General features: G+C 63.0%; 43 protein-coding genes (1 of these 43 cut by a window edge). 19 read left to right on the forward strand and 24 right to left on the reverse strand.

What is annotated here, in order from left to right:
* Positions 1-125: the 3' end of a nitronate monooxygenase gene (locus tag H5T74_09500; protein MBC7230607.1), read on the forward strand. Its footprint begins 1,024 nt before the window's first position; 125 of the gene's 1,149 nt are visible here — the last part of the coding sequence; the start codon falls outside the window, past its left edge; its stop codon occupies positions 123-125.
* A gap of 48 nt (positions 126-173) precedes the next feature.
* On the opposite strand, the gene H5T74_09505 is transcribed toward H5T74_09500, so the two are convergent.
* Entirely contained in the window at positions 174-341 is a 168-nt protein-coding gene (locus H5T74_09505; GenBank protein MBC7230608.1) for an SDR family NAD(P)-dependent oxidoreductase, read from the reverse strand.
* Between the two features lie 633 nt (positions 342-974).
* Between H5T74_09505 and H5T74_09510 the strand changes: the two genes are divergently transcribed.
* Positions 975-1,316: a hypothetical protein gene (locus H5T74_09510; protein MBC7230609.1), complete on the forward strand. Its 342-nt coding sequence runs from the start codon at positions 975-977 to the stop codon at positions 1,314-1,316.
* 125 nt (positions 1,317-1,441) lie between these two features.
* On the opposite strand, the gene H5T74_09515 is transcribed toward H5T74_09510, so the two are convergent.
* From H5T74_09515 to H5T74_09530, 4 genes are all read right to left on the reverse strand, one after another.
* The gene (locus tag H5T74_09515) at positions 1,442-2,509 is read right to left on the reverse strand and encodes a hypothetical protein (protein ID MBC7230610.1); all 1,068 of its coding nucleotides are present in this window, start codon (positions 2,507-2,509) and stop codon (positions 1,442-1,444) included.
* 236 nt (positions 2,510-2,745) lie between these two features.
* The gene (locus tag H5T74_09520; protein MBC7230611.1) at positions 2,746-3,561 is read right to left on the reverse strand and encodes a 4Fe-4S binding protein; all 816 of its coding nucleotides are present in this window, start codon (positions 3,559-3,561) and stop codon (positions 2,746-2,748) included.
* A gap of 106 nt (positions 3,562-3,667) precedes the next feature.
* Complete coding sequence (locus H5T74_09525) at positions 3,668-4,141, reverse strand: PaaI family thioesterase (protein MBC7230612.1); 474 nt, start codon at positions 4,139-4,141, stop codon at positions 3,668-3,670.
* A gap of 159 nt (positions 4,142-4,300) precedes the next feature.
* Positions 4,301-4,603 (reverse strand): hypothetical protein, encoded by a 303-nt coding sequence (locus tag H5T74_09530; GenBank protein ID MBC7230613.1) that lies wholly within the window; start codon positions 4,601-4,603, stop codon positions 4,301-4,303.
* Positions 4,604-4,914: 311 nt separating this feature from the next.
* Here H5T74_09530 and H5T74_09535 point away from each other — a divergent pair, with 311 nt between their 5' ends.
* Entirely contained in the window at positions 4,915-5,871 is a 957-nt protein-coding gene (locus H5T74_09535) for an MBL fold metallo-hydrolase (protein MBC7230614.1), read from the forward strand.
* A 436-nt stretch (positions 5,872-6,307) separates the two neighbouring features.
* On the opposite strand, the gene H5T74_09540 is transcribed toward H5T74_09535, so the two are convergent.
* The 3 genes from H5T74_09540 to H5T74_09550 all read right to left on the reverse strand — a co-directional run bounded on the left by H5T74_09540 (position 6,308) and on the right by H5T74_09550 (position 9,626).
* Positions 6,308-6,907, reverse strand: a complete 600-nt coding sequence (locus H5T74_09540) for a dihydroxy-acid dehydratase (GenBank protein ID MBC7230615.1) — start codon at positions 6,905-6,907, stop codon at positions 6,308-6,310.
* A 184-nt stretch (positions 6,908-7,091) separates the two neighbouring features.
* Positions 7,092-7,922 (reverse strand): NAD-dependent protein deacylase, encoded by an 831-nt coding sequence (locus tag H5T74_09545; GenBank protein MBC7230616.1) that lies wholly within the window; start codon positions 7,920-7,922, stop codon positions 7,092-7,094.
* Between the two features lie 33 nt (positions 7,923-7,955).
* Positions 7,956-9,626 carry an AMP-binding protein gene (locus H5T74_09550; GenBank protein ID MBC7230617.1) on the reverse strand — a complete coding sequence of 557 codons (1,671 nt, stop codon included), beginning with the start codon at positions 9,624-9,626 and terminating at the stop codon, positions 7,956-7,958.
* Positions 9,627-10,051: 425 nt separating this feature from the next.
* Between H5T74_09550 and H5T74_09555 the strand changes: the two genes are divergently transcribed.
* The 3 genes from H5T74_09555 (at position 10,052) to H5T74_09565 (ending at position 12,827) form a co-directional block, all read left to right on the forward strand.
* Positions 10,052-10,504, forward strand: coding sequence for a GNAT family N-acetyltransferase (locus H5T74_09555; GenBank protein MBC7230618.1), 453 nt, complete (start codon positions 10,052-10,054; stop codon positions 10,502-10,504).
* Between the two features lie 314 nt (positions 10,505-10,818).
* Positions 10,819-11,700: a HAMP domain-containing protein gene (locus H5T74_09560; GenBank protein ID MBC7230619.1), complete on the forward strand. Its 882-nt coding sequence runs from the start codon at positions 10,819-10,821 to the stop codon at positions 11,698-11,700.
* Positions 11,701-12,014: 314 nt separating this feature from the next.
* Positions 12,015-12,827 (forward strand): methyltransferase domain-containing protein, encoded by an 813-nt coding sequence (locus tag H5T74_09565; protein ID MBC7230620.1) that lies wholly within the window; start codon positions 12,015-12,017, stop codon positions 12,825-12,827.
* A gap of 299 nt (positions 12,828-13,126) precedes the next feature.
* On the opposite strand, the gene H5T74_09570 is transcribed toward H5T74_09565, so the two are convergent.
* The 7 genes from H5T74_09570 to H5T74_09600 form a co-directional block, all read right to left on the reverse strand.
* Positions 13,127-13,435, reverse strand: a complete 309-nt coding sequence (locus tag H5T74_09570; protein ID MBC7230621.1) for a hypothetical protein — start codon at positions 13,433-13,435, stop codon at positions 13,127-13,129.
* 19 nt (positions 13,436-13,454) lie between these two features.
* Positions 13,455-13,862 carry a hypothetical protein gene (locus H5T74_09575; GenBank protein ID MBC7230622.1) on the reverse strand — a complete coding sequence of 136 codons (408 nt, stop codon included), beginning with the start codon at positions 13,860-13,862 and terminating at the stop codon, positions 13,455-13,457.
* A 213-nt stretch (positions 13,863-14,075) separates the two neighbouring features.
* Positions 14,076-14,885, reverse strand: a complete 810-nt coding sequence (locus H5T74_09580) for an ABC transporter permease (protein MBC7230623.1) — start codon at positions 14,883-14,885, stop codon at positions 14,076-14,078.
* The gene (locus H5T74_09585; GenBank protein MBC7230624.1) at positions 14,882-15,511 is read right to left on the reverse strand and encodes an ABC transporter ATP-binding protein; all 630 of its coding nucleotides are present in this window, start codon (positions 15,509-15,511) and stop codon (positions 14,882-14,884) included. Before H5T74_09585 ends, H5T74_09580 begins: the two co-directional genes overlap by 4 nt.
* 471 nt (positions 15,512-15,982) lie before the next feature.
* Positions 15,983-17,614, reverse strand: a complete 1,632-nt coding sequence (pruA, locus tag H5T74_09590; protein MBC7230625.1) for an L-glutamate gamma-semialdehyde dehydrogenase — start codon at positions 17,612-17,614, stop codon at positions 15,983-15,985.
* 166 nt (positions 17,615-17,780) lie between these two features.
* A complete protein-coding gene (locus tag H5T74_09595; protein MBC7230626.1) occupies positions 17,781-18,512 on the reverse strand; it encodes a sulfite exporter TauE/SafE family protein in 732 nt (243 codons plus the stop codon).
* Between the two features lie 38 nt (positions 18,513-18,550).
* Positions 18,551-19,789: an MBL fold metallo-hydrolase gene (locus H5T74_09600; GenBank protein ID MBC7230627.1), complete on the reverse strand. Its 1,239-nt coding sequence runs from the start codon at positions 19,787-19,789 to the stop codon at positions 18,551-18,553.
* A gap of 500 nt (positions 19,790-20,289) precedes the next feature.
* On the opposite strand from H5T74_09600, the gene H5T74_09605 reads away from it, so the two are divergent.
* The 5 genes from H5T74_09605 (at position 20,290) to H5T74_09625 (ending at position 25,885) form a co-directional block, all read left to right on the forward strand.
* Positions 20,290-20,940 carry a hypothetical protein gene (locus H5T74_09605; GenBank protein ID MBC7230628.1) on the forward strand — a complete coding sequence of 217 codons (651 nt, stop codon included), beginning with the start codon at positions 20,290-20,292 and terminating at the stop codon, positions 20,938-20,940.
* Complete coding sequence (locus H5T74_09610; GenBank protein ID MBC7230629.1) at positions 20,903-22,201, forward strand: cobalamin B12-binding domain-containing protein; 1,299 nt, start codon at positions 20,903-20,905, stop codon at positions 22,199-22,201. The genes H5T74_09605 and H5T74_09610 overlap by 38 nt, the downstream gene beginning before the upstream one ends.
* A gap of 90 nt (positions 22,202-22,291) precedes the next feature.
* Positions 22,292-23,803, forward strand: a complete 1,512-nt coding sequence (locus H5T74_09615) for a sodium:solute symporter family protein (protein MBC7230630.1) — start codon at positions 22,292-22,294, stop codon at positions 23,801-23,803.
* Positions 23,804-23,828: 25 nt separating this feature from the next.
* Positions 23,829-24,695 carry a YihY/virulence factor BrkB family protein gene (locus H5T74_09620; GenBank protein MBC7230631.1) on the forward strand — a complete coding sequence of 289 codons (867 nt, stop codon included), beginning with the start codon at positions 23,829-23,831 and terminating at the stop codon, positions 24,693-24,695.
* A complete protein-coding gene (locus H5T74_09625; GenBank protein ID MBC7230632.1) occupies positions 24,692-25,885 on the forward strand; it encodes a M28 family peptidase in 1,194 nt (397 codons plus the stop codon). The genes H5T74_09620 and H5T74_09625 overlap by 4 nt, the downstream gene beginning before the upstream one ends.
* Here the strand turns inward: H5T74_09625 and H5T74_09630 are convergent.
* Entirely contained in the window at positions 25,839-27,149 is a 1,311-nt protein-coding gene (locus H5T74_09630; GenBank protein ID MBC7230633.1) for an NAD(P)/FAD-dependent oxidoreductase, read from the reverse strand. The genes H5T74_09625 and H5T74_09630 overlap by 47 nt on opposite strands.
* Positions 27,150-27,867: 718 nt before the next feature.
* On the opposite strand from H5T74_09630, the gene H5T74_09635 reads away from it, so the two are divergent.
* Positions 27,868-28,953: a hypothetical protein gene (locus tag H5T74_09635; protein MBC7230634.1), complete on the forward strand. Its 1,086-nt coding sequence runs from the start codon at positions 27,868-27,870 to the stop codon at positions 28,951-28,953.
* Here H5T74_09635 and H5T74_09640 read toward each other — a convergent pair.
* Positions 28,950-29,249: a hypothetical protein gene (locus H5T74_09640; protein ID MBC7230635.1), complete on the reverse strand. Its 300-nt coding sequence runs from the start codon at positions 29,247-29,249 to the stop codon at positions 28,950-28,952. The genes H5T74_09635 and H5T74_09640 overlap by 4 nt on opposite strands.
* 159 nt (positions 29,250-29,408) lie before the next feature.
* Here H5T74_09640 and H5T74_09645 point away from each other — a divergent pair, with 159 nt between their 5' ends.
* On the forward strand, positions 29,409-30,077 hold the full coding sequence (locus tag H5T74_09645; protein MBC7230636.1) for a cysteine hydrolase: 669 nt from the start codon (positions 29,409-29,411) through the stop codon (positions 30,075-30,077).
* 168 nt (positions 30,078-30,245) lie between these two features.
* Here H5T74_09645 and H5T74_09650 read toward each other — a convergent pair whose 3' ends face one another.
* A complete protein-coding gene (locus H5T74_09650) occupies positions 30,246-31,727 on the reverse strand; it encodes an alpha-L-fucosidase (protein MBC7230637.1) in 1,482 nt (493 codons plus the stop codon).
* Between the two features lie 209 nt (positions 31,728-31,936).
* The gene (locus H5T74_09655) at positions 31,937-32,605 is read right to left on the reverse strand and encodes a CapA family protein (GenBank protein MBC7230638.1); all 669 of its coding nucleotides are present in this window, start codon (positions 32,603-32,605) and stop codon (positions 31,937-31,939) included.
* Between the two features lie 191 nt (positions 32,606-32,796).
* Here H5T74_09655 and H5T74_09660 point away from each other — a divergent pair, with 191 nt between their 5' ends.
* The 5 genes from H5T74_09660 (at position 32,797) to H5T74_09680 (ending at position 36,315) form a co-directional block, all read left to right on the forward strand.
* A complete protein-coding gene (locus H5T74_09660) occupies positions 32,797-34,473 on the forward strand; it encodes an NAD(P)/FAD-dependent oxidoreductase (GenBank protein MBC7230639.1) in 1,677 nt (558 codons plus the stop codon).
* 71 nt (positions 34,474-34,544) lie between these two features.
* Positions 34,545-34,814, forward strand: a complete 270-nt coding sequence (locus H5T74_09665; GenBank protein ID MBC7230640.1) for a 4Fe-4S binding protein — start codon at positions 34,545-34,547, stop codon at positions 34,812-34,814.
* Positions 34,815-34,918: 104 nt separating this feature from the next.
* On the forward strand, positions 34,919-35,146 hold the full coding sequence (locus H5T74_09670) for a hypothetical protein (GenBank protein ID MBC7230641.1): 228 nt from the start codon (positions 34,919-34,921) through the stop codon (positions 35,144-35,146).
* A 131-nt stretch (positions 35,147-35,277) separates the two neighbouring features.
* Positions 35,278-35,817 (forward strand): hypothetical protein, encoded by a 540-nt coding sequence (locus H5T74_09675; protein MBC7230642.1) that lies wholly within the window; start codon positions 35,278-35,280, stop codon positions 35,815-35,817.
* Positions 35,818-35,820: 3 nt separating this feature from the next.
* Complete coding sequence (locus H5T74_09680) at positions 35,821-36,315, forward strand: C_GCAxxG_C_C family protein (GenBank protein ID MBC7230643.1); 495 nt, start codon at positions 35,821-35,823, stop codon at positions 36,313-36,315.
* 144 nt (positions 36,316-36,459) lie between these two features.
* On the opposite strand, the gene H5T74_09685 is transcribed toward H5T74_09680, so the two are convergent.
* Positions 36,460-36,792: a hypothetical protein gene (locus H5T74_09685; GenBank protein MBC7230644.1), complete on the reverse strand. Its 333-nt coding sequence runs from the start codon at positions 36,790-36,792 to the stop codon at positions 36,460-36,462.
* 21 nt (positions 36,793-36,813) lie between these two features.
* On the opposite strand from H5T74_09685, the gene H5T74_09690 reads away from it, so the two are divergent.
* Entirely contained in the window at positions 36,814-37,209 is a 396-nt protein-coding gene (locus H5T74_09690) for a hypothetical protein (GenBank protein MBC7230645.1), read from the forward strand.
* A gap of 320 nt (positions 37,210-37,529) precedes the next feature.
* On the opposite strand, the gene H5T74_09695 is transcribed toward H5T74_09690, so the two are convergent.
* From H5T74_09695 to H5T74_09710, 4 genes are all read right to left on the reverse strand, one after another.
* Entirely contained in the window at positions 37,530-39,092 is a 1,563-nt protein-coding gene (locus H5T74_09695; GenBank protein MBC7230646.1) for a transposase, read from the reverse strand.
* A 250-nt stretch (positions 39,093-39,342) separates the two neighbouring features.
* Positions 39,343-41,814: a restriction endonuclease gene (locus H5T74_09700; protein ID MBC7230647.1), complete on the reverse strand. Its 2,472-nt coding sequence runs from the start codon at positions 41,812-41,814 to the stop codon at positions 39,343-39,345.
* The gene (locus tag H5T74_09705; protein ID MBC7230648.1) at positions 41,814-42,389 is read right to left on the reverse strand and encodes a hypothetical protein; all 576 of its coding nucleotides are present in this window, start codon (positions 42,387-42,389) and stop codon (positions 41,814-41,816) included. Before H5T74_09705 ends, H5T74_09700 begins: the two co-directional genes overlap by 1 nt.
* Before the next feature lie 81 nt (positions 42,390-42,470).
* Positions 42,471-42,812, reverse strand: a complete 342-nt coding sequence (locus tag H5T74_09710; GenBank protein MBC7230649.1) for a helix-turn-helix transcriptional regulator — start codon at positions 42,810-42,812, stop codon at positions 42,471-42,473.
* Positions 42,813-43,134: the final 322 nt, after the last annotated feature.

Raw genomic sequence — 43,134 nt, forward strand, 5'->3', positions numbered from 1 at the left:
TCGCCGGGCAGGTGGCGGGCATCGTCAAGGAGATCAAGCCCGCCGCCCAGGTGCTGGAGGAGATGGTGGAGGAAGCGGCGGACATCCTCACCAGGAAGCTCCCCGAGAGCGTGCAGGTGGAATAGGGTCCGCCAGCCGGGAGATGCGCCGGAGGAACGCAGGCGGGACCGCTCCTACGCCGACTTCGCCGCGCGCGCGGCCACCGTCTCCTCGAGCAGGGCGGCGTTGCGGTCCGCCAAGGTGATCAACGCCCCGCGCCTGCACAGCTCCTCCGCGAGCGCCCGCCCGATTCCCGAGGCGCCGCCGGTGATGATGGCCGTCCTGCCGTTGAAATCGTCCACCCGCGACCACCTCGCGCGTCCCGCTCTCCTCGCAGACGGTCCTGCCGTGGGTTACCGACCTCGAAGGACCGGCGGTTTACCGGCCCCGGTGCCGGCCCCGTTCTGCGGTCCGAGCGGCCTGCGTCCCGGGTCCGGCCCGCGGCCGGAGCGGCCTCTCCGATGCCCGGCAGTCTCGGCACGTACCTCCACCTCCGTCAAGACCGAAGCTCCGGGAAGGCGAAGTTTCCCACCGCCAGGGAGATGAAAACGGATTGCCGGCATCTATACTGCGACGCCCATGTTTGCAGATATGCAACATCACCATAACCAACCGTTAACCGGCGGTGGCGAAACAACCACTGCGAGAAAAAACGAAAAGAGCCCGGACAGGCCGGCTCTCCGGGAGAGGCAAAAGTCGCGCGACCCGGCGCCGAAAAAATAGGGCAAGGCTTCGGGAAAGGACGGAGCCATCTACTGCGGCGTCGGAAGCAGGGTCGTCGCCCTGTACCCCGAAGGCTCGCAAAAGTGGTCATACGAGATCGGGGGAACCGTGGACATGCCCGCCGTAGACCTCGACGACACGGTCTACGCCGGGAGCACGGCCGGGAAGCTGGTGGCCCTCACCGCAACGGGGAGCTCAAATGGGAGACGGCGGTGCCGGGGAATATCTGCACTCCCACCGCCGCGAAGGACGCCCTGTACTGCGGAGCTTCTCCGCTGGTGCTCTATGCCTTCGACAAGGAGGACAACAAGCTCTGGGAGGTCAGGCCGGAGGGAGACCTGCCGTTATATGAAGGTCTTTCCGACTGGGCGAACACCCTGGATTACCCCTCCATAGGAGACGACGGCACCCTGTACGTGGGCTCGTTCCCCTATCCGGGTATAACCTCCGCCGATGGGAAAGGACGGTACCCTCTTCACCGTGCAGGCGGACGGCACCATATACGCCTTCAAGTGAAAGACGCGGGAGGAGGCGCAGCGCGGTCAGGCCTTTGATCCCCAGTCATCTACCATATATTGCCATAGAATCAGGGATCAAGGACCTGACCGCATTCCTGCCGTGGTTGGCCGGGCTTTCGACCATCCGGCGGGGACGGGGACTCCGGCATCAGGAGCCGGCCCTATCTCTTTCTTGCCAGCGAGATCTCCAGGCAGCCTTCCCCCTCCTCCATGCTCTCCACCGTGCAGGCGGAGTCCTCGAAAACCTCCACCAGGCCCCAAATCCGTCCCGCCACTATGGGGGGAGAGTACGGGTTCACCACCCTCAGGCGAAAGCCCTCGGCCCCGCGCGCCAGCAACACAGGCCTTCCCCAGCTGCGCAGGGGGAACTTCGCCAGCTCCGCCTCCATGGAGGTATCGCCCCTGATCCCGGCGTAATATTCCCTCGCGTAGTCTCGCGAGACCTCGGTGATCACCTCGCCGATCTCCTCCCCCAGTTCCTCGCGCAGCACCCGCACCACCGCCACGATCCCGTTGGTGTTATGGAGCACGAAGCGCCTGCCGCTAAGCCTCTCGACGATGAGGGCCCGGTCGGCGTCCCACTCGAACTGACGGGAGACCTCCAAGGGCACCCCGCATTCGGAGCAGCGCCGGTACTCCAGCTCACCCTCATGGGTGAAGGGTATCCCCAGCTCCACCTCCTGCTCGATGCGTTCCTCGATCTCCGGCTCTCCCTCCACGGCGCGGATCTCAATGAGATCCCGCCCCCTTTCTTCCCGCCAGTGCGGCTCCCCTCGCCTCTCCTCCATGGCCTCGAACACCCCCGCCCAGTCCCCCATGGCCATGGGACGGTTATAAGTCCTTCCGGTCTCGATCACCAGCTTCTCGCCAGCGCGGTACTCCGCCGGCGATGCGAAGCCCAGTCCCCAGTAAGCGCAGAACCTCGCGATCAGGCCGTAAACGGTCATGGGGTCGGCATCCCTGCCCGCCGCCCTGAGGTTGTGTGCCAGCGAGGCGGCGTAACGCTTCCCGTCCTTCCGCTTCCCCTCCAGCACCAGGCGCGAGATGTCGAAGCCGATACGGCCGGAGATGGCTGGGAAGAGGTTCCCGAGCTCATCCGTGTCGTAAAGGGTGCCGCGGATATGGGGAGGGTAAGCGGCGGTGATCACCCCGTTGGCATGCCATACGTTGCCTTTCCCGATACCCGCGGGAAGGCCGCATGTGCCGCAGATCCTCTTTTTCTCCACCATCCGAAAACCCCTCACCTTCGCATATCACTTCTCCGCGCCGTGCCTCGATCCCTTTCTCCCGGACCAAGACCCCTCCTCGACGAGGGCGGGCCCCGGGACGCACCCACTCTCCGGGAAGGAGGAGGATGCGGTGTGCCGCAGGTCAGGACAGCGACACGTATCACGCCCACTGTGCGCCTCCGTTTATCACCACCGGTGGAGTAAGGCCCGCCGGCCGCACTTCCGGCTCGTGCCGCCTAGTCGAACTTCACGTGAGCGCGTATCTTCGCGTACGCCTTTTCCAGGAATTGGGGATCATCGACGGCGATGCTTATCGCTCCCTCGGGACAGACCGCCGCGCACCTGCCGCAGGCGCGGCAGCGCTTCCCGATGACCGCACGGCCGTCCCGGACCTCGATGGCCGCGATATAGCAATGCCGAACGCACTTCCCGCACCCCGTGCATGCATCGCCGACCGTTATGGTAAGGCCTTCCAGGACGGGCTGTATGGGGTCGAGCCACTCGGCGGGCGTATAGCGGGTATATCGGGTTATGCAGCAGCACTCGCAGCAGAAACAGGTGGTGAGCATGCGCGAGCGGTCCCTGACGTCGAAGATGAAGTTGTCCACCCTCGCCTTGCCCACCACCGGCACCAGTCCTGCTTCCACCGCCCGGCGGGCGTGCGCCCTGGCCTCCTCGACGCCCACCTCCCGTCCGGGGAAACGCTTTATCAGCAGGGCGTCGTCGCCCATCATCAAGCACCCTATATCCCTGGGGTAGTGCTTGCACTTCCACCCCTCGCGGCAGCCGCAGTAATCGATGATCACGCGGTGCGAGGCCTCCTCGATGAAGCGGTCGAGAAGAGCGAGGGGCAACGGCGCGTCCTCCGGGAGCTCGATATCCGCGTTGATGGGCAGCCAGCGCAGCTCCGACTTGTCCTCGCGCAGCCAGGGATGCACCTTGTTCAGGCCAGGGATCTTCATCGCCGTGCGCAGGCCGAACTCCGCCGCCCGCACCACCCCTTTCCTGAGTCCCCTCCTGAGGCTCTCATCCAGCCCGGACGCTTCCGCCATCGCCATCACTCCTTTTCCGTCCGACCCGACCTCCCCGAACCGCTCACCGTCTCGGAAAACCCGTGCTTCTTTTCTTGCCGCCCGCGGTGCCGGAGGGGCAGCGGTATCAGCGCCCCACCTTCATGAAGGTGGCCATGCTCAGGGCGACGAGCGCGCCCGCGCCGTCGCGCACCTCCGCCTCGCAGACCGCCACGTCCCCGTCCTCGGCCACCACCCGTCCCTTGCCCGTCAGCGTGCCCGCGCCCGCCGGCGCCAGGAAGTTCACCTTCATCTCCACCGTCACCACCCGGCGCGAGCCGCGCCGAAAGAGGGTGGCCAGGGAAACTCCGGAGGCCGCGTCCGCCAGTGCGAAGACGACGCCGGGGTGGACGTGACCGTTTTCATCCATGTGCCCGGTATCCACGCGGAGCCTTATGACGGCGCCGCCTCGCGACAGCTCCGCCACCTCCATCCCCAGCAGGCGGTAGAAGGGGGCATGCCTGGCGCGGTCCTCGATTATCTCTCGGAATCCCTCCTCGAGGTCCTCCCGCCGCCCCCTCTCCCCGCGGCGACCACCGTCCGCTCCCCCGCTTCCGATCACCCTTGCCGTGCACCTCCGAAAGATCTCTTTTCGCCACCCACGGCTGCTCGCCGCCTACCCTCCGGGGCCCCATGGCCGGCGAGACGGGGGGCAGGACCCCATGCAGTCGTATCCCGACCTCCCCGCGGGTCCCGCCTTCAGGGCAGCGACCTTTTCACCTCACATGATCTCTTCGAAAAGGCGCTGCCTCTCCTCCTCCAACAGGTTCTTGAGCTCCCGCCCGCATTTCTCGCTGCACGTCATGAAGATGATGTCCCATCCCTCTTGTCTGGCCTGCGAGCCGTCCGCGGTCACCATGCACTCCAGCTCTCTGCCCCCCGCGGGCAGATGTACCACCGAGGCCTTTCCAACCGCCTCCCGGTACCTTAACTCCTCCTTGAGGCGCACGCCGAGTCCGTACACCTCCGCGCCGGAAGGGATCTTCTTCCTGCACCAGGCGCATCTGTATGCCTGACCGCCCATCGCCTACCGCCTTTCCCTGCCTCCTCGGGCAACGCCTCTCGCCGACATGCGCCGGGGCTCTTGCCGCCATACCGTACCTGCAGGACACCGCAAGCGCGCGTCCCTTCCACGGCACGGCGAGCTCCATGATCATCGACGGGCCGCCGGCACCCTTTCCAACATAGAACAAACATGCATGCCGTTCAAACCCCAGCCCGGTCAACCCAGCCACCGCGCCCGGAGCCCGTTGCCGGGCCGACCTTTACGCAAAAGGGTATATGCCTATAAACTTTGGGGGTGAGCTCTTCGGGCGCGGGGAAGGAGGTATGGTCATGGGAGAGACGGTGAGCCTAAGGGAGATCGACCAGGTGGAGATCCTATCCCTGTCGGACAACTACAACGACCTGGTGTCCATGGATTCAAGCGACATCGTCACCAGGGCGATGCCCGTAAAAGACCTTCAGGTGCGGGGGTCGGTGCTGGCCGAGCACGGCTTCTCGGCCCTGGTGAAGGCGGTGGCCGAAGAGGGATCCCACGAACTGCTCTTCGATTTCGGCCTCTCCCCCGTGGCCGTGCCCTACAATATCGAGCAGTTGGGGGTGGACCTCTCGCGCGTGGAGGCCGCGGTGCTCTCCCACGGGCACATGGACCACTTCGGAGCCCTGATCCCCGTCATCTCCTCCCTTCCCGCCAGGCCGCTGCCCCTCTACGTCCACCCCGCGGCGTTCAAGGAGAACCGCTACCTCAAGGTGGGCGAGGTGAGGATCAAGTTCCCCCCCGCCGACCGCGCCGCCTGGAAGGAAGCGGGCGCTGAGATTGTAGAGAGCACGGAGCCCACCCTCCTGGCCGGGGACACCGTGCTCTTCCTGGGCGAGATAGAGCGCGTGACGGACTTCGAGCGGGGGATGCCCAACGCCTATTGCGAGATCGAGGGCGGCGAGTGCTGGGATCCCATCGAGGAGGACACCGCCGTGGTCATGAACCTGCGGGGCAAGGGGCTGGTGGTGCTCTCCGGGTGCGCCCATTCCGGCATCGTGAACACCGTCGCCTATGCCCGCAAGGTCACCGGGGTGGACCGGGTCCACGTGGTCATGGGGGGTTTTCACCTCACCGGGCCGGCATTCGAGCCCATCATCGGGGAGACCATCGCCGGGCTCCGTTCCTTCGACCCCGATTATGTCGTCCCCACCCACTGCACGGGACGCAAAGCGGTGATGGCCTTTGAGCAGGCCATGCCCGGGAAGTTCATCCTCAACATGGCGGGGACGCGCCTCACCTTCCGGGCTTGAGTATACCCGACCGGGTCGCTCCGCGGTGTCGCCGGTAAAAAAGGCCACTCAGGCCGTGTGCGGAAGAGGGCGTCATGGCCTGGCGAGCATGTCGTGGTCGTCATCGCCGCCTGACCTGCATCCCACCGCGCGCGGCGAAGAGCAAGGTCTCATCGGGGGCAGAGCGGCCGCGCCGTCACCTCCGCCGTCGCCTTCTTCCTGCAGCGTACGCGGAAAGGTACGGGTGAACTCGCGGCTCATTCCAGCACGGCGCCGCGAGCGGCCGAGGTGACCTGCCTCACGTAACGGCGCATGAAGCCGGGGGCAGAACACGCCGGGGCGGCCGGCGCTCCGCAAGGCGCGCGTCGATCCCCTCGGCGGAGAGCCTGACCGCGAGAGAGCGCCCCGGTATGTCGATGTCTTTTTCGTCTCCGTCCCGCAGGGCGGCCGTCGGGCCTCACGCCGCAGCCTCAGGCGATACGTGTCCAATGCACGGCCCGGTGGTCGCCCCCGAGAACCGGCCGTCGGTGATAAGCGCCACGCGCTTTAAGCCGTGCAGCTCCAGGCCCATGGCCTCCGCCAGGCACTGGAAGGTGCTGGCGGTCCCCATCAATTCGCAGGACCCGCAGGTAGCGCAGGTGGCCGCGGCAAGTTCGCCCAGCAAGTCCGGGTAATCTTTATGGAAGATGCTTCCGGTGCTCCGCGGAGAGAACCTCATGGCGAAGGCGCCCGGTCCGCCGGTGAGCATGATGGTGGGCAGGTCCAGGCACGCCGCCGCCATGATCGTGCCCGGGATGATCTTGTCGCAGGAAGCGATGAGCACCAGGCCGTCGAAGAGCATGCTCCGGGCATGCGTCTCCACCATGTCCGCGATGAGCTCCCGCTGGGGGAGCACGAAGCGCATGCCCTCGTTGCCCTCGGTAAAGCCGTCGCAGGGAGCGGGCACGTCGAACTCGAAGGGTATGCCTCCCGCTGCATGCGCCCCTTCCTTGACGCGCTCCGCCAGCGCCCGCAGGTGCATGTGCCCGGGGTTCATCTCGGTGTGGGAGTTGGCCACCGCGATGAGCGGCTTTTACTTGAGCTTGTCGATGTCCGCCCCAAGGCCGTGTATGATGGCCAGGCGGGCGATGCTCATCGGGAAATCGTACTCATCGAATATCGGTCGGCTCCTGGGCTAGCTCATGGAATCCTCCACGACAAAGGGATACCGTTGTTCAACGGGCACCTGCCCGCAGGGACGGTCAGAAGACGCTGTAATCCCTCAAGACCTTGACGCGCTCCAGGATGCGGGGGAGTATCTCTCCCGACTTGCCCACGATCCCCACCTCTACCAGGTCCTGGAAATAGCACCCGGTGGCGTTTATCTCCACCAGGCGCGCTCTCGCCTTCCGGGCGTATTCCGGGATATAGGCGGCCGGATAGACCATGCCCGAGGTGCCCAGTATGAGCAGCACGTCCGCGTTCTGCGCCTCGCTTATCGCCAGGGGCATGTCCTGCACCGGCTCCCCGAAGCCCACCACGTCGGGCCGGCAGACTCCCCCGCACCTGCACTTCGAGGCCACCCGCACGATGCCCTGGATGTTCCCGCTGCGCAGCATCTCCACGAGCTCCCGCCCCATGGCAAAGAGCTCCTCCCGCTCCAGCATGGTGCGGTTGCCGCAGACCAGGCATGCGAGGCGGAAGATGTTCCCGTGCACCTCGATGACCCGCGTGTTGCCGGCCTCGCGGTGCAGGTTGTCGATGTTCTGGGTGATCACCGCGCGCAGGATCCCCATGCGCTCCAGCTCGCCCAGAGCGTAATGGCCCGGGTTGGGGCGGGCCCGCTCCAGCACCTCCACCATCTCGGACACGAAATCCACCGCCGCCTGGGGCACCTTCGCGCCGCTGAAGATGGAGGTGAAGATGTCTCCTCCCCCCAGTTCCACGGGGTCGAAGCGGTCCCACAATCCGCCGGGGTCGCGGAAGGTGGGGATGCCGCTCTCCGCCGAGACCCCCGCTCCCGAGAAGGCCACCAGCCTCTTCGCCCTGGCTATGTAGATCGCCGCTTCCTCGATCTGCCTGTTGAGGTCCAAGATCAGCTCCCCGTGCGTTCTCCGCTCTTTCCTCTAGCGGTTTTCCTGCTGCATCATCGCCTTCAGCTCGCGCTTGAGGATCTTCCCCACGCCGCTGGTGGGCAGGGCATCGAAGAACTCTATTCTCTTAGGCACCTTGTAGGGCGCCACGTTCTCCCTCAGGAAGGCGAGGATCTTCTCCTTTTCCTCCTCGCTCTTCTCGATCCCGGGCTTCAGCACCACCGCCGCCATCACCCGTTCGGAGCCCGGCCGGTCGGGGTCCGGGAAACCGAACGAAGCGGCCATCTCCACGTCGGGGTGCTTCATGAGCTCGTCGTCAAGCTCGCGGGTGAACACCTTGTATCCGGAGACGATGACCATGTCCTTGAGGCGGTCCACCACGTAGAGGTAGCCGTCCTCGTCCATGCGTCCGAGGTCGCCGGTATGCATCCAGCCGTCCCTCAAGGCATGGGCCGTCTCCTCGGGGCGGTTGTAATATCCCTTCATCACCTGGGGGCCGCGCACGCAGATCTCCCCCGTCTCCCCCAGCGGCACCGGCTCCCCCGTCTCGGGATCGACCAGTTTCAGCTCCGTGTCCGGGTAGGGTATGCCCACCGATCCCACCTTCTTCATCCCGTAGCGCGGGTTGCAGACGGTGACGGGAGAGGTCTCGGTCATGCCGTAGAGCTCGATGAACTTGTTGTCGCCGACGACGCGGTTGATGTCCGGAATGCTCTCGGGCGGAAAGGGCGCCGCGCCGCTGATGCAGTATTTGACCCCGCTGAAGTCCAAGGCCCTGAAGTCGGGCCTCTTGAGCAGCTCGAAAAAGATGGTGGGGACGCTGATGATGGAGGACGGCCGGTGCTTCTTTATGGCACCGACGATGAAGTCCAGGTCACGCGGGTTGGGCACGCAGATCTGGCCCAGGCCGCCCTGCAGGAGGCCCGCGGCCATGGCCAGGCCGGCCATGTGGAACATGGGGAAGGCGGATATGCCTACCTCGCCGGTGTAGCCGGGCTCGTCCGCCCAGGTGAGGGTCTGGTGGCAGTTGGACATGAAGTTGCGCTGGGTGAGGACGGCCCCCTTGGAGGGTCCCGTGGTGCCCCCGGTATACATGATGAAGATGGTGTCGTCCATCCCGCGCGGCACCAGGACTGTGTCCTCGGGCATCCCCTCTATGGCGTCGAAGAAGGAGATCACCTCCTTGCCCGGTATCTCCTGCACCTGCACGGGGGGGAATTCTCCGGGCATGAAATCGGTGGTCCCCGCGACGATCACGGTGGAGAAGCCGCACCTGTCCGCCACCGGCGCGATGGCCCCAAAGAGCAGGTCCATGGTGAGCACCACTTTGGCGCCCGAGTCGTTGAGCTGGTGCTCAAGCTCATGGGGGGTGAGCAGGGGGCTGACGCCGGTGGTTACGCACCCCGCCTTCTGAGCCGCGACCACGGCGATATAATGGGCGGGGATGTTGAGGGCGTGCAGGCCGATGACGTCGTCGGGCTGGAGCCCGATATCGATGAAATACGCCGCCAGCCGGTTGGAGAGCCGGTCCACGTCCTTGAAGGTGAGGATGTTGTCCATGTAGATCAGCGCCCGGTTGTCCCCCACCCTCTGAGCCGCCTCCACGAACTTCTGGGCGAAGGTCTTGTCCTCGTACTCCAGGTGGGGCGGCACGTGAGGGTCATAGTGCCTGAGCCACGGTTTCTTCGCATAGACGTCGGTCATGGATCCACCCCTTTCTTTCCCGGGCGAACCGCCCGTGTCTCCCTCCTGCCTTGCCGAAAGAAGGTATGCGGAAACGGGCCTTCCGGCATGTTCCCCGGAGCGGGGTCCGTTTCAACCGTATCCGCTGACATCCGAAGCCTTATACCCGACCGCGCCCCGCCCCCTCCCCTCGGGCCGTTTCGTACCGCTTATTCTAGCATACGGTTCTCGGAAGTCCTCTCGTCCCGCCTCCGGGCGCGCTGCGGCGCCATCCATGACGCCACGCCGGCTCTTCCGCCATAAGCGGCGGTCAGGACCTCCGTCCCCCCGCACCCGCCGAGCGGCCGAGGAGGGAAAACCCGTCCTGGCTCATGCGATTCGCCTCTCCCCGGCCGGTGAGGATATACTATTGATGGCAGACAGGTCGCCGAAAGGGAGGTGGGCTTGTGCTGGAGATAAGACGAGCATCCGCGGAAGACGAAAAGGATATCTTCCGGCTGGCGAGGGAGCTGGCCGACGCGGTGGGGTTCGCGGAACAAGCCCCCCTCATCGACATAGGGATATGGTCCAGGACCCTCGAGAAGATGCTCTCCTCGCCGGACTGGATGTTCCTCCTGGCCTGCGAGGACGGCGAGGCGGTGGGGCTGCTGATATTCTTCATCCGCCCCACGCTGGCCAGCGGCCTCAACCGCGCCACCATCACCGAGATGGTGGTATCCGAGAAAGCGCGCGGCAAGGGGGTGGGGCGAAGGCTGGTGGAGGAAGCGAAGAGGATCGCCCTGGAGAGGGGATGCACCGTCTTCGACGTCTCCACGGAGCTGGACAACGCGGGCGCCGAGGGCTTCTACACCAGGATGGGCTTCACGCGCCGGCGCCATTACTACGAGGCCCAACTCTGAACGATGCCGGCAGCTCATGCGGGGCGGCCAGGATCAGGCGATGAAAGCATGGCCGGGGAAACGCGTCTCTCATCTTGAGCATAGGCCCGGCTTCCCGCAGATTCTCGCCGGGACCCGTGATTTCCGCCCCGATCATTCATCTTCTTGCGCTTCTGCAAGCGCCATCCCACGCGGTCAAGGGAACGGGCCTGGCACCCGATAATTTAGCCTAGGTGAAAGAGACGTCGGACGAGAGACGAAGAGGTGGGGTGATTGGATTGGCAGATACGCGCACGCTCGCGAACGGTAGAACGGGAAGAACGCACATCCTCTACTTGATAACCATTCTGGTGATCGCCGTCTTCGGGCTCTATGCCCTCGTTTCCTGGCTCACCTACCGCGGCTCCCAGAACCGGCTGGTGGAAAAGAGCCGCCAGAAACTCATCCAGACCCAGGTGGACAACATCACCTCCACCACCGAATACCTGAGTTCCCTGTTCATCCCCATGTTCAACGAGAAACTGGGGCAGCTCAAGCCCCAGGAGATCGCCAGCGCCTTCGCCAACAAGGAGATAAGCGAGGCCCAGCGTCAACTGAACGCGGAGCTCAAGAAAGTGGCGGAGCTGGAAATACAGGGCCAGGTGGCGCTGCTGGTCATCCTCATGCCCACCCCCCTGAACCGAATGCCGCTGGTGATACTCTCCAGCGACGAAAACCTGGTCTATGAATGGGAGGTGCCGGACTACCTCGTGCAGGCCATAGAGGACGGGGAGCCGTATATATGGATGGAGGACGGGGTTCCGGAGCTCTCCCTGCAGGGTAAGTACCTCCTGGTGCTCAACCGCTACGATGACCCGGAGACCATGAGCACCACGGTGAGCGTGTCCGTGAAATCCATGAGCGGGGAACTCGCGGATATCGAGAGTTTCTTCGACCAGGAACAGAACCGCTTGAACCTGGTGATGGTGGTGGTGGTGTTGGGCTCCGTGGCGGTTGTTTTCGTCATCACCTTCTTCATCCTCAGCCTCCTCATCCGTAGGCGCATCACCCTACCCATCGAGGAGCTGGCGGCCGCGGCCAAAGAGGTCATGGAGGGCAACCTCGACGTGGACATAAAGGTCCACGAGGGCGGCGAGTTCGAGGTCCTGGAGCGCGCCTTCAAGGAGATGGTGGAGAGCTTCCGGAAATATATCGCGAAATCGGTGGGTGAGGAGTAAGGGCAGCGGCTGAGGCTCCGCGCCGGGCGCCTCGCATTACCCGCGCATCTGCGGTGAGCGCGAGCGCGCTGCTCTCCCGCCGCGGTGTCGCACGGCTGCGGAACGTCGCGAATCCGGCCTTCGACGACTGCCGGCTGAAACCCTGACCGTGCTATCATCGCAGTGGAAGTCGCGGCCGCGCCCTGCGGCGGGAATGGGAAGATCGCCACGGCGGCCCCTGGCAGCGCCGAGGGGCGGGGCGTTCTCCCGTAGACAAGTCGACAGGAGCGAAGAGCGACGGGACGGCGCATCCGCGGGACAAAAGGGGGACGGACATGGAGACGCGGCGCACCGAGAAGGCCTACAGGTGGGACGCGGCCGACTACCGCGACAGCTCCTCCCAACAGAAAGAATGGGGGCGGGAGCTGCTCTCGAAGCTGGACCTGCGCGGCGATGAACACGTTCTGGATATAGGCTGCGGTGACGGCGCCCTCACCGCCGAGATCGCACGGCGCGTGCCCGACGGCCGGGTGGTGGGCATCGACAGCTCCCCGGAGATGATAGACCTGGCGCGCAGGACATATTCCAAAGAAGATTTTCCCAATCTGTCCTGGGAGGTCATGGACGCCTCGGAACTCGGCTTCGACGGACGATTCGACCTCGCCTTCTCCAACGCCGCCCTGCACTGGGTATCCGATCAGCTCGGGTTACTGCAGGGGGTGAGGAGGTCCCTCAAGCCCGGCGGGAGGACACTCTTCCAGATGGGAGGAAAGGGTAACGCCTCCAATGTGGTGCGCGCCCTGGGGGAGCTCATCGCTCGCAGCGACTGGGGCCGCTACTTCGAGGACCTGCGTCTCCCCTACCGTTTCTGCTCCCCGGAGGAATACGAGGCCTGGCTGCGGGAGGCCAACCTGGTCCCACTGCGCGTGGAGCTCATCCCCAAGGACATGGTGCACGAGGGGAAGCGGGGCCTGGAGGCCTGGATCCGCACCACCTGGCTCCCCTTCACCCAATGCCTGCCCGAAGCGAGGCGGGAGGATTTCATCGCCCAGCTCGCCTCGACCTATCTCGAGCTCTACCCCCCCGACGCGGAAGGCCTCGTGCACGTCAACGCCATGCGCCTGGAGGTGGAGGCGCAGAGGGCCTGAAGGGGGAGCTGCGCCGGCATATGCGCATGCGGTGACGGATTCGGACTTACGGCAGCAGAAAAGGAGTTCCTTTCGCCCCGCGGCCGCCGGAAAGCCGCGCCCCTCCCTTCAGCCCTCAGGGCCTCCGGGATCACCGCCGGGCTGTCCGCTCCCCGGAGGCCACTCCGCGGCGACCCTCTGGATAGAGGGTTCCACGGAGAACCTCGGCTCTCCCCCCTCGACCCAGGCCTTCAGTTCGTAGGAGGAACCCTCGTCCTCGAGCCGGTAAGCGGCGGTGCCGTCTGGCCGCGGGTAGACCTTCAATGCCAGGCCCGCGGAGAGGTCATTTTCCCCACGTACTGCATCACCGGCCCCAGGGGCAGCAAAGTCCCCTCCCGCGCGAACAGGGGCACGCGCTCGAGGGGGCAGGGGTTCCGTATCCATCTAGGTCCCCGCAGGCGCTCGCCCGTACAGAAGTCGTACCATCCTCCCTCGGGGATATAGATCCTGCGCTCGTCCTCCTCGGTTAGGTCGGAGGCGGCCACCAGGTTGCGCCCGAACAGGTACTGGTCTTCGATGGCGTACACGTTGGGATCGTCCGGGAACTCCAGCACCAGGTGCTGGATCATGGGCCTTCCGCGGGCATAATTAGTCCACAACACTCCTTGCCGCAAGGGTTTCCAGCACCAGGCGCTGGAACATGGGCCTTCCGCGGGCAGCGAGGTGGCGGGCCTCGGAATAGATATAGGGGATGAGCCGGTAGCGCAGCTCCGGCAGACGCCGCACCACGTCCTGCGTCTCCGGCCGGTAGTTCCGGGGCTCCCGAAAGCGCGGCCCTCCTCCGTGGTAACGGATGTGCGATTTGAGGATACAGTGCTTGGTGAAACGGATATACAGCTTGTCGGTGGGGGCGCCGGTGAAGCCGCCGCGGTCCTGGGCCCAGAAGGTGAATCCGTACAGGCCGAGGCTCAGCCCTCCCCGCAGAGAGCATAGGGGTATGGATTGATGACGGAGGCCTCCAGCTCGAGGAGGGCGCGCAGCTTCCCCTGGTACCACCTCACCGCCTCCGGCATGGAGAGGTCGATGACATGCGCGGGATATTAGACAAGAATGTTTCTCTGATATATGAGGTTGCCCTCCGCGCCCCTCTGCGCCATCAGCAAACGGGTCGCCGTTCCCGCACATCGTCCTCTACCTGACCCGTAGCCCATACGACGCCGGCCTTCCCGTGCCGGGGATCTTCCTCTCGCCACCGGCAGGGCCGGAAACTCATCTGGGGCCGTGTTTTGCGCGGAATATACCTCTCTCCAGGTTGCCGAAGCCGTCGAAGCTCACCACCAGGGAGAGGAGAAGGGAAAAGGCGGCCGTCAGTGCCACGCATACGAAGATGGCGATGACGATGGCGATCTGGTAACGCACCGCCAGCAGAGGCGGCTCCCCGCTCAGTATCTGGCCCGTCATCATCCCGGGAAGAAATACCAGCCCCATGGTAGCCATGTTGGCCAGCGCGGGCTTGAGGGCCATGACTATCCCCCTGCTCAGATGCTCGGAGAGCGCCTCGTAACGCGTCGCCCCCAGGGCCAGGCGGTACTGGTATCGTCTCTCGTCACGGCTCACGCCCCGGAAGAACTCCCCCATTCCGATGATGACGCCGCCCAGGGAATTGCCGAGCAACATACCGGCGATGGCCACCGCGTACCTCGCCTCGAGGAGATCGTCCAGGCCGATCACCAGCCCGTTGAAGTACATAAGAACCAGCGCGGCGGAGAAGAGGAAGGCCAGGAACACGATCCACAGGTAACCGCGGTATCTCAATCCCGTGCTTCCCACCACAGAGAGCGCGGCGAACACCACCATCACCAGAAGCCATGCCGCGCTCAGGTAAGGATTGTCCCATTCGAACACGTAGATCAGGAAGAATCCCACCAGCAACAGCTGCACCGACATCCTGGCGACCGACCAGAGAAGGGTCATGCTCAGCCTGACCCGCAGGAGCATAAAGAGCGCAAGGGGCGCCAGCAGCATGAGAAAGGCCAGCCCCAGGGACAACCACGAAATGCTCCGCGCGCCCACGTTCAACCTCTCAGCTCCATCACCCTTATGCCCGCGGCGCGCAACCAGGTCTCGTCGTGGGATACCGCCAGGACCGTCGACGTTTTCAGGTTCGTGAACAGATCGACGATCCTCGATCTCATCCTGGGATCGACTGCGGAGGTGACCTCGTCCAGGAGAAAGACCTCCCTACCCAGAGACAGGGCCACGGCCAGGGCCAGCCTCTGCTTCTCGCCGCCGGACAAGTCGGCCATCACGGTGTCTATGATCTCCTGCCCCAGTTCCATCCACTCCATGTATCCGCGCAGCCTCTCCCAGCTCCCTACGATGCCCCGGTTCGCCTTGATGCCGAAGGTCCAGTCCAGGAAATCACGGACCCTCCCGTCCGCCATATCCAGATCCTGGCTCACGTACGCCACTCGCCTCCGTACCTCCCATACGTTCCTGCGGTCGACCTCTCTCCCCTCGAACGAAACCCTCCCGCTATCCGGCCGCGTGAAACCCAGGAGCATCTTGAGGATGGTGGATTTGCCCGTGCCGGACCTGCCGAAGATGAGCACTTTCTCGCCTTCCCGTACCTCGAGGTTGAAGCCCTTGAACACCTTGCGGTCTCCGGCGGAGAACCCGACATCATGGTATGCTATCAAGGCCATCCCTGCCTGCAACCTCCCGTGTCCGCATGCCTCGGCAGGCCTCTGGAAGAAACGCCTTTCCGCATCGAACAGCGCATCGCCCTGCGATATCGTATCCCGATAATAATACGGCGGCTATCATCTCTGTCACCACGAGTTTTTGGGACGGACAAGGCGGTGTGGCTGCAGCGGCGAGGCGGCGCGGTTTCAAGAGTCCCGGAGCATGCTCGATCCACCAGCACCATCCCCCAGGACGGGGGACACTCTTCGCCCCGGGATAGTGTGCGCACCACGCCCTCCTTCCTCATGGCCTCGAAGACGTTTATGCCTTGGCCGGACAAGGAAGGCCGTGCGTCGGCGGGATCGTGGCACGGAGCTTCGGAGGCATAAAGCCCTCCCGCATCAACCTCCCGCAGAGCTCGGACGGAGGCGCGCCCATCCTCCCTTGTCCGCCAACCGTAAGACCGAGCCGCCGAAGCCCGGCCATACTCGCTATTCCTCCGCCAGGAAGGGGTAACGGTAGTCCGTGGGCGGGAGGAAGTTCTCCTTGATCACGCGCGTCGATACCCAGCGCTCCAGGTTGAGCCAGCTCCCCGCCTTGTCGTTGGTGCCCGAGGCGCGCGAGCCGCCGAAGGGCTGCTGGGCCACCACCGCCCCCGTGGGCTTGTCGTTGATGTAGAAGTTGCCCGCGGCATGGCGCAGCTTCTTGGTCGCCTGCACTATGGCGAAGCGGTCCTGGGCGAAGATGGCGCCGGTGAGGGCGTAAGGGCTGGTGGTGTTGCAGAGCTCCAGCGTCTCCTCGTACTGCTTCTCGGGATAGACGTAGACGGTGACCACGGGGCCGAAGATCTCCTCCACCATGAGCTTGGAGCGCGGATCCTTGGTCTGTACCACCGTGGGCTGGATGAAATACCCCTCCGAGTCGTCGTAGGTGCCGCCGCAGAGGATCTCCAGGTTGGGGTCCTGGCGAGCGAACTCGATGTAGCCCGCGATCTTGTCGAAGGCGTCCTTTGCGATCACCGCGTTCATGAAGTTGGAGAAGTCGCACACGTCCCCCACCTTGATGGTGGCGATCTCGTCCAGCAGGCGCTCCTTCACCCGGGGCCAGATGCTGTCGGGGATGTACACGCGGCTGGGTGCGGAGCACTTCTGGCCTTGGTACTCGAAGCCCCCGCGCACGACGGCCGCCACCAGCGCCTCGATGTCCGCGGAGGCGTGGGCGAAGATGAAGTCCTTGCCTCCCGTCTCCCCCACGATGCGCGGGTAGGAGAAGTATTTGCGGATGTCGGAACCTATGGTCAGCCAGATGGTGGAGAAGACGTAGGTGGAGCCGGTGAAGTGCACGCCCCCCAGGTCCAGGTGGTTGAGCACGGGTGGGGCTACCGAGGGGCCGGGTCCGGGGATCATGTTGATGACGCCGTCGGGCATCCCCGCTTCCTCGAGTATCTTCATGATGTAGTAGGCGGGAAGCACGGCGTCCGAGGACGGCTTCCAGACCACGGCGTTGCCCATGAGGGCGGGGGCCGTGGGCAGGTTGCCGCCGATGGAGGTGAAGTTGAAGGGGGTGATGGCGAAGACGAACCCCTCCAGGGGGCGGTGCTCCATGTAGTTGAGCACGCCGTGGGTGGAGATGGGCTGGTCGTCGTAGATCTGGGTCATGAAGTAGGGGTTGAAGCGCCAGAAATCGATGAGCTCGCAGGCGGAGTCGATCTCCGCCTGGTGGCAGGACTTGCTCATGCACAGCATGGTGGCGGCGTTGAGCACCTGGCGGTACTTGCCGGCTAGCAGCTCCGCCGCCTTGAGCAGCACGGTGGCGCGCGAGGACCAGTCGATCTCGCTCCAGGCCAGCTTGGCCTCGTTGGCGGCGTCGATGGCCATCTCCGCCTCCTTGACGCCGGCGCGGTGGTAGGTGCCGAGCATCTGCGAGAGGTTGTGGGGGCAGCGCATCTCCACCAGGTCTCCGGTGGTCACCTCCCGCCCCCCGATGATGCAGGGGACCTCCACCGGGTTGGCGAGCATCTCTTTCAGGGCGGCCTTCAGCTCGGCCCTCTCCCGGCTTCCCGGGGCATAACCCAGGACGGGCTCGTTCTCAGGCTTGCGGATGTGGAATATGCCGTTGAACATGGGTTTTCCTCCTTCTGTCCACGCAGGGCTGGATATGAAGACACGCCGATATGATACATCAACGGTAGTCGCGGCGAAACCGTGCCCGCCGCTCAGGCCGAGCGACCGGTCCCTGCGGGCAAGGGCGAAACGGCCGGTGCTTGATGTCCCATGTCCGGGGCTGACCCTATAGGATTACCGCGCCCACGAGGATCATCACCGCGGTGAAGAGCAGCCTGATGGTGCGGGATTCCATGCGTTCGCTCATGAAGCGCGACCCGACCTGCGAGCCGGCCAGGCTCGCAAGGCCGACCGTCAGGAGCACGGGCCACCCCACGGTCATGTCGAAGGCGTGCACGGCGAAGGCGACCAGGCAGCCCGCCGCCACGATGACCGGCGCCGTCCCCGCCGCCTCCCGCGCGTCTATTCCCATGAGCACCAGCACGGCCATGGTGAAAGGCCCGCCGTCGCGGGCGATGAAGCCGATTATGAAACCTATCCCCAGACCCAGCAGGAGGGCGACGGTCAACTCCCTCCGCCGGGAGAGTTCTCCCCCCACCGCGTTCCGTCCGCGCAACACCATCAGCCCCACGGCGATGTTCACCACCGCGAAGGCGATCATCAGCGCAGTGGACGAGGCGGGCCGCGCGAGCGCCGCGCCCAGAGGACTCGCGGCGAGCACAGCAAGGGCGAAGGGCCATGCGGTGGAGATGCGCACCAGCCCCCGGCGCCAGTACAGACCGCCGGCTGAGAAACAGGTCACGGCCGCGGCCAGGAGGCCGACGGGGATGGCGCCGTTCTTGAAATCCAGCCCCAGCCAGAAGAGAATGGGTACCAGTATCTGGGAACCGCCCGCGCCCATCATGGAGAAGACGAAGGACACCGCCAGCGCCGCCAACGCGATGGTGAAGACCTGCAACGCCGCACCCCCTTGGATGTCCGCCGCCCGCGGACGGCCTATGCCTCACCACGTTCCTTTTCTATCTGCCGCACTCCGCCCAGGAATATGTTCCTGGCGATGAGGCTCTTCTCCTTTTCGGCCAGGGCCTGCAGCAGGCGGGCCTTGAGCTCCAGGGCCTCCCGGCGCGGCTCGGCGCCGGCATCGAGCACGAAATCCACGAGGTGGAGCGCGAGCTGGACCCGGTTTTCCTCCGCGAGCGTCCTCGCCCTTTTCAGCACCCTGCTCGACCCTTCCGCAAGGTCCAGCACCTGCTCCGCCACCTCCCGAGACGGGGCGGGGAAGAGATGCGAGGGGTTGCCGTCGTACCAGCCGTGGTACTGGCGCAGCAGCGCCTGCACCACGAAATAGGGGTGGCCGTAGATGGGAGCCAGGTAAGGGCTCCCGGCGAACTCCTCGGGCCACCGGAAGGAGCGGAGTATCTCCTCCTGCCACATGCCCCGGTTGAGCATGTCCACCACCTGTCGGTCGAGGTGCCTCAGGGCACGCGCCACCGTCCCCAGGGCCTCCGCTATCTCGCCCTCGCCCGCCAAGGCGGTCCCGTGCCCCGGCAGCATCAGCCGCGGTGAGAGGGCGGCCATCTCCTCCAAGGCCCGGGCCCACTCCAGGGCGTAGCGCTGCACCTTGAAGGGGTTTCCGACGTTGGGGCATGACCAAACCCAGAAATCGGAGGTGAACAGGGCCCTGCGTTCCGGTATCCACATCCACAGGTGGTCGTCGGTCTCCCCGCGCCCGTGGCGCAGCTCGAAGGTCAGGTCTCCCAGGCGGAGGGTCAGGCGGTCGCGGAACACATCGTCCGGGTAGATATAATCCCACGGGAAGGCGGGGATCCCCTCGGGGATGGCGAACTGGATGCGGTTGATGTGCTCGTGGTAGGGAAGCATCCTGCGGTAGCGGTCGAAGCGCGCCGGCAGGTTCTCGTGGGCGACGATCACCGGCCTGGGGTGGCCCCGTTCTTCGGCGTCCTCCAGCAGGGCGCGGGTGCCGAAGGCGTGGTCGGCATGGCCGTGCCCGTAGATGATATAGCGCACCGGGGCCTCCGTGACGGAGCGCAACTCCCCCACGATGCGCTGGCCGTCTATGGGCAGGCCGGCGTCGAAGACCACCACACCTTCGCCGCTCTCCACCAGGCACACGTTGGCGAAGAGCTGGAGCATGCGCAGCCCCTCGCCGAAGTCCCTCATCTCCCCCTGCGCGGAAAAGAGCCCCTGGCTTCCCAGGGAAGTGTCGCCATCCATGCCCTCACCTCCGAGGTCGAAACGCGCGGCAGGCCCCTCGCCGTGCACGGGCCCACGCAGACATCACGCCGAAACAAGCCATCCGGATGTGTTGATTATAAGGAAATCCTGTACCGGGAAACAGCGTATCCGGGCTTCGCGTGCGCGGACAGGGGCGCCGCGGCTTTCATGTGGTATCCTGCCCGCCCGTACCGGTTCGGTGGCCCCGCAAGACGGCCGCACGGGCCGGTAGAGATGCGGTGGTCCGCGGCCGATAAGGACTTCCCGTTCCCGAAAACGGCGGACATGGCGCGGCACCAGCGCGGCATGCCCGCCCGATCGGTCGATCCGCGGAGACAGGGTCGGGGCGGAGCAGGCCGGCGGTGAAGTCGGGGGACATTTCCCCGGGACCCACGATACTCGCCGTGGACTGCGGGAATAATCAAGGCGGTGCCTTCGATGCGCGGAGGCCCGGAAGAAAGAGGGGGGTCGAGTAAAGCGGAGGCCCGTCGTCCAAGGAGGTGGTTACCGTGAACGCGCTCAAGGGAAAACCGCGCATGGCGGCACAGTCCATGCTCGTCTTAGCGGCCGCCGCTACCCTGACGGTGCCGCCCCTCGCGGTGGCTCTGTCGGGGACGGGCAGGGTGTCCTTCACCTGGACCACGCTGCGCCTGCTGGGGCTCTACGCCATCACGGTCCTCTTCCTGAACGTCATCACCGGCTCCCTGCGCCCACTCCTGGCGAAGGTCTTTAAGCCCGGGCTGCTCTTCCGGCTGCACAACAACACCGGCCTGGCCGGCTTTGCCATGGCCGTTGCCCACATGGTGCTGGTCATAACCTACGGCCTATGGCCCGGCTTCCAGAAACTGGGGCCGGTGACGCTTTACGCCTTCACCGTCACCACCGTCGCCATACTGCTCAGGAGATACATGAAAAAGTGGTGGCGGACCGTCCACCGCCTCAATTACGCCGTGTTCACGGTGGCGCTGGTGCATGCCTTCCAGGTAGGCACCGACCTCAAGGCCACCGCATTCCTGGACGTGGTACTCTACATATATGCCGGGCTGGCGGCGGTCGGCTTCCTTTACCGCGCCCAGCTCGAAATACGCAAGCGCATCCGGAGAAAGGCGCCGCATGAGGGTCCTGCTCATCAGCGAGAACCGGTGCCGTGAGAACCTGGTGCCCTTCCCGCTGGGGGTGGCCTGCATCGCCTCCGCGTCACGGCAGGCGGGACACGAGGTCTCCTGCCTGGACCTGATGTTCTCCCGGGACCCCGTGGAGGATACCATCGAGCGCGTGCGCTCCTTCCAGCCCGACTGCATCGGGCTGTCGGTGCGCAACATCGACAACCAGGACGCCCACCGGAGTGAATTCTACCTCCCGGGGGTCAAGGAGATAGCCGACGCCGCTGCCTCGGTGAGCGCGGCCCCCATCATCCTGGGCGGCGCGGGGTTCACCATCTTCCCCCTGGAGTGCCTGGAATACCTGGGCTTGGAGATGGGCATCGTGGGCGAGGGAGAGAGGTCCTTCACGGAGCTCCTCCGCCGCCTGGAGGCCGGCCTCCCCATAGAGGACCTGCCCGGATTGGCCCTGCGCAGGGACGGGGTGGCGCGCGTCAACCCGCCGGGTCCCCACGCCTGGCCCGGGCTCTTCCCGCCCCCGGAACGCGAGCTCCTCGAGGTGCGGCGTTACCGCTTCCAACCGGGAAGCGACCCGCCTTTCGTGGTCAACCTGCAATCCCGCCGCGGGTGCCATATGCGCTGTATCTACTGCACCTCCCCCACCGTCGAAGGGCGCGCGGTACGCGTGCGCGATGCCGGCAGCGTCGCCGACGAGCTCCTCTCCCTTCAGGACGAACACGGCCTGGGGTTCGCGGCCTTCGTGGATTCGCTCTTCAACCATCCACGCGACTACACGCGCGAGCTCTGCGCCGAGATCGCTTCCCGAAGGCCCGCCATCAGGTGGTACGCCAACCTCAACCCCCTCTACTGCGACCTCGATACCATGCGGCTGATGCGCGAGGCGGGATGCGTGGGCTTGAGCATCGGCAACGAGAGCGGCTCCGAGGATATCCTGGCCTCCCTGCGCAAAGGGTTCACGAAAAAGGAGGTGGTGTCCGCGGTTAGTGAGGCCAAGCGGCTCGGCTTCCGCGTCAACTGCTTCCTTCTGCTGGGCGGACCGGGCGAGAACGAGCGCACGATCAGGGAGAGCGTCGAGCTCATGCACGAGCTGGAGCCGGACATGCTCTCCGTGACCGTGGGGATACGCATATATCCCGGGTGCGAGCTGCACGACATCGCCCTGCGCGAGGGAGTCGTCGAGCCCCGGCAGAACCTGCTCTTCCCCGCCTTCTACCTCTCCCCCGACGTGGAGCCCTGGCTCTACGACTACATGAAGGAGGAGTGCGCCGCCCACGAGGGCTGGAGCCTCTGACCCCTCGAGACCGTTCGGTGAGCGTGTGTTATAATCGGCCTGTCGCAGCACAGAGACGAAGCAGCAGACGAAGCAAGAGACATGGAAGCCCTGAAGATAGCCGTCGTCGTCACCTACGTGGCCATCCTCCTCTACATCGCCGTGCACGGCGCGCGCCGCACCAGATCCACCTCGGACTTCTTTCTCGGCGGCAGGAGTATAGGGCCCTGGATATCCGCCTTCGCCTACGGGACCACCTATTTCTCCGCCGTCCTCTTCGTCGGATACGCCGGCAAGTTGGGATGGTCATATGGGTTCGGCACCCTCTGGATCGTGGCGGGGAACGTGCTGGTGGGCACCCTGCTGGCCTGGGTTCTGCTCGCGCGCCGCACCCGGCGCATGAGCGTGCGCATGAACGCCCTCACCATGCCGGAATTCCTGCAGGCGCGCTACGAGAGCGCCGCTCTCAAGCGCTTTTCGGCCGCGGTGATCTTCCTCTTTCTCCTTCCGTACGCCGCCTCCGTTTACATGGGGCTGTCCTACCTTTTCGAGAACGTCCTGGGCATCGACTACAACCAGGCCCTGATCGCCATGGCCGCGCTGACTGGGATCTACCTGGTCACGGGGGGCTACTTCGCGGTGACCCTCACCGACTTCGTGCAGGGCTCCATAATGCTGGCGGGCTCGGCTCTGCTGGTCGCTTTCGTGCTCTCAAAGGCGGGGCAGGTCAGCGGCGCTGGAATGGCGGGGGCCTTCGACGCGGTGCGTGGAACGCAGGTGCCGCAGCCTCCCAACGGCCCTCCCGCCTGGCTGGGCCTGCTCAGCCTGGTGGTATTGACCTCCCTCGGTCCCCTGGGCCTCCCGCAGATGATACAGAAATTTTACTCCGTCAAGGGGGAGCCGGTGATAAGGAAGGCGGCGGTGGTCTCCACCGCGTTCGCCCTCATCTGCACCTTCGGCGCCTATTTCTCTGGCGCCTTCACGCGCGTCTTCTTCTCCGCCGAGAAGGTCAGGGAGATCGGGGCCGACAACCTCATGCCCGTGCTCATCAACGATTTCCTGCCCGCCGCGCTTACCATCATGATCCTGCTCCTCATCCTCTCCGCCTCCATGTCCACACTGTCCTCCCTGGTGCTGGTGTCCAGCTCAGCCGTGGCCATCGACCTTGCGGGAGGGGAACAGAGGCTGGGTGAAAAGCGGAGCACTATGCTCATGAGAGCGCTCTGCGCGCTTTTCGTGGCGGTCTCTTTGCTCATCGCCCTCAAGCCCTGGACCTTCATCGTCAACATGATGGCCATATCCTGGGGGACGGTGACCGGCGCCTTCATCGCCCCCTATATCTACGGACTGTTCTGGAGAAAGGCCACTCGCGCGGGCGCATGGGCGGCCATGCTCGCGGGCATGGCCTGTTCCCTGGGCCTCTCCATGGGGCTTTCGGCGTGGTGGGCCGGCAGCGTGGGTCAGCCCTTCTCCCTGAGCACACCTTGGGTCCCCTTCGCGGGAGCCGTATCCATGCTCGTGCCCCTGGCGGTGCTTCCCGCGGTATCCTCCTTCACCCGCAGGCCGTCCCGCGAAGCCCTGGAGCTCGCCTTCGGCGAGGACAGAGGAGCTCGGCGGCCGTGAGGGGGAAGGACGGAGCCGCGGCGGCATGGAAAACAATGACATGGTAAACACGAGGAAGTCCTTGCACGCGGCCCTGGAGGCCGTGAAGCGGGCAGCGGCCGGGGCGTGGGGAGAGTTCAGGCGATACAACGGCCCCCAGGCAGCGGCGGCCTTCGCCTTCTTCTGTTTCCTCTCCCTCCTAGCGCTGCTCTTCTTCTCGGGAGCGGTGCTCGGTTTCGTGCTCAAGGACCGACCGGAGCTCCTGGAGCGCATCCTCTCCTATATCTCCGAAAACACCCCCGGCCTGACGGACACCGTCTCCGACGCCCTCCGGGCCTCCATAGACATGAGGGGGATCCTGAGCGCGGGCGGCGCCCTCGGCCTGCTCTTCACGGGCACCAGGGTGGCCGACTCGCTGCAGGTATGGCTATGCGGCATGTGGGGGGTGGAGGTCCCGCGTTTTATCCGGCGCAAGGCGAAAAGTCTCGCTATCCTCGCCTTTGTAGCGGTTACGGGCCTGCTGGGCTTCGGGCTCCATGCCGCCTTCCTCCTCGCCGGCAGGTGGCAGGGCTGGCTCAACCTCTTCGCGGGCCTCTTCTCCTTTGTCCTCTCCACGCTCATCATCTTCGCCGCCTTGCTCTTCATCTACTCCTATGGGGTGGAGTTGAAGCTGGGCTGGGGCAGGGCGTGGAAGGGGGCGCTCTTCACCGCCCTGCTGGTGAACCCCGTGCAGCTGCTGCTCACCTGGTACTACTCCAACCTGGGAGACTTCACGGCCGTCTACGGCTCCTTCGCAGGGGTGGTGCTGACCATCATCATCATCTACTACGCCGGATATATAATCTTCCTGGGAGCCGCGCTCAACCGTTTCCTGGCAAAGGGACATGAGCAGCATGAGAGGAGAGGAGGATGATGGAAGGTCTTGTCTCTTACATGCACGGGCTGGTGGACCGCGTGATGAGGGAGATAGGGCCGCGGGAATCCTGCAGCGAGGCCGAGAGGCGGCTGGGGCGCCTGTTCGCGGAGGAGATAGGGCCGGCCTGCGAGCGCGTGGAGGTGGAGGAGTTCACCTGCGCACCCAAGGCCTTCCTGGGATTCTTCCCCTACCTGGTGCTGCTCTACCTGGCGGGGGTAGCGCTGTACTATGTCCTGCCCCCATTATCGCTTATCCTCTCCGCTATCGGCCTGGGGGTGCTCTTCTTCGAGGTCATCCGCTACCGCGAGCTCATAGACCCTTTCTTCCCCAAGCGCAAGGGTCAGAACGTGGCCGGTTTCGTGAAACCGCGCGGCGAGGCCAGGAAGAGGGTCATCGTCTCCGCCCACCTCGACTCCGCCTACGAGTTCAAGGTCTGGTACTGGCTCAAGGGGCTGGCGGTGCCCGCCATGGCCCTGGCCTTCCTGGCCCCCCTGCTCCTGCTGGGAGCCAGCCTGGCGCGCACCATCGCCGACTCCCGCGGCGTGCCTGACAACGCGGTCTTTTCGGCATTGGGCATCGCATGCATCGCCCTCTCCCCTCTGGTCGCGGTCTTCGCCTTCTTCCATACCGGGGACGTGGTCCCGGGGGCCATGGACGACATGGCGGGCATCGCCGTGCTGGCCGGCCTGGCAAGGCACTTCGCTTCGGCGGGGGGGAGTGATGCCTTCTACCCCGAGCACACCGAGGTCATCCTGCTCGCGCTGTCCTCGGAGGAGGCGGGCCTCAGGGGTGCCAAGCGCTACGCCGCCCGCCACAAGAAGGAGTTCGCGCGCACCCCCACCTACGCGGTCTTCCTCGACGGCATCTACGACGAGAAACACCTCACCGTCTTCAGGAAAGAGCTGTGGTGCGGGGCGAAGATGGATCCCTACCTGGTGGGCCTGGCCGAGGAGGCCGCCGCGTCCTGCGGATGCCCCATCAAGAACACGGTGATGGCGGTGGGGGCGACCGACGGCAGCGCCTTCGCGCGCGAGGGCATCGCCTCGGTTTCCATATGCTGCCAGGACTCCAGCCGACTGGTCCCCAACTACCACACCCGCCACGACACCATAGAATATGTGCGGCCCGAGTCCCTGGAGGTCAGCCTGCGCCTGGTGCTGGAAATGCTGCGCCGCATAGACTCCTGAGCAGCGCGGCGGGCCCTCCCACCTCCCGCACCCATCCCGGCAGGGTGGCGGCCATGTCGCGCAGGGCCATGGCCCAGAACCCCGCCGAGTAGAACACCCGGCCCTCCTCGCGCCCCGAGAAGACGGCGGCGTAGTGATCGACCACGTTCGCCTCTCCCCGCGGCTTGCGCATGGTGGCCATGTTGAAGAAGAAGCTCGGCTGCAGGCGGTTGTTCTGCAGGCAGTAGGTCTTGCCCACGAAATATAGGGGGAAGAAGGGCGCGGCGACGAGCCGGCGCGCATAGCCCCGGAAGGAGAAGTCGCCGCCGTCCAGCGCCGCCGCTATCTCCTGCGCCGCCGCCCGCGCGGAGTCCGCGCATATCGCCAGCCCCTCGCCGGTGAAAGGGTCCACCCCCACCTGCTCGCCCACGAAGAGCACGCGTTCCAGGGCCACGCGCTGGAAAGGAGTGTATTCCCGCTCGGGATAAGGCCTGAAACGCAGGCCCTCCGGGACCATGGCGGCGATCTCAGGGTGATGCCGCAGGACGGCGTAAAAGGCTTCCCTCAGGCGCGTATATCCTCCCCTGCCGAAGGTCCCTCCCGAGATGCCCGCGTTGACCACCGGCTCCCCGCGCTCGTCCAGGGAGGGAAAGAACCATACGTAACCGGGCATGCCGTATTTGGGCACGCTGAAATCCATCATCAAGCAATCTCGCAGTGCCGGGGAGTCCGGGTCGCGCGGGAAATCCGCCTGGAGGAGCAGGCTCTTGCGTCCCCGGTGGGGAAGACCGAACCAGTGCCTGCTGCTCCCGTTGACGCCGTCCGCCCCCACCAGCACCTCCGCGCGGTGGGTAGAGCCCGCCCCGTCCAGGACCACCACCCCGCGGCGCTCGCGATAGGCGCCCTTCGCGTGCACGCGGGTGCGCACCTCCGCCCCCCTCCGGCGGGCCGCATCCAGGAGCAGGTCGTCGAAGGCGCTTCTCCTGGTCACGAAGCACCTGCCGTTCCCGAAGGCGGGATGGCACACCTCCTTCTCGAAATAGACGGAAAACCTTTCCACCGGCACCCTGGGCAGCGCCTCAAGCGACACGCCGAGCTCCTCCAGGGCGTCGGTGACCCTCCCGCTCACGCCGCCGCCGCAGACCTTTTCCCTGGGAAACTCCCGGGCCTCCAGCAGGAGGATCTCCCCCGCCAGCTCCGGGCGTAGGCGCAGCAGCCAGAGGGCGGTCATTGATCCCGACGGCCCGCCGCCCACGATGATGACCCTGTAGCGCTTGGTGTCCATGTTTCACGCCGCCTTCTACTCAAGCCCGGCGGGGTTCCCGACTCCGGCGAGCGGCTCATCCGTGTATTTCCCCGCCCGTGCCGCCCCGGGTTACCGCCGCGCCTCATGCGCGGCGGCCCTATGCCGGCGGCCCGCGGCCCGGCTGCCCCCGGCCTCTTCGGTGCCCGGCGCCTTGAAGATTCTACTTTCGCGCCGTCCCCGCTTCAATCCCCGCTCCGGACTGTTATCATCCCTTCTCCGCCTTTCCGCTCCGGCCTCCATGTCCTCCGACCCCAACCCCCTACGGCCGGAGCAAGCGACGTTCCCCGCCCCCTGTTCTTTTCGGCAGAAGATGCCGGGGGCAAAAGGCCGTGTGCCACGGACGGGGCCACGAGCACTGTGGCCTCTGCGGGAGCGGCACCTGCGCCCGCCGGGGGACGGTTCCCGCACGGCCGCTTTCAGCAGGCGCTTCTCGGGACAGGAGGATCCGACTCCGCTTGGGGGACACCCGCCGTTCGAACACCGCCTCGCGCAGGGCGAAGGCGCCCGGACCCGCCTCCTGGCCTTGGCGCCGCTATCGGGGTCGGCCGGCGCTAAACGCTTTTCCGCCCTTTGCCGACAAGTAATAGCGGTGCAGGCATGTCGCCGCTGCTGCGACCCGCCCGGCACGGCCGCCGATCACGCCAACGGGCATGCGGGGAGGACGGCAGGGGGACAGGAACAGGGAGGGAAGATCACCTTGCCCATCATGAAGTGCCCCAGGTGCGGGTTTCCCTTCATGTTCTCCCGCATCATCAGATGGAACGCCAACGGCACCATCACCGAGCGCATGATGCCCGACCTGCGCGCCGTGCTCATGGAGGCCGATCTCTTCAACACCCTTTTCGCCCGCATCGAGGACAAGATGGGCATCTCCATCTCCCACCTCGTCTTCGAGGCGCAGAGAAACGCGGCCAAGGAGGTCATCGACGGCGTGCTCAACCGCTTTCCCTTCTCCCTGGCCCGGCTCGGTCCCAACCGGAGGGCAGTGGTGCGGGTCTTCTGCACCGTGGCCGTGGTGACCGGCCAGTCTTACGCCAGGGCGTTGCGCTACCGTCCGGGCCAGGGCGGAGAGGCGGTCATCCGCAACCCCTACAACCGCGAGCTCATGGCGGCCATAGTCCTCGGCGCCTTCGAGAGCCTGGAGCGTATGCCCTTCGAGCACACCTGGGCCGAGATCGACGGCGAGGACGTCATCATCATCACCGTCTCGCGGGAAAAACCGGAGATCTCGGAGCGCCTGGCGGTGCGCATGCCGCCCCTGAAGCCCGGCGACCTCTCCTTCCCACGCTGCCGCATCTGCGGCGTCCCGGCGCAGCTGTCATTCCTGCGCTGGCGGGAGGACGAGGGGATCATCGTGGACACTCGCCGCGACGTGCGCATGGCTTTCCTCGACGGCTTTACGCCCACCACCGTATTCCGCGAACTAGAAAAAGAGCTCGGGGAGGATATCTATCCCCTGATCATCGCGGCGCAGAAGGAGGCGACCCACCGCCACCTCGACGATCTTAAGCTGATAACCCGGGAGGACAGGATGTCGCCGGGCGGCAGCCGCGCCATCTACGAGAGGATCATGGCCTCCCTTCCTCTCTTCGGCCAGGGAAACCCGGTATCCCTGCGCATGGAAGGCGGGCGCCTCGAGGTCACGGTGGAGAACCCCTACAACGACCACCTGCTCGCCGGCCACATGGCGGCCATATACGAGGCGGTGGAGGGCGTGGAATCGGAGGTGGAATGGGATAAACCCGATCCCTTCACCGTCGTCTTCACCGTAAGGCCAAGTTAACGGAACAGCCCGTCGGGATAGGCTACGAGGAAGCCACGCGCGCCGGCGATGTCGCTGAGGTGGGTCAGCTTCTCCATGCCCGCGCCGTCGCCGCCTCCACCGTGGAAGGCGAAGAGTAGGGGAAGCGCCTCTTTCCCGTCGTAAGCGGGTGAGAGGTGCAGCAGGTAGGTGCGCTCGACCCCCGCATAGTCGAGCGACGCGGATATATCCCGGTCTCCTTCCGTCTCTGCGGGGCTCCCCTTGTCACGCCGGCATGAAGCGGCGGTGAAGGTCGCTGCGCAGAGCGTCAGGGTCAAACCAGCGAAAATGATCCTTCTCAACACATGCGGCCTCCTGTGCGATAACGGTCATGTCCTCATGTCCGAACCACATGTTCAATTATTATATTGTGGTCATGTGACGTGACGACTGCGGGGCCGGCATGCCGGCTCCTCGGATCGCGAGGAGGTCTTCGCATGAGCGCATCCTTTCACAACCTGGAGACGCCCTATACCCGGCTGCATCCCGAACGCTGCGCCCTTCTGGTCATCGACGCCCAGAACGACTGGGGAGACCCGGGCGGGGTGAAGCCCATGCCGGACCTTGAACGCGTCATGCCCAACCTCGTGGAGGTGGTGGAAACCTTCCGCCGCGCGGAGCGCCTCATCATCCACGTGGTGCGCCTCTACCTGGAGGACGCGAGCAACGTCGACCTCTGTCGCAGGTGGCAGTTCGAGCGGGGCGAGACGCGAGCGGTGGTGGCGGGCTCCTGGGGATCGCAGCTGGTCTCCGCCCTCAACCCCACAGGAGCGGAGCTGGACTTCCCCGCGCTGCTGGAGGGGCGCATGCAGGAGCTGAGCCCGCGCGAGTTCATCATGTACAAGCCCCGCTTCGGCGCCTTCCACCGTACCCCCCTCAAGGACTTCCTGGACGCAAGGGATATCGACAGCGTGGTCATCGCGGGCATCACCTTCCCCAACTGCGTGCTCGCCACCCAGCTGGGGGCGACGGACAACGACCTCCGGGTGGGACTCGTGCCCGAGGCATGCACTCAGACGGAAGAAGCGGGACTGCGGGCCATGCAGAATAAGGGCGTGCAGCTGATGAGCGTGGAGGGACTCAAGGCGTTTCTGGGCACGGCCTGAGCCCGGGCCCGCCCTCCCGCTTCCTCACCTGGGAAGGCGAACATCACCCATACAGGCCTTCCCATGAAAATGAGCGGCGGCGAGGGCCGGCTCTCCCCTTCCCGAAAGGACCCGGGCGGGGCCTGTCTCGAGAGGGCCAGGCACCCCTTCGGTCCGGTACGGAATGAGCTATGAGGTTGCGGGTATGGGCGACAATTCCAGGGTGTAGGCCGCTGCCTCGGGCATGCCCTGGGGCAGGGTGATGACAAGGTCGCTTCCCCGCTGCCTCCAGCTCAGGGGCCTGTCGTTCCCCAACAGGCGCACCGTGGTGCTCACCCCCGCCTTCAGTCCCTGCAGAGTGACCTTTCTTCCCGCGGGCCGGTCCAGGAGTACCGCGAAGAGGCTGCCAGCATCTCCCCGCTGCGTGAAGCGGACCCTCACCGCGCCGCCATCCGCGCTTCCCTCCGCCCTCACCCAGGGACGGGTGCCGTATATGGCGTCTCCGTTGACGCGCAGCCAGTCCCCCATGCCCCGCAGCACCTCGAGCTGCGTCTCAGGGATGGTCCCGTCGCTCCTGGGGCCTATGCCCAGAAGCAGGTTGCCGTTCTTGCTCACCACGTCGACCAGTGATTCCACCAGTTCCTCGGCGGAGAGCAGATGACCGGTGTTCTCTTCCTCCTGCCGGTTGTAGGCGAAAGACCATCCGATGCCCCTGCAGGTCTCCCACTTGAGCTTTCTGATCCCGTCCATGACCCGGTACTCGGGGGTGAAGAAGTCGAAGTGCACGAAAGGCGGCACCTCGTCCGACCCGTCCCAGATGGACATGCTGTAGAGCTGCTCCAAGGGGTTCTGCATCCACCTGTCGTTGATGGCGCCGTCGGGCACGACACGGTAATAATCCGCCCACAGGGCCCAGCGGTCGAGGGCGCTCGGTATGCCGATATCTCCCCAGAGCACGTCGGGGCGGTAGCGCTCGATGAGCTCGCGCAGGTGATCCTCCACATAGCGGGTGAACTCCGGGGTCTGGGGGATGTGGGACATGAGGTCGAGCACGCCGGTTATGGCGCGGTCCTCCGTGAAGGTCCAGTCCAACCCCGGCGAATAATAGAGCCCCATCCTCATGCCTCGGGCCCTCACCGCCGCGCAGAGGTCCCCCACCACATCCCGCTCACAGTGCCAGCCGGGCCGCAGGGGGTTCTCGTGCTCGGTGGGCCACAGGCAGTAGCCGTCATGGTGCTTGCCGGTGAGGACCACGTACTTGACCCCGGCATCCTGGAATATGTCGGCCCATTCCTCGAGGTCCGCCTCCCTCGCATCGTCATTAAAAAGAGGGCCGAAATCGTAGTAGGAAAAACCCTCCCCGTAGGTCTCCCGGTGGTACTGCTGCGTGGGGCTTCCCTCTATCTTCATGGAGTTCCAGTACCACTCCGCGTAGGGATGGTGCTTGAAGAAATCTGGTTGGAAGAAATCGCCGGGTTCCTCGAGAGGCGCCCAGCCGGGCACGTTGTAAGGCCCGTAGTGGACGAGCACGCCGAACTTGGCGTCCTGGAACCACTCCGGCACCTGGTGGGAGTTCACCAACACATAATCGTCCAAGGTACAGCCCGGAAGGGGCAGCAGTACGAGAGCCGGAACGAACAACAGCAGCACCCAACTGGTTCTCCTGCGCATCCTGTATCCCCCCTTGCTCATCCCCCGCATTCCCCCTCCCATGCCCGCGGGCGAATCGCTCCGCGGCGGCATGATCGTGCGGGTTTTTCCCTCTCCTGCCCGGCGCGTGGGACACCACAGAGCCCCCCGGCTCCCCACCGCCTTTATCGATCATACCATCGATCTCCAGGACTGACATCAGACATGAGATCGAGCGACAGCCTCGCCTTTCATTCCGCCGCGATGCCGGAAATGCCCAATAACCTGTCCAACAGGTACTGTCCCGACTCTCCCTCCAGCACGTTGGGCTGGCAGCAATCGCAGATCCTGTAGGGGACCAGCTCCACCTGCGTGAGCAGGTCACCCTTCAGGCGGCAGCGGAGGAAGAACCCCTCGCGGGTGTATTTCGCCCACATCTGGTCGAAGACGAAGTTGCCTAGGGTGTAGGCGATGAGGCTCCCGTTGTAGTACTCGTACGGCTGGATGATGTGGGGATGACTGCCGATGACCATTTCCGCCCCTGCATCGCATGCCGTATGGGCAGCGGCGCGCATGGAAGAAGATGGTTGCTGCGTGTACTCCACGCTCCAGCGAAATCCCACCACGACGAAGTCCGCCTCTGCCTTGGCCCGCGCCACGGCCTCCTTCATCGCCGCCATGTCCCGGGGGTCGTCGGGGGCGTAGGGCTGCATGTCGAACCAGGCCACGCCCGGCCTTCCCTCCCCCGCGTTGATGCTGCCGGAGATGGCGTTGTAGGCGAGGAAGGCGAACCTTCGGCCCCCGTCTCCACGAACCTCGGGGCGTATGCCTGGCCGGAATCGCGGCCGCCGCCCCGCGGAGCGGTCAAGGAGGCCGGCGGCGGACGTCCAGGGCAGAAGAGCCCGGCGGAGCAGACCAATCTATACCGGAACGCGGTGGACCTGTAGAATACGATACATCGGAGGTGCGTCCCGGCATAGCCGGACGAGGTGAGGGGGTCTCGCGATCGCGTGAGCCGACCGGCAGCACAGCAACTCATCGCCAAGGTACCGTCACTCGCATCCATGTGCAGCGCCTCGAGAGCCCCGGATGACCGCGACGGGAGGTGGCCATGAAGGAATACGACGTGGTGGTGATCGGCGCCGGGTTCGGCGGGCCGGTGGCGGCCAAGAAATGCGCCGAGGCGGGGTTCAGGACCCTCATGCTGGAGAGATCCGCCCGGGTGGGCGAAAAGGTCATCTCCGGCCTCACCATACCCTTCTACGGCTTCCTCTTCGGGCCGGCCTTCATCCGGGACGGCAACCCGCCCATCGAGAGGCCGGTGGACGGCATCATCAACTACATCATCAAGGATATCGAGGCGGGCGACATCGAGATCGACGATTCCCTGCGCATCCCGCGTCCCCTTTCCCCCATCCTCGCCTTCGGCTACAACGCCTACTGCCGGCCCTTCTGCCAGTGGGAGGCGGAGAAGGCGGTGGAGTCCGGGGTGGAGCTGCGCACCTCCACCACCGTCGTCGAGCTGCTGAAGGAAGACGGGCGCGTGGTGGGGGTGAAAACGGACAAAGGAGAGGAGATACGGGCGCGGCTGGTCATCGACGGAGAGGGCTCCCAGGGCCTGCTGGCGGTGGGGGCGGGTATCCGCGAGAAATACCCGCCGGAGGTGATCTCCCTCGCCGACGTCTACGATTACGAGATGGCCAAGGAGGACGTGGACGAGGTGTTCGGGTACACCCTGCGCTTCTGCTGGGGTTGGGACGAGCAGAGGATCGCGCCGCCCCTGGGGCACGGAAACGGGCTCATGGTGTGGCCCTACCGCGAGAGCGTCCACTTCTGCCAGGACCAATGCCTGGCCATGGACGACGGGAAGGTGCCCAACCTGCGCAAGCTCTTCGAGGAATACCACCGCAACCTCACCTCCGGCCTGCCGTGGTGGAGAGAGGAGATCGCGCCCCGGGCGAGGCTGCGGGCGAGGGTGTTCGAGAACTTCGAGATCTTCGTGGGCCTGAACGAGAGGCTGCGCGCCATGCCCAACCACGCCGACGGCATCATCCTCATCGGCGACGCCGCGGGGCTGGAGAGCACCGAGCTCTGCGACGGCGTTCCGGCGGCCTGGTTCTCGGCGGACATCGCCGCCGACGTGGCCATCGAGGCGCTGCGGGCGGGGGACGTCTCCGCCTCTTTCCTCTCCCGCTACGACCAGCGCGTCCGCGCCCATCCCATCATCCAGTGGTCTATCACCGCCCCCCACCGCTACAACCTCCGCTTCGCGCAGGAGCATCACAGCCTGGAGGAGCTGCGCCGCTACGTGCACGACGGCTGGGGGCTGGGGGGATTCGCCTTCATGAGCTCGGCGCTGGTGAAGATGATCCTCCAGGCGATACGGGAGGACCCCATGATCATCACCTCCTGGCTGCGCATGTTCCCGCGCTACTACTACAACTGGCTCTACGAGAGGTACGACTACAGTGGGGGCAGAGGCGAGCCGGCGCGCGATCACTCGCGCGAGCCCAGGGTCGCCCAGGCGGTGCTGCGGGCGGGTTTTAAGCTCATGGATTCCGCCCTCGCCCTCGGCGCTCCCCTGGTGAAGGCCGCGGCGGGCCTGCTCGAGCCAGTTGCGCGTTTCGCCAACCCCGCCATGAAAGTTCTGCTCCCGGGCATCGAGGCCCTGATGCGGGGATGGAAGAAAGTGGAACCAGCGCTGGCTCCCCTGAGCGACAGGATGATCGATTTCGTGGGCCGGGCCGACCCGGCCGTGTTCGCGGCGCCGCGGAAGGGAGGCGGTTGAGATGGGAGTGTCGCTTGCGCTTTTTAGCCTCTCGCAGTCTTTCGCTCCGACGCGGAAAGGAGGTCGCTGAGATGACCAGGACCTACGAGGAGTTCCCGGGCGTGGAATGGGTGGAGGGCGCGGGCCAGTTCATCCGGGTCATCGAGGAGCGGTGCAGCGGTTGCGCCAACTGCGTCAAGGTATGCCTGGCTGACTGCTACGAGATCTCGGGAAAGAAGGCGCGCATCCGTGACCTGGACAGGTGCATGGAGTGCGCCTCCTGCTGGTACGTCTGCCCCGAGGACGCCATCGCCTTCTCCTGGCCGCCGGGGGGAACGGGGTTCCGCACCGACTGGGGGTAGGGCCATGGTGGGCGATCCGTGCCCTTGTCCTCATTGCCCGCGGGAGCGCCGCGCGCGCCCATCCCTTCATCATCCAAACTATTTCCGACCGGCGGAGGTGGAACATGCGCGACCTGCTCGCGAGCAGGGACATGGGGGAGTTCAGGAGAAAGGTGCGCGACCACTGGGGCATCGGCGCCTTCCGCTACCGCAACATGGGAGGGCCGGTGCTCAAGGCCTCCCTCGCCGCCCTCAAGGAGCGCCCCGCCGTGGTCGCGGAATGGGCGGAGATGTTCCGCCGCTACTACCGCAACTGGGAGGAGGGCCGCTTCGACCCGCTCTCCGTTTCCTGACCGGCCCGCGCCTGCCGGGATACCGCCGGGCCAGCCGGCGGCCGAGGTTATGAACCTGAAGCGGAGCCTGTAAACTGTGAGGTGAATACACGCCGCGACGTCATGGCGGCAGGGAACGGCGGACGGCCCGGATGAGAAAGAAGGTGGTGAAGATGGCGGACGTGCCGGCATACGAGGACTACCCCGTCAGCGAGGAGGAGATGGGGAAACGCTACCGCAACTGGACCGAGGCCCTGGCCCGGCAGGTGGTCACCCTCTACCGCATCGGCAAGGAAGTGGGCGGCGAGGCCTTCGTGGAGAGGTTGAAAGAGAAATACTACCAGGACGGCAAGAAGGGCGCCGCCATGTGGATGGCGCTCTCGGGGACCCGGCCGGAGGACTTCGCCGACTGCATGGGGCTGCCCAGGCTGCAGGACAAGATCGACGATACCTTTGCCAATTTTTGGGATGGTTATGTCGAACACACCCCGCAGGCCTTCGAGAAAGAGCTCAAGACCTGCCCGGTAGCCCGCATCTGGTCGCGGGAGCCCGACCTCTGCGAGGTGATGCTGGGGGCGTCGCTCAAGGGCATGCTAGAGGAACTCAACCCCAGGTTCAAGACCGAGGGGTTCTCGAAGCTGCTCACCAAGGGCGACCCCGTCTGCCGCTTCCGCGTGGAGCTGGAGGAATAGGCGATGGGGGAGGACAAGTCGACGGAGGAGTTCCTGGACCGCCTGGCGCAGAAGGCGGGGGATCACATGCAGGCCTACGGGAGCTGCGCGCAGGGGACCCTGCGCGCCCTGCAGGAGGAGTTCGGCCTGGGCAACGCCGAGGTCCTCAAGGCGGCCACGGCCATGCCTGGCGTCGCATTGCGGGGCGAGACCTGCGGCGCGGTGCTGGGAGCGATCATGGCGCTGGGCCTGGCCTTCGGGCGCGAGAAGCCGGATGAATACGAGGCTTTCATGCTCACCCAGCGGGCCGCGCACCGCCTCTGCCGCCACTTCGCGGAGGAGTTCGGCAGCTGCATGTGCTCGGACATCCACATGCGCCTCTTCGGACGCCGTTTCGACCTCACCGACCCCAGGGACATGGAGGCGTTCGCGGCCGCCGGCGCCTCCGAGCGATGCCGCAAGCCCGTGGGCTGGGCCGCGCGCGCGGCGGGGAGGATGATCCTGGAGGCCCGGCAATAGGAAGAGGCCTTGGGGACACCCGCGAATCGGCGGCAACGCCTCAGGCGGACACGGGGTTTTATCGATATCTTGGTATTGTTGCCTGTCTCCACCATCACTGGTATAGATCCGGCTTAGTGACCACATCATGGTCATGGAGAATGGCTATCTGTATTCCGAAGGCATCCTGCTCTCTATCCACCCGAGAAGCTCATCCGCGCATCTTACCAGGCTCTCGGCGTCGCTGCTTCTCGCCAACTTGACGTCATAATTTATATCCGTCTTCTTGCTGACTATACGCCTGAATATCAGTTCCGCCTCCTTAACGTCCTTGCCTTTTACCCTCTCCACTAGTAAGAAGGCGGCGTCTTCATGCTTCTTCCCTGAGGATATCTCTCCCGATACGGCTACGGTCAAAGCGTTGCAAGCATTGAAGGCGCGCTTGACCGCATTTGAGGCAGCGGAGTTGAAATTTCCTCTGTCCAGCTCAGGGTGCATAGTAACCCTGGCCTCGAGGGCTTGAAGGATCCTTATGCTCTATCGCTGTCCTTTATCCTCGAGAGATTGATATTCTGCCTGGATCTTATGGACAGGGAGTCCAGGGTAGAGATAGTAGCCGAGAAGCGCGGCAGGAAAGAAGATGGGATGTTGATATCCCATTACAATTCCATAATTGACCGGGGAACGCACTACGTTTCATCTGAACGTTTCTTTTCAAGAATAGCCGATTTTCAATTCCGCACTAAACTAGATAATGTAAACGGCTTGCAGCTTGCCGACCTATGTGCATACCCGCTTGCTAGGCATGTATTGAACCCCCTGGAACCCTATATCCCATTTAAGATCATCGAGAAGAAAATATACTGCGACAAGAGGGGGAACATCGACGGCTGGGGACTCAAAATCTTCCCATAAAACAAAAAGTCTTCTTTCGAAGACCTTTTGCCGACCGGGGACACCCCGATCCACTTATCAAATTACCCTGCGCCAGCTCTCATGTCAACGGCAATATATCGTGACCCGGTGACACCCGAATTCCGCAGTTCGAAGGCAAAAGCTTTTCTGAAAAGGGCATTGAGCAGCAAGAATGAATATGCAAGAGAAACGTGTAGTGCCTACGACGATATCTCGAAGAACCTGGGAGGCTTTTTTATCCCTAAACTCATCTTCTACAGTTGCATTTTTAGAATACCAGGTAAAGGGGCGTTTTTCAGCATGAAAAACGGGGCTTGGCACTACAGTTGCGCCATCCTCGCCGATGGCGGTACGGCCACGCCCGCGGCCTTGAAGACCTTGCCAGCTACTCCCTCGAGGGGGCTTCTCAGCAGCCATCTCTTCCCGCCGTCGGCCACCTCTATCTCGTAGACGGCCTCCAGGTCCTGCTTCAGTTGCCTCCACTCGCAGGGGAAGTCCACCCGTCTCTTCAGCTCGTGCATGATGAGAAGAGCCAGAAAGGAGCAGAAGACGTGGCCGGAGATGGTTGAATCGTACTTGTGGTAGATGGGCCGGGTGGCAAGCGTGTCCTTGGCCTCCCGGAAGACCCTCTCCACTCGCCACAGCTCTTTGTACTTGAGGGCTACTTCCTCGGCGGAGAGATCTGCTGTTGTCGTGAGTACCCAGCGGCCGTCGTAGCACTCCTCCGTCTTCACCCGCTCCCAGTCTATCTCCGGCTTTTGCCCCAGCTGGAGATAGCGTCGGTAGCCGGAGTTGCCGATGAGCGATGACGCTCCCCTCTTCAGCTTTTCCTGGAGGTCGGATACGATGGCCTCCCTGGCGGCGCGGTCGTGCACGGCCTCGGAGGGATTCACGCACACCACGTATCTCTTTCCCTCGTGGGCGACCTCTTTCACCTTGAGGTTACCCGATACCTCCCTGTACCTTCCCGCCCGGGAGAGGGCCTCGGCCATGGCCCGCTTCTCCAGGCGCATACCCGCCCCCAGGATGTAGGGGAAGCCCATATCGGTGAGCTTTTTAGCGTTCTGCGCCCCCACCATGCCGCGGTCGGCAACGATACAGATATCGGATACCCCGAAGCGCTCCCGCAAGGCGGCGGCCACGGGGAGAATAGTGGCGGCGTCGGCGGTGTTTCCGGGCCACATGGGACAGGATATCGGCCTCTCCGCCCCGTCCATGACCACCCCCACCACCATCCGGTTCTCATCCGGCCGCCGGTCCTTGGGATATCCCCTCTGCCCCAGGGCCTCTCCGCCCCGGCCCTCGAAGCAGAGGGAGGTGGTACAGAAGAAGACCACGGAGAGGGAGCAGAAAAGGTCGCGGTTGCGGAAGAAGAGTTCCTCCTCCATGCCCTCCCGGTTCTCCCCCGGCCAGGCCATGGCGCGGTAGAGGTGGTGCAGGGAGATTCCCTCCGCCTCGGAGATGCGGAAGTCTCTGGCCTGCCTCTCGGCAAACCTGTCCGATCCGGGGAAGAAGAGGCGGGCCAGGACCGCGGCGTAGACGGCCCGCTCCACGGAGAACGCGTACTTGCGCCCGGAAAGCAGCTTGGCTATTGCGGCGTCGCAGCCCAGCTCCGACCACAGCCTTGCGCAGACGAGGTCGGGGCCTATCTTCACGGCCTTCTTCGCCTCGAGCTTCCCCTCCCGGAAATCCTCCGTCACCCTGACTCTGTCGCTGAAGCGGGAGAGGGATTTCAATACCCCCTCTATCTGGCCGGATGCGGAAAGCTCTTCCTTTCTGCCCAGGGTGGCGATCACCCTCTGGCGTAATTTGGCCCCCTCGCGGTAGTTCTCCACCACCTGCAGGTAGGTGCGGCCCTGGACGGTCTTCTCTCGGATAAACATATCACTACCAAGAGACCACGCTATCGCCCCGTTATTATGCTTATTAGCCAAACTTCTTCCCCCTATCGTGGCGCTACATTTGAGCGCGTTTCGTAAGCCGGAATCCGTCTGCCTGGGCTTTTATGTTTGGAAATGGTCAAAATCGGGGGCCAACTGTAGAAGATGAGCTAAAATTCCTGTTATAGGTATATAAAAATCCTATCTCATATTATAGAGGAGCAGCGACAAGCTACCTTCTCGCACGAGCTAGTTATCCATTCTTTCTCTGCAAGCCAATGTCGTAGGCTCTGAGTCTTTCCTTCAAACCCGTTCCATCGATTAGGAGAAGATCGTTGCGGCCTCTGGCAAGATCCCATGATTCTCTAGAAAAATATCCTGAAGTGACCAAGATTACTTTGGTTATATTGGCAAGAGATTGTTTCACCCCGAGTAGCTCTCTGACATATCTATCTCCAACAGATCGTCCTGGATAGTGCTTGCACTGAATCGCAAGGTAATCCCAGCCAACATCTGTCTGTCGTTTAGCGTAGACATCTACACCTTTGTCTTTTGAAGCCGGAGTCAAGTCAACCGTGAATTTCATCTTCTCAAAGAGATGTGCAACAAGTTCCTCGAATTCCCTAGGGCTAAGCCCTTCAAGCTCCTTGCTAAGCTTTGCATCGATCTCAGTTTCTTCTCTTCTTGCGGCCTTCGCCTTCTCAAGACCAAAGAGGCTGAATAGCTCTTCTTCCGTTAATACCTTCTCCAGTTTAGTCTCGCTTAGATCATCGATAACTTCGTTGAATAATCTGCTCTTTTTCTTCAATAGATTCTCTATTCTCTCTTCAATGGTACCAGCGGTAAATAGCTTCGTCACGAAGACAGTCTTTTTTTGCCCTATCCTGTGAGCCCTATCCTCAGCCTGTATCGCAGTCGAAGGGTTCCACCATAGGTCGAAATGAAACACATAGTTGGCTTCAGTTATCGTCACCCCAACGCCACCAGCTTTTACAGAAGCTAGCAGCACTTTACTATCCTCGTGCTTAAATCCGTAGAGAACATCATCTCTCTGTCTATTAGATAGTGCTCCCGTAAACATTAGTGGATTGAATCGGCCCAGTTTTTCGTTAATATGCACCAGGCTCTTCTCTGGGTACTGCGAGAATACTATGGCCTTATCTCCCTGCTCGGTAATTTCCTCTAATCTTTCACTCAGGTATTCAAGTTTGCAGCTTTCTTTGGTTTCTATTTCTATATTACAGATTTGCTTTAGCTTAGTTATTAATGCAAGGACGTCTTTAACGGTAGCAGATGTTCCCATCTCGTCCAATTTAACAACACCTTCATTTTCTGCTCTTTCATACGCTTCTCTTTGAGCAGGCAATAGATCAAGCCATACATCCTCATATATCTTTGCGGGTAACTCGGGAAGTACATCTGCCTTTCTTCTTCTCAGGAAATATGGCTCGATGGTTTTCTTGACCCTTGTAGGCCATTTCGCGTCCTCATATTTCAATAGGCCCGGCTTGAGATAAGCAAATATTGCTATCAATTCCTTAAGCCGATTCTCCAAGGGAGTACCTGATAATCCCCAGCGCATTTGGGCCTTGATCATCCTTGCGGCTTTCGTCCTATTCGCTTCAGGATTCTTGATGGTTTGGATCTCATCCAAAATAGCAAGGTCAAATATTTTCCCTGCCCTGTCTCGTTCTTCTTCTCCATCAAGAGAGCCCGACAAGTCTTGCCTGAGCGTGTCATATGTACACAGGTAAACATGTGAGGGCAGACTCCATTCAACCTGCCTCTTTTCCGGTGGACCTTCAATCTTTCGCACACGCAGCTCTGGAGCCCAATCTGAAAATTTTCTCTCCCAGTCCGTGAGAACGGATTTCGGAGAGAGGACGAGTACTTTTGATATCTTGTTGACTTGAAAGAGACATCGAATGGCAACAATGGCTTGTATCGATTTGCCTAATCCCATTTCGTCGCCCAGCAAAGCATGTTCATGTTCGGTGAGCCATTTAACCCCATCAACTTGAAAGTTGAACAGACCTTTACCCGTCGGAAAGGCGAGTATGTTATCAAAGTCCACCCCAAGAGGTGGATGAAGCAAAGGGAGTATGAAATCAAAGATACCAAAGCGTGACGCAGCCTCTTTCAGCTCTCTTCTTTCTTCTTCTCTACAAATACTGCACCATCTCTTTTTCATCTCATGTATGCATATTTCATCGCTATCAACTAGCGTCATCCGGGCTTTCTTGTCGCCATCTTGGGTTTCATAAACCTTGCCTACTGGCCTCCCTTTATCATGCAGAAGAGGTATTGATACAATCTCAGCCGCCCCTATTTTTTGTGTGACATTCAGAATATCTAGAATCAACTCATCCTTCGTCATGGAGTGGGAGAACTCGGTGGCGCAGAATGGGCATTTGATATCTCGGGAATATGGCAATTGATCGATTCTGATATATCCGACTAGTACTTGTGCACAATCGACGTTTGGACAAGCCATAAGCACTTTAAAAAACGGAATGGCCTCAGCCTTGTATTTTAGGGGTTCAACGAGACACCTGATGTCGGTAATTGTAGGCTGCGGCAATGCATCGATTATTATATGTTCTGCTCGGGCACGCTCAAGGTCGAACTGCTCTATCTTGCTAATCAATGGCTTCTTGATAGGAAACACCTTATCAAGAATTCTGGGATGTATATTCTTTAAGGAGGTGCTGGATTTGCTGGCCATTATTGAAAACGCTGTTCCTTTTCCCTTAATACTTCTATTGCTCTCTCTATCCTTTCAAAGGGTTCTAAGAGATCGAGATGTGAGAAGACGCTTCCAATGAAATTCATCGACATTTCCTGGTCCTGCTCAAAATCAGGGTGTGGCGAACAAACAATGGGCTGGAACCTGCCCGTATTACAGGTAACCCGAAATCTGCTAAGCCCTTTCCCTGAACCATCTGCCTGTTCTACCTCGATCACCTCACCTGCCCTACCTATGAAAACCAATGGGTACGAGATATTCTCCCTTATTTTTAGAAGGTACTCTTTATTGACAATGATGAGGCTTGGCGTATTGCTAATTGATTGCAGCAGGGGAAGACCACAAAGTTCAACTCCGATATATGGCTCAAGCTTTTCTCCGTAGAGGGGTTTCTGAATGGCATTTGGCTTTACGGGTAACGTGCACCTGAATTCTGCAGGTATACCGCCCTTGTCGGTGACCAATAACGCACCTAGATACCCTCCGTCATCGGGTGCTGATAAGAGAGTAAGAAAGCCTATTAGTGATTTCCCGTCATCCACATCGTATGACATCGTCCACCTCCAAATAACACAATCCCGCTTGCGATAAGCTCTATATTCCCTTGCGTAAACAGCACCAGATTTACAGCAGCCTCAGCGTCTTTGCTGTGCCTTGTTTACTATTCTATAGGCATCTATGTCAGTAAGGTCCTTTGCGTTAGTTAAATCGTCAATGTAGTCGCTTTCCCTCTTAACAAAATGATCTTTTCTAGAAAGATATGCGGCAATCAGTATCTCTTCTAAATCAATATCGAGCACTTTGGACAGAGAGTGAGCAATCTCATATGTGGGAGTGCGGTCTCCTTTCTCAAGCGCATTTATGAGAGACTTAGAAGCTTTCACGCCCTCTCTATCTTGAAGAAGTCTTGAAACAGAACTCATCGAAAGCCCGAGCTCTTTCCTTTGTTTAGAAACAAGTTCAGAAAAGGATTTCATTTGCCCTCCTAGAAAGAGCATACAATACTTGTGGACATTTGTGAATCCTTCTTCAAGATTTACCCAGGGGTCGTTTCTTCGATCTTCGATCCCGGTAACTTACCAACTCTACCTTAGCCTACCGGGCAATAACCGCACCCTTCGACTGAAGACCATCCCATGACCCGAGACCGGACTGTCGCCAACCAAGAGTCAAAGCCTATTCGCTGAGCATAATCGCTTACTTCAGCCTCGTTCCGCACAGACGGCATTTTACATTTGCACTGGCCCTGTAGCAGTCCTTGCAGACGAAGTGGCCGTTGTCGCAGGTCTTACCTCCGAA

The sequence above is a fragment of the Actinomycetota bacterium genome, assembly GCA_014360645.1.
Taxonomy (GTDB): Bacteria; Actinomycetota; Geothermincolia; order Geothermincolales; family RBG-13-55-18; genus Solincola_B.

Bases quoted from the DNA above. Each gene is read 5' to 3' on its own strand.
- H5T74_09685 (MBC7230644.1), bottom strand. From the start codon at position 36,792: ATGCACCCTGAGCTGGACAGAGGAAATTTCAACTCCGCTGCCTCAAAT.
- H5T74_09520 (MBC7230611.1), bottom strand. From the start codon at position 3,561: ATGGCGGAAGCGTCCGGGCTGGATGAGAGCCTCAGGAGGGGACTCAGG.
- H5T74_09650 (MBC7230637.1), bottom strand. From the start codon at position 31,727: ATGCGCAGGAGAACCAGTTGGGTGCTGCTGTTGTTCGTTCCGGCTCTC.
- H5T74_09610 (MBC7230629.1), top strand. From the start codon at position 20,903: ATGAGGGTCCTGCTCATCAGCGAGAACCGGTGCCGTGAGAACCTGGTG.
- H5T74_09620 (MBC7230631.1), top strand. From the start codon at position 23,829: ATGGAAAACAATGACATGGTAAACACGAGGAAGTCCTTGCACGCGGCC.
- H5T74_09550 (MBC7230617.1), bottom strand. From the start codon at position 9,626: ATGACCGACGTCTATGCGAAGAAACCGTGGCTCAGGCACTATGACCCT.
- H5T74_09680 (MBC7230643.1), top strand. From the start codon at position 35,821: ATGGGGGAGGACAAGTCGACGGAGGAGTTCCTGGACCGCCTGGCGCAG.
- H5T74_09710 (MBC7230649.1), bottom strand. From the start codon at position 42,812: ATGAAATCCTTTTCTGAACTTGTTTCTAAACAAAGGAAAGAGCTCGGG.
- H5T74_09660 (MBC7230639.1), top strand. From the start codon at position 32,797: ATGAAGGAATACGACGTGGTGGTGATCGGCGCCGGGTTCGGCGGGCCG.
- H5T74_09565 (MBC7230620.1), top strand. From the start codon at position 12,015: ATGGAGACGCGGCGCACCGAGAAGGCCTACAGGTGGGACGCGGCCGAC.
- H5T74_09625 (MBC7230632.1), top strand. From the start codon at position 24,692: ATGATGGAAGGTCTTGTCTCTTACATGCACGGGCTGGTGGACCGCGTG.
- H5T74_09700 (MBC7230647.1), bottom strand. From the start codon at position 41,814: ATGGCCAGCAAATCCAGCACCTCCTTAAAGAATATACATCCCAGAATT.
- H5T74_09600 (MBC7230627.1), bottom strand. From the start codon at position 19,789: ATGGATGGCGACACTTCCCTGGGAAGCCAGGGGCTCTTTTCCGCGCAG.
- H5T74_09645 (MBC7230636.1), top strand. From the start codon at position 29,409: ATGAGCGCATCCTTTCACAACCTGGAGACGCCCTATACCCGGCTGCAT.
- H5T74_09570 (MBC7230621.1), bottom strand. From the start codon at position 13,435: ATGATCCAGCACCTGGTGCTGGAGTTCCCGGACGATCCCAACGTGTAC.
- H5T74_09585 (MBC7230624.1), bottom strand. From the start codon at position 15,511: ATGGCCTTGATAGCATACCATGATGTCGGGTTCTCCGCCGGAGACCGC.
- H5T74_09675 (MBC7230642.1), top strand. From the start codon at position 35,278: ATGAGAAAGAAGGTGGTGAAGATGGCGGACGTGCCGGCATACGAGGAC.
- H5T74_09630 (MBC7230633.1), bottom strand. From the start codon at position 27,149: ATGGACACCAAGCGCTACAGGGTCATCATCGTGGGCGGCGGGCCGTCG.
- H5T74_09695 (MBC7230646.1), bottom strand. From the start codon at position 39,092: ATGTTTATCCGAGAGAAGACCGTCCAGGGCCGCACCTACCTGCAGGTG.
- H5T74_09535 (MBC7230614.1), top strand. From the start codon at position 4,915: ATGGGAGAGACGGTGAGCCTAAGGGAGATCGACCAGGTGGAGATCCTA.
- H5T74_09515 (MBC7230610.1), bottom strand. From the start codon at position 2,509: ATGGTGGAGAAAAAGAGGATCTGCGGCACATGCGGCCTTCCCGCGGGT.
- pruA (MBC7230625.1), bottom strand. From the start codon at position 17,614: ATGTTCAACGGCATATTCCACATCCGCAAGCCTGAGAACGAGCCCGTC.
- H5T74_09705 (MBC7230648.1), bottom strand. From the start codon at position 42,389: ATGTCATACGATGTGGATGACGGGAAATCACTAATAGGCTTTCTTACT.
- H5T74_09665 (MBC7230640.1), top strand. From the start codon at position 34,545: ATGACCAGGACCTACGAGGAGTTCCCGGGCGTGGAATGGGTGGAGGGC.
- H5T74_09530 (MBC7230613.1), bottom strand. From the start codon at position 4,603: ATGGGCGGTCAGGCATACAGATGCGCCTGGTGCAGGAAGAAGATCCCT.
- H5T74_09670 (MBC7230641.1), top strand. From the start codon at position 34,919: ATGCGCGACCTGCTCGCGAGCAGGGACATGGGGGAGTTCAGGAGAAAG.